Source organism: Kitasatospora sp. NPDC001095 (assembly GCF_053598615.1).
In genome coordinates, this window is the sequence record NZ_JBSFKQ010000040.1 from 1 (window position 1) to 57,671 (window position 57,671).

General features: G+C 73.1%; 42 protein-coding genes and 1 rRNA gene. 9 read left to right on the top strand and 34 right to left on the bottom strand.

The window, feature by feature from the left end; all coding sequences use genetic code 11:
- The 10 genes from ACWDBB_RS26610 to eccD all read right to left on the bottom strand — a co-directional run.
- Nucleotides 1-93, bottom strand: a 16S ribosomal RNA gene (locus tag ACWDBB_RS26610); the annotation flags it as partial.
- 476 nt (nucleotides 94-569) lie between these two features.
- On the bottom strand, nucleotides 570-2,255 hold the full coding sequence (locus ACWDBB_RS26615) for a ribonuclease J (protein ID WP_449792007.1): 1,686 nt from the start codon (nucleotides 2,253-2,255) through the stop codon (nucleotides 570-572).
- A gap of 170 nt (nucleotides 2,256-2,425) precedes the next feature.
- On the bottom strand, nucleotides 2,426-3,325 hold the full coding sequence (gene dapA, locus ACWDBB_RS26620; RefSeq protein ID WP_392884251.1) for a 4-hydroxy-tetrahydrodipicolinate synthase: 900 nt from the start codon (nucleotides 3,323-3,325) through the stop codon (nucleotides 2,426-2,428).
- Between the two features lie 215 nt (nucleotides 3,326-3,540).
- A complete protein-coding gene (thyX, locus tag ACWDBB_RS26625) occupies nucleotides 3,541-4,272 on the bottom strand; it encodes an FAD-dependent thymidylate synthase (RefSeq protein ID WP_449792008.1) in 732 nt (243 codons plus the stop codon).
- The gene (locus ACWDBB_RS26630; protein WP_449792009.1) at nucleotides 4,269-4,727 is read right to left on the bottom strand and encodes a hypothetical protein; all 459 of its coding nucleotides are present in this window, start codon (nucleotides 4,725-4,727) and stop codon (nucleotides 4,269-4,271) included. Before ACWDBB_RS26630 ends, thyX begins: the two co-directional genes overlap by 4 nt.
- Before the next feature lie 25 nt (nucleotides 4,728-4,752).
- Complete coding sequence (gene dapB / locus ACWDBB_RS26635) at nucleotides 4,753-5,499, bottom strand: 4-hydroxy-tetrahydrodipicolinate reductase (RefSeq protein WP_449792010.1); 747 nt, start codon at nucleotides 5,497-5,499, stop codon at nucleotides 4,753-4,755.
- A 32-nt stretch (nucleotides 5,500-5,531) separates the two neighbouring features.
- Nucleotides 5,532-6,884, bottom strand: a complete 1,353-nt coding sequence (locus tag ACWDBB_RS26640; protein ID WP_449792011.1) for a M16 family metallopeptidase — start codon at nucleotides 6,882-6,884, stop codon at nucleotides 5,532-5,534.
- Nucleotides 6,885-7,003: 119 nt separating this feature from the next.
- Nucleotides 7,004-9,211: a polyribonucleotide nucleotidyltransferase gene (locus tag ACWDBB_RS26645; protein ID WP_224277444.1), complete on the bottom strand. Its 2,208-nt coding sequence runs from the start codon at nucleotides 9,209-9,211 to the stop codon at nucleotides 7,004-7,006.
- A 454-nt stretch (nucleotides 9,212-9,665) separates the two neighbouring features.
- Nucleotides 9,666-9,956, bottom strand: coding sequence for a 30S ribosomal protein S15 (rpsO, locus tag ACWDBB_RS26650; protein ID WP_209416808.1), 291 nt, complete (start codon nucleotides 9,954-9,956; stop codon nucleotides 9,666-9,668).
- Between the two features lie 202 nt (nucleotides 9,957-10,158).
- Entirely contained in the window at nucleotides 10,159-11,616 is a 1,458-nt protein-coding gene (gene eccD, locus ACWDBB_RS26655) for a type VII secretion integral membrane protein EccD (protein WP_392884241.1), read from the bottom strand.
- Nucleotides 11,617-11,975: 359 nt separating this feature from the next.
- On the opposite strand from eccD, the gene eccCa reads away from it, so the two are divergent.
- Both eccCa and ACWDBB_RS26665 read left to right on the top strand, forming a co-directional pair.
- Entirely contained in the window at nucleotides 11,976-15,920 is a 3,945-nt protein-coding gene (eccCa, locus tag ACWDBB_RS26660; protein WP_449792012.1) for a type VII secretion protein EccCa, read from the top strand.
- A gap of 470 nt (nucleotides 15,921-16,390) precedes the next feature.
- Nucleotides 16,391-17,794, top strand: coding sequence for an APC family permease (locus ACWDBB_RS26665; RefSeq protein ID WP_449792013.1), 1,404 nt, complete (start codon nucleotides 16,391-16,393; stop codon nucleotides 17,792-17,794).
- A gap of 66 nt (nucleotides 17,795-17,860) precedes the next feature.
- On the opposite strand, the gene ACWDBB_RS26670 is transcribed toward ACWDBB_RS26665, so the two are convergent.
- From ACWDBB_RS26670 to ACWDBB_RS26695, 6 genes are all read right to left on the bottom strand, one after another.
- Nucleotides 17,861-19,126, bottom strand: coding sequence for a hypothetical protein (locus ACWDBB_RS26670; RefSeq protein ID WP_449792014.1), 1,266 nt, complete (start codon nucleotides 19,124-19,126; stop codon nucleotides 17,861-17,863).
- An 83-nt stretch (nucleotides 19,127-19,209) separates the two neighbouring features.
- The gene (locus ACWDBB_RS26675) at nucleotides 19,210-19,749 is read right to left on the bottom strand and encodes a SigE family RNA polymerase sigma factor (protein ID WP_392921585.1); all 540 of its coding nucleotides are present in this window, start codon (nucleotides 19,747-19,749) and stop codon (nucleotides 19,210-19,212) included.
- 121 nt (nucleotides 19,750-19,870) lie between these two features.
- Nucleotides 19,871-21,157, bottom strand: a complete 1,287-nt coding sequence (mycP, locus tag ACWDBB_RS26680; RefSeq protein WP_449792015.1) for a type VII secretion-associated serine protease mycosin — start codon at nucleotides 21,155-21,157, stop codon at nucleotides 19,871-19,873.
- Nucleotides 21,158-21,240: 83 nt separating this feature from the next.
- The gene (locus ACWDBB_RS26685) at nucleotides 21,241-21,531 is read right to left on the bottom strand and encodes a WXG100 family type VII secretion target (protein ID WP_449792016.1); all 291 of its coding nucleotides are present in this window, start codon (nucleotides 21,529-21,531) and stop codon (nucleotides 21,241-21,243) included.
- Nucleotides 21,532-21,650: 119 nt separating this feature from the next.
- Nucleotides 21,651-21,956 carry a WXG100 family type VII secretion target gene (locus ACWDBB_RS26690; protein WP_392884231.1) on the bottom strand — a complete coding sequence of 102 codons (306 nt, stop codon included), beginning with the start codon at nucleotides 21,954-21,956 and terminating at the stop codon, nucleotides 21,651-21,653.
- A gap of 180 nt (nucleotides 21,957-22,136) precedes the next feature.
- The gene (locus tag ACWDBB_RS26695) at nucleotides 22,137-23,822 is read right to left on the bottom strand and encodes a type VII secretion protein EccB (RefSeq protein WP_449792017.1); all 1,686 of its coding nucleotides are present in this window, start codon (nucleotides 23,820-23,822) and stop codon (nucleotides 22,137-22,139) included.
- Between the two features lie 186 nt (nucleotides 23,823-24,008).
- Here ACWDBB_RS26695 and eccE point away from each other — a divergent pair, with 186 nt between their 5' ends.
- From eccE to ACWDBB_RS26710, 3 genes are all read left to right on the top strand, one after another.
- Nucleotides 24,009-25,436 (top strand): type VII secretion protein EccE, encoded by a 1,428-nt coding sequence (gene eccE / locus ACWDBB_RS26700; RefSeq protein WP_449792018.1) that lies wholly within the window; start codon nucleotides 24,009-24,011, stop codon nucleotides 25,434-25,436.
- Entirely contained in the window at nucleotides 25,436-26,203 is a 768-nt protein-coding gene (locus ACWDBB_RS26705; protein WP_449792019.1) for a hypothetical protein, read from the top strand. The genes eccE and ACWDBB_RS26705 overlap by 1 nt, the downstream gene beginning before the upstream one ends.
- 131 nt (nucleotides 26,204-26,334) lie before the next feature.
- Complete coding sequence (locus tag ACWDBB_RS26710; protein WP_449792020.1) at nucleotides 26,335-28,452, top strand: MinD/ParA family ATP-binding protein; 2,118 nt, start codon at nucleotides 26,335-26,337, stop codon at nucleotides 28,450-28,452.
- Between the two features lie 72 nt (nucleotides 28,453-28,524).
- On the opposite strand, the gene ACWDBB_RS26715 is transcribed toward ACWDBB_RS26710, so the two are convergent.
- From ACWDBB_RS26715 to rimP, 10 genes are all read right to left on the bottom strand, one after another.
- Nucleotides 28,525-29,469 carry a bifunctional riboflavin kinase/FAD synthetase gene (locus ACWDBB_RS26715; RefSeq protein ID WP_449792021.1) on the bottom strand — a complete coding sequence of 315 codons (945 nt, stop codon included), beginning with the start codon at nucleotides 29,467-29,469 and terminating at the stop codon, nucleotides 28,525-28,527.
- 65 nt (nucleotides 29,470-29,534) lie between these two features.
- The gene (locus tag ACWDBB_RS26720; protein WP_449792022.1) at nucleotides 29,535-33,188 is read right to left on the bottom strand and encodes a serine protease; all 3,654 of its coding nucleotides are present in this window, start codon (nucleotides 33,186-33,188) and stop codon (nucleotides 29,535-29,537) included.
- A 192-nt stretch (nucleotides 33,189-33,380) separates the two neighbouring features.
- Entirely contained in the window at nucleotides 33,381-34,310 is a 930-nt protein-coding gene (gene truB, locus ACWDBB_RS26725; protein WP_392921599.1) for a tRNA pseudouridine(55) synthase TruB, read from the bottom strand.
- A gap of 35 nt (nucleotides 34,311-34,345) precedes the next feature.
- The gene (locus ACWDBB_RS26730) at nucleotides 34,346-35,449 is read right to left on the bottom strand and encodes a DHH family phosphoesterase (RefSeq protein ID WP_449792023.1); all 1,104 of its coding nucleotides are present in this window, start codon (nucleotides 35,447-35,449) and stop codon (nucleotides 34,346-34,348) included.
- A 2-nt stretch (nucleotides 35,450-35,451) separates the two neighbouring features.
- Nucleotides 35,452-35,892 (bottom strand): 30S ribosome-binding factor RbfA, encoded by a 441-nt coding sequence (gene rbfA / locus ACWDBB_RS26735; protein ID WP_363393814.1) that lies wholly within the window; start codon nucleotides 35,890-35,892, stop codon nucleotides 35,452-35,454.
- Nucleotides 35,893-36,045: 153 nt separating this feature from the next.
- Nucleotides 36,046-36,342, bottom strand: a complete 297-nt coding sequence (locus ACWDBB_RS26740; protein ID WP_030289887.1) for a DUF503 domain-containing protein — start codon at nucleotides 36,340-36,342, stop codon at nucleotides 36,046-36,048.
- 150 nt (nucleotides 36,343-36,492) lie between these two features.
- Entirely contained in the window at nucleotides 36,493-39,555 is a 3,063-nt protein-coding gene (infB, locus tag ACWDBB_RS26745) for a translation initiation factor IF-2 (protein WP_449792024.1), read from the bottom strand.
- Nucleotides 39,556-39,781: 226 nt separating this feature from the next.
- Complete coding sequence (locus ACWDBB_RS26750) at nucleotides 39,782-40,075, bottom strand: YlxR family protein (RefSeq protein WP_449792025.1); 294 nt, start codon at nucleotides 40,073-40,075, stop codon at nucleotides 39,782-39,784.
- Between the two features lie 75 nt (nucleotides 40,076-40,150).
- Nucleotides 40,151-41,152: a transcription termination factor NusA gene (gene nusA / locus ACWDBB_RS26755; RefSeq protein ID WP_449792026.1), complete on the bottom strand. Its 1,002-nt coding sequence runs from the start codon at nucleotides 41,150-41,152 to the stop codon at nucleotides 40,151-40,153.
- Nucleotides 41,153-41,207: 55 nt separating this feature from the next.
- Nucleotides 41,208-41,747, bottom strand: coding sequence for a ribosome maturation factor RimP (gene rimP / locus ACWDBB_RS26760; RefSeq protein WP_402415800.1), 540 nt, complete (start codon nucleotides 41,745-41,747; stop codon nucleotides 41,208-41,210).
- Nucleotides 41,748-42,031: 284 nt separating this feature from the next.
- On the opposite strand from rimP, the gene ACWDBB_RS26765 reads away from it, so the two are divergent.
- The gene (locus ACWDBB_RS26765; RefSeq protein WP_449792027.1) at nucleotides 42,032-42,952 is read left to right on the top strand and encodes a ferritin-like domain-containing protein; all 921 of its coding nucleotides are present in this window, start codon (nucleotides 42,032-42,034) and stop codon (nucleotides 42,950-42,952) included.
- Nucleotides 42,953-43,045: 93 nt separating this feature from the next.
- Nucleotides 43,046-43,960 (top strand): aminoglycoside phosphotransferase family protein, encoded by a 915-nt coding sequence (locus tag ACWDBB_RS26770; protein ID WP_449792028.1) that lies wholly within the window; start codon nucleotides 43,046-43,048, stop codon nucleotides 43,958-43,960.
- A 20-nt stretch (nucleotides 43,961-43,980) separates the two neighbouring features.
- Here the strand turns inward: ACWDBB_RS26770 and ACWDBB_RS26775 are convergent, their stop codons facing one another.
- The 5 genes from ACWDBB_RS26775 to dxr form a co-directional block, all read right to left on the bottom strand.
- On the bottom strand, nucleotides 43,981-44,544 hold the full coding sequence (locus ACWDBB_RS26775; RefSeq protein ID WP_449792029.1) for a GNAT family N-acetyltransferase: 564 nt from the start codon (nucleotides 44,542-44,544) through the stop codon (nucleotides 43,981-43,983).
- Nucleotides 44,545-44,644: 100 nt separating this feature from the next.
- Nucleotides 44,645-45,520: a GNAT family N-acetyltransferase gene (locus tag ACWDBB_RS26780; RefSeq protein ID WP_449792048.1), complete on the bottom strand. Its 876-nt coding sequence runs from the start codon at nucleotides 45,518-45,520 to the stop codon at nucleotides 44,645-44,647.
- 215 nt (nucleotides 45,521-45,735) lie between these two features.
- The gene (gene ispG, locus ACWDBB_RS26785; RefSeq protein ID WP_392884214.1) at nucleotides 45,736-46,896 is read right to left on the bottom strand and encodes a flavodoxin-dependent (E)-4-hydroxy-3-methylbut-2-enyl-diphosphate synthase; all 1,161 of its coding nucleotides are present in this window, start codon (nucleotides 46,894-46,896) and stop codon (nucleotides 45,736-45,738) included.
- Between the two features lie 143 nt (nucleotides 46,897-47,039).
- Entirely contained in the window at nucleotides 47,040-48,344 is a 1,305-nt protein-coding gene (locus tag ACWDBB_RS26790; protein WP_449792030.1) for a M50 family metallopeptidase, read from the bottom strand.
- Nucleotides 48,345-48,413: 69 nt separating this feature from the next.
- On the bottom strand, nucleotides 48,414-49,655 hold the full coding sequence (gene dxr, locus ACWDBB_RS26795; protein WP_449792031.1) for a 1-deoxy-D-xylulose-5-phosphate reductoisomerase: 1,242 nt from the start codon (nucleotides 49,653-49,655) through the stop codon (nucleotides 48,414-48,416).
- A 148-nt stretch (nucleotides 49,656-49,803) separates the two neighbouring features.
- Between dxr and ACWDBB_RS26800 the strand changes: the two genes are divergently transcribed.
- A complete protein-coding gene (locus ACWDBB_RS26800) occupies nucleotides 49,804-50,469 on the top strand; it encodes an NAD(P)H-binding protein (RefSeq protein WP_449792032.1) in 666 nt (221 codons plus the stop codon).
- A gap of 87 nt (nucleotides 50,470-50,556) precedes the next feature.
- On the opposite strand, the gene ACWDBB_RS26805 is transcribed toward ACWDBB_RS26800, so the two are convergent.
- From ACWDBB_RS26805 to ACWDBB_RS26815, 3 genes are all read right to left on the bottom strand, one after another.
- Nucleotides 50,557-51,999: an aldehyde dehydrogenase family protein gene (locus ACWDBB_RS26805; protein ID WP_449792033.1), complete on the bottom strand. Its 1,443-nt coding sequence runs from the start codon at nucleotides 51,997-51,999 to the stop codon at nucleotides 50,557-50,559.
- 171 nt (nucleotides 52,000-52,170) lie between these two features.
- On the bottom strand, nucleotides 52,171-53,739 hold the full coding sequence (locus tag ACWDBB_RS26810) for a PucR family transcriptional regulator (RefSeq protein WP_449792034.1): 1,569 nt from the start codon (nucleotides 53,737-53,739) through the stop codon (nucleotides 52,171-52,173).
- Between the two features lie 153 nt (nucleotides 53,740-53,892).
- Nucleotides 53,893-55,986, bottom strand: coding sequence for an ATP-binding protein (locus tag ACWDBB_RS26815; RefSeq protein WP_449792035.1), 2,094 nt, complete (start codon nucleotides 55,984-55,986; stop codon nucleotides 53,893-53,895).
- A 241-nt stretch (nucleotides 55,987-56,227) separates the two neighbouring features.
- On the opposite strand from ACWDBB_RS26815, the gene gabT reads away from it, so the two are divergent.
- Nucleotides 56,228-57,568 (top strand): 4-aminobutyrate--2-oxoglutarate transaminase, encoded by a 1,341-nt coding sequence (gabT, locus tag ACWDBB_RS26820; protein ID WP_449792036.1) that lies wholly within the window; start codon nucleotides 56,228-56,230, stop codon nucleotides 57,566-57,568.
- Nucleotides 57,569-57,671: the final 103 nt, after the last annotated feature.

Consider the following 57,671-nt stretch of genomic DNA (forward strand, 5'->3'; position numbering starts at 1 on the left):
ACTGATCCACCCCGAAGGGCTTCACCGTTCGACTTGCATGTGTTAAGCACGCCGCCAGCGTTCGTCCTGAGCCAGGATCAAACTCTCCGTGAATGTTTACCCGTGATCGGGTCGACACCCGCGTTGAGCGGCACGGCAACCACCGGAATAGGGCGGCCCCGCGCACTGCGTCCTCGCTAGTGTTATTTCAAAAGGAATCTCCAACCCCAGGAAACCTGAGGCCGGGGATGTCAACATATCTGGCGTTGACTTTTGGCACGCTGTTGAGTTCTCAAGGAACGGATGCTTCCTTCGGACCGCCTTCCAGCGGGCCCTCCGGGCTTCATTCTTTCGTGTTTCCAGCTTATCAGATGTTTTCCGCTCCGTTTTCCGGAGTTTCATTCATCCGATTCGCTTTCGCCTTTCGGCGCTCCCGAACTCTACCAGAGTCACTCGGTCCGTTTTCCCCGGTCGTTCTCGAATTCAGATTCGAGCCCGTTTCCGAGGGGCCGTCCCGTGGGGCAACCCGGAGAACATTACGCACCGGGTCGCCCCACGTCAAACCGGCCTCAGCCGGTGTTGAGCGAGCGTCAGACCTCGACCACGACCGGCAGGATCATCGGCCGGCGGCGGTAGTTGTCCGCGACCCACTTGCCGATGGTCCGGCGGACCAGCTGCTGCACCTGACGGGGCTCCAGCACGCCGTCGCTCGCCGAGCGGTCCAGCGCCTCCTGGAGCTTGGCGACCACCGGGACGAACGCGTTGTCGTCGATGCCGGAGCCGCGGGCCTGGATGGTCGGACCACCGACGATCTTGCCGTTGGTCGAGTCGACCGCGACGAAGACCGAGATGAAGCCCTCCTCGCCGAGGATCTTGCGGTCCTTGAGCGAGGCCTCGCTGATGTCGCCGACCGAGGAGCCGTCCACGTAGACGTACCCGGCCTGCACCTTGCCGGCGATCCGGGCGACGCCGCCCTCCAGGTCGACGCAGACGCCGTCCTCGGCGATGACCACCCGGTTGCGCGGCACCCCGGTGGCGATGCCGAGCTCGGCGGCCGCGCGCAGGTGGCGCCACTCGCCGTGGACCGGCATCAGGTTGCGCGGCTTGCAGATGTTGAAGAAGTACAGCAGCTCGCCTGCCGAGGCGTGGCCGGAGACGTGCACCTTGGCGTTGCCCTTGTGCACGACCTTGGCGCCCCAGCGGGTCAGGCCGTTGATCACCCGGTAGACGGCGTTCTCGTTGCCCGGGATGAGCGAGGAGGCCAGGACGACGGTGTCGCCCTCGACGATGCGGATCTGGTGGTCGCGGTTGGCCATCCGGGACAGCGCGGCCATCGGCTCGCCCTGCGAGCCGGTGCAGATCAGCACGACCTCCTTGTCCGGCAGGTCGTCCAGTTGCTTGACGTCCACGACCATGTTGCCGGGGACCTTCAGGTAGCCGAGGTCGCGGGCGATGCCCATGTTGCGGACCATCGAGCGGCCGACGAAGGCGACCTTGCGCTTGTACTCGTGGGCGGCGTCCAGGACCTGCTGGATGCGGTGCACGTGGCTCGCGAAGGAGGCCACGATGATGCGCTTCTCGGCGTTCGCGAAGACGTTCCGCAGCGCCGCCGAGATGTCCCGCTCGTGCGGGATGAAGCCGGGGACCTCGGCGTTGGTGGAGTCCACCAGCAGGAGGTCCATGCCCTCCTCCGCCAGCTTGGCGAAGGTCGGCAGGTCGGTCAGGCGGCCGTCCAGCGGCAGCTGGTCCATCTTGAAGTCGCCGGTGGCCACGACCATGCCGGCAGGGGTCCGGACCGCCACCGCCAGGGCGTCCGGGATGGAGTGGTTGACCGCGATGAACTCGCAGTCGAAGGGGCCGATGCGCTCGCGCTGCCCCTCCTTGACCTCCAGCACGTACGGCCGGATGCGGTGCTCGGCGAGCTTGGCCTCGATCAGCGCGAGGGTCAGCTTGGAGCCGATCAGCGGGATGTCCGGGTTCTCCCGCAGGAGGAAGGGGACGGCGCCGATGTGGTCCTCGTGCCCGTGGGTGAGGACGATGCCGTCGATCTTGTCGAGGCGGTCCCGGATGTAGCTGAAGTCCGGCAGGATCAGGTCCACGCCGGGCTGCTCGTCCTCGGGGAAGAGGACGCCGCAGTCGATGATCAGGATGCGGTCGCCGTACTCCAGGACCGTCATGTTGCGGCCGATCTCGCCGAGGCCGCCGAGCGGAGTGATGCGGAGGGCGCCCTCCTTCAGGGCCGGGGGCGCGCCGAGCTCGGGGTGCGGGTGGCTCAAAAGACTCTCCTCACGACGCACGCCATATGCCCGGGGTCCTCCCCCTGGAGACATATGGCGTGCGTTCTCAGTGTCGTTTTCCTACTGGGTCTGTGCTCTCGCGCCTTCGGTCCGGTCCAGCGGCGGACCCGGGGAGGTCCGGCGAGCCGGGGCGCGCACGTCCGTGTCTGTTAGAGGTGTACCCCGCCGGCGGCGAGATCCTGCTTCAATCGCTCGATCTCCTCGGGCGTCGCGCCGACCAGCGGCAGCCGCAGCGGGCCCGCCGGCCGGCCCTGGAGTTCCAGCGCGGCCTTGGCGAGGATGACGCCCTGGGTGCGGAACATACCGCTGAACACCGGCAGCAGGCGCTGGTGGATGCTGGTGGCCTTGACCACATCGCCCGCCAGGAAGGCCTCGACCATCGCCCGCAGGTCCCCGGCCACCACGTGCCCGACCACACTGACCACGCCGACGGCTCCGACGGACAGCAGCGGCAGGTTGAGGATGTCGTCGCCGGAGTACCAGGCGAGGTCGGCGCGGGCGATCGCCCAGGCCGCGGCGCCGAGGTCGCCCTTGGCGTCCTTGTTGGCGACGATCCGCGGGTGCGCGCCGAGGCGGACCAGCGTCTCGTGGCTCAGCGCGACCCCGCTGCGGCCCGGGATGTCGTACAGCATGACGGGCAGCCCGGTCGCGTCGGCGACGGCGACGTTGTGCCGGTACAGGCCCTCCTGCGGGGGCTTGTTGTAGTACGGCGTGACGACCAGCAGGCCGTGGGCCCCGGCCGCCTCCGCCTGGCGGGCCAGCTCGATGCTGTGGTGGGTGTCGTTGGTGCCGACGCCGGCCACCACGTGGGCGCGGTCCCCGACCGCCTCGACCACGGCGCGGACCAGCTGGGCCTTCTCGGCGTCGCTGGTGGTCGGGGACTCACCGGTGGTGCCGTTGACGACGAGGCCGTCGTTGCCGGAGTCCACGAGGTGCGTGGCGAGGCGCTGGGCGCCGTCGAGGTCGAGCGCGCCGTCGGCGGTGAACGGGGTGACCATCGCGGTCAGCACCCGGCCGAACGGCGTCTGGGGGGTGGAGGTCGGAGCCATGCGTCCAAAGCTACTCGTAGGCGGTGGGGCGGTACCCATGCCGGTCCGGTGTTCGGACAGGTGCGGCGCATTCGTGGCGCGGACGTGGGATTCCGGTGCTGCCCGCTCGGGGGTTCGGACAGCACCGGAATCCGTGTTCACGAATGTAGGGAGCGGCTAGAAAAGCCGCAATCCAGACATGCCAGACACTCTGCCCGTATGCCTGTCGTCCCAGGTCAGGGGGCGACTCGGCCGTGCTTCTCGAAGGCCGCATGGGTGAGCGGCATGAGCCGGGCCCACTGCTCCTCCATCTGCTCCGCGACCATCTCGATCTCGCGCTGCGGGAAGGACGGCACCGCCGAGTTCTCCCGCCGGGTGCGCAGCGACAGGAAGTGCATCAGCGAACGCGAGTTGCAGGTCGCGTACATCGAGGAGAACAGGCCCACCGGCAGCACCGCGCGGGCCACCTCGCGGGCCACGCCGGCGGCCAGCATCTCCTGGTACCGGGCGTAGGACTCGAGGTACGCGGCCTCCATCGCCTCGGTGGTGGTCCGGTGCTGCTCGGGCGTGCCCTCGTGGAACTCGTACTTGCCGGGGCGGCCCTGCTGGACCAGCTTGCGCTCCTCGCCCGGGACGTAGAAGACCGGCTGGAGCTCGCGGTAGCGGCCGGACTCCTCGTTGTACGACCAGCCGCTGCGGTGCCGGTGGAACTCCCGGAACACGAAGATCGGCGCGCTGATGAAGAAGGTCATCGAGTTGTGCTCGAACGGCGTGCCGTGCCGGTCGCGCATCAGGAAGTTGATCAGGCCCTTGGACTTCTCCGGGTCCTGCTCGAGGGCCTCCAGGGACTGCTCGCCCGCGGTCGAGACCCGGGCCGCCCAGATGACGTCCGAGTCGGCGGCGGCGCTGCGGACCAGCTCCACCGTCACGTCGCTGCGGAAGCTGGGGGCCGTCGGTTCGTCGCTCACGCGTTACTCCTTGCGGGTTCGGTGCTGTGCAGCTTGATGGCGTGCTGCATGGTCTTGCGGGCGCGCGGGGTGTCGCCGGCGTCGGCGTAGGCCACGGCGAGGCGGAACCAGACCCGCCAGTCGCCCGGCGCGTCCTGTGCCTCGGCCTGGCGGCGGGCGAACACCGCGTCGGCCGAGGCCCGGTCGATCCGCCCGCCCTTGCTGCGCTCCAGCTCGTCCACCGGAAGGCCGCCCTCGGCCTCCAGCTCGCGGGCCAGCCTCTCGCTGTCCCGACCGAAGCGGACGGTCTGGCGCAGGAACCAGACGCCGATCACCGGGATCACGAAGGCGCAGATCCCGATGCCGATGCCGAGTGGCTTGCCGGTCGCGATCAGCTGGACGCCCTCGCCCACGCAGACCAGGGCGACCAGCAGCAGCACGCCGGACAGGACGAAGAAACCGGTACGAGAGGTCATGACGCCCTCCTGGAGGTCGACACTGTCACAGGTCCAGGAAGTGTTCGAGGCCGAAGGTCAGCCCCGGCGTCCCGACGACCCTGCGCACGCCCAGCAGGATGCCCGGCATGAAGCTGCTGTGGTGCAGCGAGTCGTGCCGGATGGTGAGCGTCTCGCCGGTGTCGCCGAACATCACCTGCTGGTGGGCGAGCAGGCCGCGCAGCCGCACCGCGTGCACCGGCACCCCGTCCACGTCGGCGCCGCGCGCGCCGGGCAGGCTGTGGGTGGTCGGGTCCTGCTGCGGCGGGCGGCCGGCCTCGGCCCTGGCGGCGGCGATCAGCTGGGCGGTGCGGGTGGCGGTGCCGCTGGGGGCGTCGGCCTTGCGGTCGTGGTGCAGCTCGACCACCTCGACCGACTCGAAGTACCGGGCGGCGACCTGCGAGAACTTCATGCCGAGGATGGCGCCGATGGAGAAGTTCGGGGCGATCAGCAGGCCGAGCTCCGGCGCCTGGTCCAACCAGCCGCGGACGGTGGCGAGCCGCTCGTCCGTCCAGCCGGTGGTGCCGGTGACCACGTGGATGCCGTGGTGCAGGCAGTGGTCCAGGTTCCCCATCACCGAGTCCGGGTGGGTCAGCTCGACGGCCACCTGGGCGCCCGCCTCGGTCAGCTCCTCCAGCTTGGAGCCGCGGCCGAGGGCGGCCACCAGCTCCAGGTCCGGCGCGGCCTCCACGGCCTTGACCGCCTCGGAGCCGATCCGTCCCTTGGCGCCGATCACGGCGACACGCAGCGTCATAGCAAAATTCCTCTCACCCGGAAATCGGCGGATCAGACCAGCAGATCGGCGAGCTTGGCGGCCCGCTTGTCGTTGACCGGGCCGATCAGGGCGAGCGACGGCCGGTACGCGCCCAGCACATCACGGGCCACCGCGTGGACGTCCTCCAGGGTCACCGACGCGATCCGCTCCAGCATGTCGTCCACCGACAGGTGGTGCCCGTAGCTGAGCTCGGCCTTGCCGATCCGGTTCATCAGCGAGCCGCTGTCCTCCATGCCGAGCACGGTGGAGCCGGAGATCTGGCCGATCGCCCGGCTCAGCTCCTCCTCGGTGATGCCCTCCTCGACCACCTTGGCCAGCTCGGCGCGGCAGATCCGCAGCACCTCCTCGACCCGCTTGGGCTGGCAGCCGGCGTAGATGCCGAACAGGCCGCTGTCCGCGTAGGACGAGGAGTACGAGTAGACCGAGTAGGCCAGGCCCCGCTTCTCGCGGACCTCCTGGAACAGCCGGGAGCTCATCCCGCCGCCGAGGGCCGCGTTGAGCACGCCCATCGCCCAGCGGCGCTCGTCGTGCCGCGGCACCCCGGGCACGCCCAGCACCAGGTGGGCCTGCTCGGTGGAGCGGTTGAGCACCTCGACCTTGCCGGCCGTGCGCAGCGCCTTGTGGCCGCGGCGGGCCTCGGCGGGGGCCGCCGTGGAGGCCGCCAGCACCGGCGCGAAGGCCTGCTCGACCTGCTTGACCACCTTGCGGTGGTCGAGGTTGCCGGCCGCGGCGACGACCAGGTTCTCGGGCCGGTAGCGGCGGCGGTAGAAGCCGGCGATCTGGTCCCGGGTGAGCGTCCTGATGGTCTCCTGGGTGCCGAGGATCGGGCGGCCGAGCGGGCCGCTGCCGAAGATCACCTTGGCGAACAGGTCGTGCACCACGTCGCCCGGGTCGTCCTCGGCCATCGCCATCTCCTCCAGGATGACGCCTCGCTCGGACTCCACGTCCTCGGGCCGGATCAGCGAGCCGGTGACCATGTCGCAGACCACGTCGACGGCCAGCGGCAGGTCGGTGTCCAGGACCCGGGCGTAGTAGCAGGTGTTCTCCTTCGCGGTGAAGGCGTTCATCTCGCCGCCGACCGCGTCCAGGGCCGCCGAGATGTCCAGCGCGCTGCGCCGCTCGGTGCCCTTGAAGAGCAGGTGCTCCAGGTAGTGGGTCGCGCCGTTGAGCTGCGGGGTCTCGTCCCGCGAGCCGACGCCGACCCAGATGCCGAAGGTCGCGGAGCGCACCGTCGGCAGGGTCTCGGTGACGACCCGAAGGCCGCCGGGGAGGACGGTGCGGCGCACCGTGCCGGCGCCGTCGACGCCCTTGAGCAGGGTCCGGGTGGTGCCGGGACGCTGCGTTACCGCCGGGGCCTGCGCCACGGGGGGTACCTCCAGAGGAAACGCACGTGCGGGTGGGCACGTACGGACGAACGCGTGGACAACGGGGTGCGGCCCGCACGCCGGGAGGCGTACGGGCCGCGGGGTCAGCTAGCGGCGCTTCACTCGGAAGCGGCCTCGCCGCCCTCCTCGCCCTCGATGACCGGGATCAGGGAGAGCTTGCCGCGCGGGTCGATCTCGGCGATCTCGACCTGCACCTTGGCGCCGACGCCGAGGACGTCCTCGACGTTCTCGACGCGCTTGCCGCCGGCCAGCTTGCGGATCTGCGAGATGTGCAGCAGGCCGTCCTTGCCCGGCATCAGCGACACGAACGCGCCGAACGTCGTGGTCTTGACCACGGTGCCCAGGTAGCGCTCGCCGACCTCCGGCATGGTCGGGTTGGCGATCTGGTTGATCGTGGTGCGGGCGGCCTCGGCGGCCGGGCCGTCGGCGGCACCGATGTAGATGGTGCCGTCGTCCTCGATCGTGATCTCGGCGCCGGTGTCCTCCTGGATCTGGTTGATCATCTTGCCCTTGGGGCCGATGACCTCACCGATCTTGTCCACCGGGATCTTGATGGTGATGATGCGCGGCGCGTTCGGGGACATCTCGTCGGGCGAGTCGATGGCCTCGTTCATCACGTCGAGGATGTGCAGGCGGGCGTCCTTGGCCTGCTTCAGCGCGGCGGCGAGCACCGACGCCGGGATGCCGTTCAGCTTGGTGTCCAGCTGGAGGGCGGTGATGAAGTTGCGGGTACCGGCGACCTTGAAGTCCATGTCGCCGTACGCGTCCTCGGCGCCGAGGATGTCGGTCAGCGTGACGTAGTGGGTCTCGCCGTCGATCTCCTGGGAGATCAGGCCCATGGCGATGCCGGCGACGGCGGCCTTCAGCGGCACACCGGCGTTCAGCAGCGACATGGTCGAGGCGCAGACCGAGCCCATCGAGGTGGAGCCGTTGGAGCCGAGCGCCTCGGAGACCTGGCGGATGGCGTACGGGAACTCCTCGCGGGTCGGCAGCACCGGCAGCAGGGCGCGCTCGGCCAGCGCGCCGTGGCCGATCTCGCGGCGCTTGGGCGAGCCCACGCGGCCGGTCTCACCGACGGAGTACGGCGGGAAGTTGTAGTTGTGCATGTAGCGGCGACGCGTCTCCGGGGAGAGCGTGTCCAGCTGCTGCTCCATCCGGAGCATGTTCAGCGTGGTGACGCCCAGGATCTGGGTCTCGCCGCGCTCGAACAGGGCGGAGCCGTGCACCCGCGGGATGGCCTCGACCTCGGCGGCCAGGGTGCGGATGTCGGTGACGCCGCGGCCGTCGATGCGGACCTTGTCCTTGATGACGCGCTCGCGGACGATCTTCTTGGTCAGCGCGTTGTAGGCGGCGCTGATCTCCTTCTCGCGGCCCTCGAACTCGGGCAGCAGCTTCTCGGCGGCCAGCGCCTTGACGCGGTCCAGCTCGTTGTTGCGCTCCTGCTTGCCCGGGATGGTCAGGGCCTGGGCGAGCTCGTCCTTGACGGCGGCGGTCAGCGCGGCGAGGACGTCGTCCTGGTAGTCCAGGAAGACCGGGAACTCGCCGGTCGGCTTGGCGGCCTGGGCGGCCAGCTGCGACTGCGCGGCGCACAGGACCTTGATGAACGGCTTCGCGGCCTCCAGGCCGGAGGCGACGATCTCCTCGGTCGGCGCGTCGGCGCCGCCCTCGACCAGCTTGATGGTCTTGTCGGTGGCCTCGGCCTCGACCATCATGATCGCGACGTCGCCGTCCGGCAGGACGCGACCGGCGACGACCATGTCGAAGACGGCCGACTCCAGCTCGCTGTGGGTCGGGAAGGCGACCCACTGGCCGTTGATCAGCGCGACGCGCACGCCGCCGATCGGGCCGGAGAACGGCAGGCCCGCCAGCTGGGTGGAGGCGGAGGCGGCGTTGATCGCGACCACGTCGTACAGGTGGTCGGGGTTGAGCGCCATCACGGTGACGACGACCTGGACCTCGTTGCGCAGGCCCTTGACGAAGGACGGGCGCAGCGGGCGGTCGATCAGGCGGCAGGTGAGGATCGCGTCCTCGGAGGGCCGGCCCTCGCGACGGAAGAACGAGCCGGGGATGCGGCCGGCGGCGTACATCCGCTCCTCGACGTCCACCGTCAGCGGGAAGAAGTCGAAGTGCTCCTTCGGCTGCTTGGACGCGCTGGTGGCCGACAGCACCATGGTGTCGTCGTCCAGGTAGGCCACGGCGGAACCGGCGGCCTGACGGGCCAGACGGCCGGTCTCGAAGCGGATGGTACGGGTGCCGAAGGAACCGTTGTCGATCACGGCTTCGGCGTAGAACACGTTCTCTTCCACCTGGAAGATCTCCTCTTTCGTACGTCTCCGGGAGAGCGTCCCCGCGCACTGCCTGCGGTGGGCCCCGGGCCCTCGTCAGGGAGGGCGGCAGTCGGGCCGGTCTTCGATCGAAGCCTCCGGAGTGCCCCGCTCGGTCTGCGGGGGTTCCGACGGCCACTACCGAGGACCGGCGCCTCACGGCTGCCGGGCCGGGACGGGCGGTCCGCGTCTGGACGCTCTCTCGGATGCGGGCGGCTTCCGTTTGAAGCCTTCGTCCCGCGGGGGGTTCGGGTCCTTCTGCCCGGGTGGCGCGCTGGTGCGCCATCACCCGGCATGCCCACAACCCTACGGTGCAATCCTCGGCCACCTGGGGAGGTGCGCGCGAGTTGTTATCTCAGGGTGCCGCGGCCGGACAGCCGTGGCATACGCGCGAGGGGCGGCCCCCCGGTGTGGGGAGCCGCCCCGTGCGGCGGTCTTAGCGGGCGCCGCCGGCGGCACCGCGGCGGATGCCCAGGCGGTCGACGAGCGTACGGAAGCGCTCGATGTCCTTCTTGGCCAGGTACTGGAGCAGGCGGCGACGCTGGCCGACCAGGATCAGCAGGCCACGACGCGAGTGGTGGTCGTGCTTGTGCGACTTCAGGTGCTCGGTCAGGTCCGAGATGCGGCGGGAGAGCATGGCCACCTGGACCTCGGGGGAGCCGGTGTCGCCCTCCTTCTGGCCGAACTCGGCGATGATCTGCTTCTTGACGTCAGAGGCGAGAGCCACTGCAACTCCTTCGGGGTCTACCGAGCGGTCCTGGTCGACAACACAGGACTCATCGAGAACTCGGTGTCGTGAGCGCGACCGGCGCTCTGCCGCCCACGGATGGGCTGCGGACACATGGCTGCGCTCGGTGGCCAAGCGTACCAGTGCCGCCCACCCGGCCGTCCGGCGGGTGGCACGGGACAGCACGGGTGGGCGGCGCGGGTCAGCTGGTGGCGCCGCGGACCAGCCGGTAGACGTCCAGGACGGCGAGCGCCAGCGGGACGAGCGAGATCAGGGTGAGGCTGTCCACCAGGTCCAGGATGCGCCCCCAGAACGGGGAGACCCCGAGCCGCGGCACCACCAGGGCGATCGCGGTGAGCAGCGCGGCGCCGAAGGCGATGGAGGCGGTCAGCCAGATCGTGCGCAGGTCGAGCTCGGTGGTGGAGCCGGCCACCCGCAGGAAGAACTGCGGGGTGTGCAGGGACAGCCCGACGATCAGCAGGCTCAGGCCGAGCAGGCCGGCCACCGTGAGGCTGAGCACCTGCGCGGTGTAGCGGAACAGTCGGGCGCGCAGCATGGTGGTCAGGCCCAGGGCGAGCGCGAGCAGCTCGGGGAAGGTCTCGTCGGTGAAGCCGAGGACGGCGCAGGCGCCGACCACGACCGCGGCGCAGCCGCCGACCAGGCCGACCAGCACCTCGTGGCCGCGGCGGGCCTGGTGCGCGATCCGCTCGTACTGGACGGCCTCGGCGCGCTCGGCCTCCTCGTCGTAGTCGCGGCTGCGGGTGCGGGTCTGGCCGGGGGCGCTGAAGCCGACCGGCAGCCGGGCGAAGCGGGCGGAGAGGCTGGGCAGGAAGCCGACCACGGCGACGGCGGCGACGCCGGTGACGGCGGCGATGTGCCCGGCCGGGGTCTGCGGCAGCAGGACGGCGGCGAAAGTGGCGAGCGCGCCGGCGGTGGAGACCAGGGCGGCGGCGACGAACACCGCGTCCTTCTCCGGCAGCAGGCCGGCCAGCAGGACGGAGACCACCAGCGCGGCGACGCAGCCGGCCAGGAACTGGAGCCGGCCGGGGCCCTCCCACGGGTGGGCGACGGCGATCAGTCCGCTGCCGCCGATCATGGCGTGCGGCAGCGCGCCGAGGCCGAGCGCGACGGCCGCGTGGGCGTCCTGGTAGACCCGGGCGCGCACCCCGGCGAGCGCGGTGAGCACGACGGCGGTGACGCCGGCCAGGACGCCGGGCAGGCCGTGCATATCGTGGCGCAGGTCGGAGAACCAGAGCGCGAAGCCGAGCAGGGTGAGCAGCACCCCGGCGCCGATCAGGCCGAAGCCGCGCATCAGCTCGGCGGTCCAGAACCGGCGGTCGGCCTCGACGGCGCTGGCGATCGCGTCGGCGACGTCGTCGTAGACGGCCGGCGGGAGCGACTCGGCGAAGGGGCGCAGCGCCAGCAGGTCGCCGTCGCGGACCTGCTGGGCGGCCAGCGGCAGTCCGCTGTCGAGCACCGTGCCGTCGCGGCGGACCAGGTGGAAGCCGGTGGGGGTGCCGTCGGGCTGGCTCTGGTTGGCCAGGCGCAGCACCTCGGGGTAGACGTCAGCGAGCGGGACGTCCTCGGGCAGGGCGACGTCGATCCGGCGGTCCGGGGCGACGACGGTCACGCGGCAGTAGCCGGTTGTGGCGGCACTCATGCGCCCACCTCGCTGCGCTCGCCGATGCGGGCGCCCACCTCGATCCTTCGACGCACTTGGCGCTCCCCCTTGTTGACGGTGCCGAGGCCCGGCGGCGCTCGGTGTTGCTGCGGAACCGGCCCGACCGGGCCGCGAGTTGGCGCGGCGTTACCCTACCCGTTCGGTTCGTGTCCGCTGCCGGTGCGTACCCGGGCGCTGGCGGGCGGTGCGGGGGCGACCGTTAGGATCGGCGCCTGCGCAAGGTACGGGGGCTGCGCTGGGTGGGGCGTCCTCAGCCACCGGATTCCCGTACGGACCGTACGCAATCGCGTGAGGGCTGATGCCGAAGTGATCGATCGACGCCGCGGGGTGGATGACACATGGGTGTGATCACGGTCAAGCGACCGGCGAGGGCGTATCCGCCGACCGTGCCGGACGAACCGGTGGAGCTGGTGAGCCCGCCCGAACTGCCCAGGCAGGGCGGCGAGGACTGGCTGATGAGCATCCTGCCGATGCTGGGCATGGGCGGCTCGGCGGTCTTCTTCTTCTCGCCCGGGGCCGCGGCCCCGATGAAGATCATGGGCGGTCTGATGATCGCCTCGACGCTCGGCATGGTGCTGGCGCAGATCGTCCGGGCCCGCAAGGGCGGTTCGACCGCGATGGCGGACGAGCGGCGCGACTACCTGAAGTACCTCCAGCAGACCCGCCGCCAGGTGCGCCGCACTGCGGAGCGCCAGCGCGGCGCGCTGCTGTTCCTGAACCCGGCGCCGGACCAGCTCTGGTCGATCGTCGAGGACGGCCGGCGGCTGTGGGAACGGCGCATCGGGGACGGCGACTTCGCGCAGATCCGGGTGGGCCTCGGGCCGGTGCAGCTGTCCACCCCGCTGGTGGCGCCGCAGACCGCGCCGATGGACGAGCTGGAGCCGCTGTCGGCGGCCGCGATGCACTCCTTCCTGAAGGCCCACGGCACCCTCCAGGACCTGCCGTTGGCGGTCTCGCTGCGGGCCTTCTACCACATCACGGTGTGCGGGGACCCGGACTCGGTGTACGGGAACGTGCGCGCGATGATCGCCCAGCTGACCACCCTGCACTCGCCGGACGACCTGATGGTGGCGGTCGCGGCCGCGCCCGGTGCGGCCGAGGAGTGGGAGTGGACCAAGTGGCTCCCGCACAACCAGCACCGCAAGGAGGCCGACGGCGCGGGCTCGCGCCGGCTCTTCGCGAACGACCTGGGTGACCTGGAGTACCTGCTCCAGGACGAGCTGGCCGGCCGCCAGCGCTTCGTGCGGGAGGTGGCACCGCCCGCCGACCAGCCGCACCTGGTGGTCGTCATGGACGGCGCCGGGGTGCCGCACGACTCGCTGCTGGCGAGCCCGGAGGGCGTGCAGGGCGTGACGGTCATCGAGGTGGTGCCGGGCGAGGTCGACGAGCCCAGCGGGCACCTGATGGTCACGGTCGGCGCCGAGGAGCTGGTGCTGCGCTCGGCCTCCGGCGCGACGTACACCGGCAAGCCGGACCTGCTCTCGGTGTGGCAGTCCGAGGCGCTGGCGCGGCAGTTGGCGCCGTACCGGATCTCGGCCGGCGGGGACGACGAGCCGCTGCTGTCCAACCTCGACTTCACCGACATGATGAACTCGGGCGACCCGGGCTCCTTCGACGTCGCCCGCAGCTGGCGTCCGCGCGCCCAGCACGAGCGGATGCGGGTGCCGATCGGCGTCGGCGCCAACGGCGAGCACGTCTACCTGGACATCAAGGAGGCCGCGCTGGAGGGCATGGGCCCGCACGGCCTGTGCGTGGGCGCGACCGGTTCCGGCAAGTCGGAGCTGCTGCGCACGCTGGTGCTGGCGCTGGCGATGACCCACTCCTCGGAGATCCTGAACTTCGTCCTCGCCGACTTCAAGGGCGGTGCGACCTTCTCCGGCATGGCGGACATGCCGCACACCTCCGCGGTGATCACCAACCTCGAGGGCGAGCTCACCCTGGTCGACCGCATGCGCGACGCGATCGAGGGCGAGCTGCACCGCCGCCAGGAGCTGCTGCGCTCGGCGGGCAACTACGCCAACATCCACGAGTACGAGCGGGCCCGGGCGGCCGGCGCGGCGCTGGACCCGCTGCCCTCGCTGGTGCTGATCATCGACGAGTTCTCCGAACTCCTCACCGCCAAGCCCGACTTCATCGAGATGTTCATCCAGATCGGCCGGATCGGCCGTTCGCTGGGCGTGCACCTGCTGCTGGCCTCGCAGCGCCTGGAGGAGGGCAAGCTGCGCGGCCTGGACACCTATCTCTCGTACCGGATCGGTCTGCGCACCTTCTCGGCCGCGGAGTCCCGGGCGGCGATCGGCGTGCCGGACGCCTACCACCTGCCGCCGGTGCCGGGCGTCGGCTACCTCAAGTTCGGCGAGGACGTGATGGACCGGTTCAAGGCCGCCTACGTCTCGGGCCCGTACCGGGCCCCGGGGCAGCAGCGGTCGACCGGCGGGCGCCGGGTCGGCACCCGCCCGGTGGAGTTCACCGCGGCCTTCGTGGAGCTGCCGGACCCGGTGGAGGAGGAGGTCGCGCCGCAGGTCCCGGAGCAGGACGACGCGCTGGTGGACACCGTGCTGGACGTGTTCGTCCAGCGGATGGCCGGGCAGGGCCCGGCCGCGCACCAGGTGTGGCTGCCGCCGCTGGAGGACGCGCCCAGCATGGACCACCTGCTGCCGCCGCTCCAGGTGGTGCCGGAGCGCGGACTGACCGCGCCCGGCTACCCGGCGGGCCGGCTGCGGGTGCCGATCGGCATCGTGGACAAGCCGCGCGAGCAGAAGACGGACATCCTCGAGGTCGACTACGCGGGGGCGGCCGGCCACGGCCTGATCGTCGGCGGTCCGCGGTCCGGCAAGTCGACCGTGGTGCGCACCATGGTCGCCTCGTTCGGCCTCACCCACACCCCGCTGGAGGTGCAGTTCTACCTGCTCGACTTCGGTGCGGGCAGCTTCCAGTCGCTGGCCGGGCTGCCGCACGTCGGCGGGGTGGCCGGGCGCCTGGACGTGGACAAGGTGCGCCGGATGGTCTCCGAGGTGCACGGGGTGCTCAACCGGCGCGAGGAGCTGTTCCGGGTCGCCGGGATCGACACCATCGCCACGTACCGGGCCACCCGGGCGGCCGGCCGGCTGCCGGACGAGGCCTTCGGCGACGTCTTCCTGGTGATCGACGGCTGGAACACCTTCAAGCAGGAGTTCGAGGGCCTGGAGCCGGTGATCGGCGACATCGCCCAGCGCGGTCTCGGCTACGGCGTGCACCTGGTCATCACCGCGGCTCGGTACGCCGAGGTGCGCCCGGCGCTGAAGGATCTGCTGCAGAACCGGACCGAGCTGAAGCTCGGTGACGCGATGGAGTCCGAGGTCGACCGCCGGGTGGCGCAGAACGTCCCGGCGCTGGCCGGGCGCGGCATCACCCCGGAGCGGCTGCACTTCCTGTCCGGCCTGCCGCGGCTGGACGGCTCCTCCTCGGTGGACGACCTGCAGAGCGGCGTGGCCGGGCTGGTCAGCGCGGTGGACGGGGCCTGGACCGGCCCGCGCGCCCCGCAGGTGCGGATGCTGCCGGCCGTGCTGGACGGCGACTCGCTGCCGAAGGGCTTCGAGCACCCGGAGCGCGGCGTCGCCTTCGGCGTGGACGAGGCGGAGCTGGCGCCGGTCTTCGTCAACTTCGAGACCGACCCGCTGTTCATCGTCTTCGGCGACACCGAGTCCGGGAAGTCGGCGGTGCTGCGGATGCTGATCAAGCAGATCACCGAGCGCTACACCCCGGACCAGGCCGGCATCGTGATCGGCGACTACCGGCGCGCGCTGCTCGGCACCGTGCCGCCGGAGTACCTGGTGGAGTACGCGGCCGCGCAGCCCGCCATGGCGGCCATCGTCGACATGCTGCGCGGCGCCTGCGCGCGCCGCCTGCCGGGCCCGGACGTGACCGCCGAGCAGCTGCGCAACCGCAGCTGGTACAGCGGCAAGGACATGTTCGTGATCGTCGACGACTACGAGCTGGTCTCGACGAGCTCGGGCAATCCGCTGGCTCCGCTGGCCGAGTTCCTTCCGTTCGCCCGTGACATCGGCCTGCGGGTGATCGTGGCCCGCAGCGCGGGCGGCGCCGGCCGCTCGCTGTACGAGCCGGTGCTGCAGCGGATGCGCGAGCTCGGCGGCCAGGGCGTGATCCTGTCGGGCAACCGGGACGAGGGCGCGCTGCTGGGGACGGTCAAGCCGCAGGCGCTGCCGCCGGGCCGAGGGGTCTACGTGTCCCGCCGCGCGACGGGCGGGCAGATGATCCAGACGGGCTGGCTGCCGGTGGCGTAGCCGCGCCGGCCGTCACGGACGGTGAGCGAAGGGGCCGGACTCGTGGAGTCCGGCCCCTTCGGCGTCCCAGGTTCCGAAACGTTACCTAGTTCTTTGCGGGCGGGAGCTGCGGTTCCCGCACCCGGCCGGGGAGTTGTCGGGCGTTCCGGGGGGCGCCTGGGCGTACCACCGTCCACCCGGAACACGACCTTTGAATCACGGCACTCCCCGCATTGTTCACCTTCGATTCAATCGCCATGTGGCTTAGGTAACAAGTCGGACAAAGCCCGCAACGACTGAACGTGATCATCGGATCGCATGTTTATGCCGTTCACCGCAACGGATTCCGAAGCAGTTCCGACGTTGACGCAACCAATACGCCGAGGTTCCATTGCGGCCAGGGAGCGACTGGAACCGGACACCGAGCAACCAGCCAGCGGAGGCGATACCGCTCCCCACCCCAGCACCGCACAGAGCCGATCGGAAGCCACATGACCGACACGCTTCGTCCGCCACAGACCGTAGCCGCCTCGGCGGCCGAGGCGGCAGCGCCCCAGCAGCTCAAGCGCTCGATCGGCGTCGTGGGCGGCACCCTGCTCACGCTGTCCTGCGTCACGCCCGCCTCGACGCTCTTCGTGATCGTGCCGGAGCTGTTCTCCAGCATCGGCAGCGCCACGGCGCTGGCGATCGCGATCGGCACCGTGCTCTGCGTCGCGGTCGCGTTCTGCTACTCCGAACTCGGCACCCTGATCCCCAGCGCCGGCGGCGAGTACGCGATGGTCGGCACCCTCGCCGGGCGGCTGATGGGCTGGCTGGTCTTCGTGCTCTCGCTGATCGTGGTGATGATCGTCCCCTCGGTCATCGCCCTGGGCACCGCCGACTACCTCGCCCCCGTCCTGCACCTGGACAAGGCCATGACCGGCGCCGCCGTGATGCTGGCCGCCACCCTGGCCGGCCTGCTCGACCTGCGCGCCAACGCCTGGATCACCGGCATCTTCCTGGTGCTGGAGGTCATCGCGGCCGGCGTGGTCTCGGTGCTCGGCTTCGCCCACACCAACGGCGACGCCCCCAGCCTGCTGCACGGCGTGGTCGCCGGGGAGGGCGGCGCGACCACCACGGTGAGCGTGGGCGCCATCGTCGGCGCGCTCGGCATCGCCCTGTTCATCACCCAGGGCTTCTCCACCGCGGTCTACCTGTCGGAGGAGCTGGAGAACCCCCGCCGCAACGTCTCGCGCACCGTGCTGTGGACGCTCGGCATCTCCTCGGCCATCATCCTGATCCCGGTCGTCGCCATCACCATGGGCGCCCCCGACCTGCAGACCCTGTCCTCCGGCGACATCTCCGGCATGGTCACCGCCTGGAGCAACTCGGCCGTCGGCACCTTCATCAGCCTCTGCGTCGCGCTGGCCATCATCAACGCCGGCATCGTCATGGTCATCCAGAACTCCCGGGTGCTGTTCGCCTCCGCCCGCGACAAGGCCTGGCCGGAGCCCGTCAACAAGGCCTTCGGCACCCTCGGCCGGTTCGGCTCGCCGTGGATCGCCACCCTGGCCGTCGGCCTGCCCGGCGCCGCGCTCTGCTTCGTCAAGGGAGAGCTGCTGAGCAACATCACCGGCGTCGCCGTCACCGGGATGTACCTGCTGGTCGCGATCGCCGCGCTGCTCTCCCGCCGCGCCCACCACAAGCACGCCTCCGCCTGGCGGATGCCGCTGTGGCCGGCCGTCCCGGTCGTGCTGATCGCCGTCCTGGTCTACGTGATCACCAAGCTGGACACCGAGCCCCTGCTGTGGACCGGCGGCATCACCGCCGCCGCCACCCTCTACTGGCTGTTCTACCTGCGCCCCCGGCAGGACACCCGCTGGGTGATCAGCCTTCCCGAGGACCAGCAGGACTGATCCCCACCCCTCCCCCACACGGCGGTGCCCCGGGCCTCCCCCAGCCCGGGGCACCGCCGTGTTCCGCTACTTCCCGGGCTTCCAGGCCGGGCTGGTGACGATCGTCTTCAGCTCCTCCGCGGTCAGCAGCGGGTCGCCGTTCGAGGCCGTCACGACCAGGACCTCCAGGCCGTCCGGCCTCGTCGCGTCCGCGATCAGCTTGCCCGGCAGGGTGGGGGCGGCCGGGGCGTGGGTGAGGAGCTTCGTCCCGTCGGGCAGGATCTCCGCGTCCTGGTACCACTGCGGTGCCGGCCGGTCGTCGGGGGCCTTGGCCCAGTTCTTCACCAGCACCGACACCGTGCCGGCCCGCCCGGCCCTGGCCAGCTCGAAGGCCGCCCCGGTGTCCTGGCCCTTGCCGCCCGTCACGGTCGCCCCGGACGGCAGCAGCCCGGTCAGGACGGTCTCGTAGTCCGCCGGCGACAGACCCGGGTCGATCGCCTCGGTGTCGACGCCGTCGAACCTGAGGGCCTTGACGACCCGGTCCCAGGACTTGTCCGTGACGACGGCCTTCAGCTGGTCGAGGGTGAGCGGCGGGTTGGGGCGGCTGTCCGGCGCGCCCTTCTCCTCGGGCGCGTTCCACTCGTGCACGGAGACGGACCGGCCGTCCGGGCCGTTCAGCACGGCGAACCACTCCTTGGTGTCGGCCCGGCTGTCCGAGTACTCGTACCCCTGCTGCAGCAGGAGCTTGGAGCCGTCCGGCAGAACGGTGTCGGTGCAGGCGTCGACCCGGACCAGCCTGAGGTCCGGCGGGCAGCCGGGCAGCTGCACCTGACCGGGCCGGTGCTTGCTGATGTCGAGCTGGATCAGCGACTTGCCCTGGCCGTCGTCGAACACCAGGCTCGCCGAGGCGTCGGTGGCCTTCGGCCCGCCCTCGGTGCCGCGCCCCGTGGCCCCGGTGATCTCCCCCTTGGGCAGCAGGGCCCGGAAGGTGGCCAGCACCTCGTCGCCGGAGACCGCGGCCGGGGCCACGGACTGCAGCGCGGTCGGGGTGGTCGCGGCGGCGCTGCTGCCCGCGGTGATGCCGACGGCGGCCGCCGGGGCGGAGGCCGCGCTCACGGTGCCCGCGTCCCCGGCACCCGGGGAGGCCAGGTACACCGTGCCGGTGCCCACCAGGGCCAGCGCGGCCGCGCCGCCCACCACGGCGGCGGCCGAGCGGCGGCGCCAGCGGCGGCGGCCGAGCCGGTAGCCGTCCGCGACCAGGCCCGCCTGCTCGGCCTGCTCGGTGCGGAAGCCTTCGCCCGTACGGGTGAGGGCGTAGAGAAGATCGTCTTCGAACTTGTCCGGTTCGGACATGGGTGCTCACCGTCTCCTTGCGTCTCGGGTTGCGAGAGAAGTTCCTTGCGGCCGGCGGGCGCCGGCCTCAGCGGGCACCGGCCTCAGCGGGCGGCCAGCTCGGCCAGCGAGTCGCCGAGCAGGGCGCGCAGCCTGGCCAGGGCCCGGGTGGTGCGGGTGCGGACGGCGCCGGAGGAGGCCCGCATGGCCTCGGCGGTCTCCTCGACGCTGCGGTCCTCCCAGTAGCGCAGCACCAGGACCGCGCGGTCCTTGGGCGGCATCCGGCCGAGCGCGTCGAGGAGCGTCAGCCGCAGGGCGCTGTCGGCGTCCTGCCCCTCCTGCTCCGGCAGGGCGGCACTGGGGCGCTCGCCGCTGGAGCGGCGGCGCTGCTGGGCCAGGAAGGTGCGCACCATGACGGTGTGGGTGTAGGCCGCCGGGTTGTCGATCCGGCCACGGCCGGTGAAGGCGCTGCGCCGCCACAGCACGTACATCCGGCTGAGGGCCTCCTGTACGAGGTCCTCGGCGTAGTGGGTGTCGCCGCTGGTGAGCAGGCAGGCCGAGCGGTACAGGTGACCGGTCCGGCCGGAGACGAGCTCCAGGAACTCCGCGTCCTTGGCCTCCCGGCCCGACCCGATCCACCCCATGCGCCCTGCCCCCGTGGTCCGCCCTCCCTGACACTTCATCGATGCGGCGGGCGGGCGGCGGTGTTACAGGGGTTCCGGCGGATTCCCGGCGGGTCGCCGGGCGGCGGGCGGAAGCCGCGGGTCAGGAGGAGGACTTGCGCCGGTGGTCGCGCAGCACCACGCCACCGCCGATCAGCAGCGCGACCAGCAGCGCGCCGACACCGAGGACGTACGTCGCGGTGCGGCCGTCGCGGTCGGCCTGGGTCTCGCCGAGGCCCACCGGGCGCGGCACGATCGGCGCGGCGGCGAGCTGCACCGGGGCGTCCGGGACGGGCGCGAAGGGCGCGTCCACGGGGGCCTTGGTGACGGCCTTGACCGGGTCCACCACGCCCCAGCCGATGAACGTGTCCGGGTCGCGCTGGGTGCGCTGCGCGCTCTGCTCGATCCAGGCCCGCACCTGGGCGGCCTTCCAGTTCGGATGGGCGCCCCTCAGCAGCGCGGCGAGCCCGGAGACGTAGGGGGCGGCGAAGCTGGTGCCGTTGTCCACGCACTGGCCGCCCCCGGGGACGGTGGACAGCATGTCGACACCGGGCGCGGCGACCTTCACGAAGCTGCCGTACTGGGAGAACGGCGCGCGCTCGTTGTTGCGGTCGGAGGCGCCGACGGCCAGCACGGTCGGGAAGGCACCGGGGTAGGTGTCACCCTCCTTGCCGTCGTTCCCGGTGGAGGCGACCACCACGACGTTGTTCGCCTCGGCGTACTCGACGGCGGCCTTCAGGTCCTGGTAGCCGCCGAAGCGGGCGTCGCCCGCACCGCGCACGTCCTGGGAGATGTTGATGACCATGGCGCCCCTGCCGACCGCTTCCCTGATCGCCTGGACAAGGGTGGAGACGTCGCCGTTGCCGTCGCTGTCGTTCTGCCGGATCGAGAGGATCTGGGCGTCGGGGGCCAGCCCGACGAAACCGGTCTGCTTGCTGACGCGGGCGGCGATGATGCCGGCCACCTTGGTGCCGTGGCCGACCGGGTCCTCGGTCGACGCGCCCTTGATCGCCTCCTTGGTCTCCCGGTTGACCAGCAGGTTGGGGCCCGCCTGGACCTTGTCGACCATCTGCTTGCCCTCGGGGTCGGCCCGGACCTGGCCCCCCAGTTGCGGGTTGCTCTGGTCGACCCCGGTGTCGATGACCGCGACCTTCACGCCCGCACCGGTGGTCTTCCCGTCCTGCCACAGCTCGTTCAGCAGCAGGCGCTGCAGCGACCACGGCACGGTCTGCACGTCGGGCGCGGGCTTGGGGCAGTCGCCGGCCGCGGCCAGGCCGGGCCCGCTGTCGGCGTACGCCGGGGCGGCGAGCGGGCCGCCCAGCACCGCGAGCGCGGCGATCGCCGCGGCCGCCTTCCGGTACCCGTGTCGGGACACCCTGCCACCCCTCATGTCGTCCACCCGTGCCGCGCGCCGGGGGCGGGTGCCCGGAATCCGGGTACCCGCCCCCTGTCGTTCCCTACGGAACCCGAACGTCAGCCCCAGAGCTTGGTGTTGGCGTCCTCGGTGGTCCGGTAGCTCTGCGCGGCGTTCTCGAGCGAGGTCGCGATCTGCGCGCAGACCTGCTGGAGGTCGTTGGCCTTGGCGTCCCACTTGGCCTGGTGGGCCTGGTAGCCCTGCTGGGCCGCACCCTGCCAGCTGGAGGCGATGCGGGTCACGTTGCCCTTGAGGTCGTTCAGCAGGTGGTCGATGCGGCTCGCCGAAGCCTTGACCTCCTCGGCCGCCTGGTGAACGGTCTGGAAGTTGACGAGGATGTGTTCGGACACGTTGTCTCCCTTACGAGGATGAGGAGCGCCGCGCGGTCAGCGGCGGGCGCTCCGCAGAGCGGTGGAGCGGGACAGAACGGCGGTCGGCGCAGGTGCGGCGATCAGCGCGGATGCGGTGATCAGCCCTGGGCCGAGGAGAACATCGCCTTCTGCTCCTCTTCGGTGCTCGCGTAGTGCTTGGTGGTCATCTCGATCGCGTGCTTGATCGCGTTGAGCGACTCCTTGAGGCTCGCGATGTCCTCGTTGACCCGGTTCTGCAGGTTGGTGTAGGCCGTCGCGGCCTGGCCCTGCCAACCGCTGGTGATGCCGGTGACCGTGCTGATCAGCTTGTTCTTCTCAGCCTCGATCTTGCCGATGGCCTCTTCGATCTGCTTGGCGAAGGCCAGCATCTCCTGCGCGGTCATCGTGAACTGACCCTGAGCCATGCTCCACGTCCCCCATGAGACAACATTTGCGTGTACGGAGGGCCCAGCGGGCCGACCGTCGCATCACCTGTGTGATGTCCAGCAGCACTGTAGTCGGCACACGCAACTCACCCAACACCGATCACCGAGTAGTTACCAGACCATGACACTGGGACCAATTCGGTTACCGCGCTTGGCCGATCAGGCGTTCTGCGGCTGGGCGGCGCTCTTCGCCGTCAGCGGCGGACCGGCCGGAACCAGGTTCGACCACTCCTTCGGCACCGGCAGCGGCTGGACCCCCTGGTAGCCCAACCTCGCCTGGTTGCCGCCGGGTTCGTCCTGCTGCTGCCCCGGCTCCTGGGACGGCGCCCCGGGGGTCGGCGTGGCGGTGGGCTGCGGCGCCGACGGCTTCGGGGAGCCGCTCTGGCCGGGCTGCGGCGAGGCCGCGGGGCGCTGACCGCCGTCACCGTTGGACGGGACGGAGTAGCGCAACCCGGTCTCGGTGATCAGGAAGTCGGTCCCGGAGCCGGCGGCCGCGTTGTCCATCGAGCGGTAGAACAGCCCGTGACCGGGGGTCACGTACGCCGCCCCGGCACCGTTGTTGTACGGCGCGGGGTACGAAGTCCCGGCCCAGACACTGCGCTTGGCCGTGCTGCCGTCCGCGGCGACACCGTCGTAGGTGCTGCACACGACCATCCGGGCGTCCTGGCGGTCCTGCCAGTTGTTCACCGGCGCACCGGTCTTCAGCGGCCAGTCCGGGGCGGTGCCCTTCAGCGGGACGTCGCCGCCCCACTGGGCGTTGTCGGCCGGGGTCATCTCGTCGCTGCGCGGCTTCTTGTCCTGGTCGTACTTGTAGAGCATCTGGTACGCCGGGTTCTGCCGGATCAGCTCCGCCTGGAACGGGGTGACCAGGAAGAGCTGGTCCTTGCCGACCACGTAGTGGCGGTCCTGGTAGTGCACCAGCCGGCCGATCCGGCGGTCGGCCGGGTTGCTCAGCTCCACCTTGGAGTTGGCGCCCTGAGTGTCGGCGACCGCCTCGACCTGCGGGAAGGTGATCGGGGTGGCGTTCACCAGGGTGTCCAGCCAGTCCCGCTTGACCCGCTGCGGCACCGCGTTGGGCCCGAACACCGCGGTGACCAGCGCCTTGCGCTCCTTGTCGTCCGCCTGCGGCGAGCCGATCGGGTGCTTGCGCCCCTGGGCGTCGACCAGGAACAGCGCGGCGCCGCCGGCGGCCGGCTGGCCCGGCGCCGGCGCGGCCGAGATCTGCTGCTCGTCGGCCTGCTGCACCAGCATCAGCTGGTCCGGGCCGAGCATCCGGTCCTTGGCCGCCAGCGCCGCCGCGTCCGCTCCGGCCGCCACGAACACCGCCTGGTTGACCGTCTCCTGCTTGTCGTCCGAGCCCGGGCGGTCGCACACCGCCCACTTCATCGGCTTGCTGGCGTTGTCCGTGGTCGGCAACTTGTCCGGCGCGTAGGGGATCCCGATCGTCGGCCCGTGGTTGGGATAGCGGTCGAGCACCCCGTCGTCCACCACCACGACCTTGGCGCCCGCCGGCAGCACCAGCCGCGCCGAGGACATGTTGAGCACCTGGTGCAGCCGCTTGGTCTTCTGGTCCTGGTCGGTGAGCACCACGTACCGGGTGGTCGACTGCTTGCCCTGGATGATGTTCTTGCCGTCGTCCCACTTCACCGGCGCACTCGGTTTGAAGACCCCCCAGATCCCGAACCCGGCCACGAACACGGCCCCTGCCAGCACACTCGGCAGCACCGCCTTCACCGGACGCGGCGCGTCCTCGTCGCTGCCGCCGCCGGCGGGCAGCAGGAAGGCGCCCACCGTGCGCTTGCGGGCGAAGGTGTACGCGTTCAGCTCGTCCCGGCGCGATGCCATACCTCGTCGTCCCCCTAGTCAGACGTCGTCGGGCCTCCTCGGACCGACCTGCCCCGTGGTCACCCGCCGGGCACGAACCGGCGCGAACCCTCTACGATGCGGCAGCAGACGGTGAGTACGGTACGGGTACGGTCCGCGACACAGCCAGCCGGGCCGCGACAACGGATCAGAGAGGGCCACCGGGGGATGCCAAGCCAGACCGCTCCAGGACGCCGCCGCAGCGCGGGCGGCGGGAGGCCGCGCCGGGCCGGCCGGGCGCAGCGCAGCGCGCCGCCGACCGGGACGGGAACGGGGACCGGGCCCGCGAGCACGGAACCGCAGCCGACCGGCACCGTGGGCGGCGGCGCCGTCCAGGTGCGGGTCAACCCCCGACCGGGGCTGCTGGGCGGGCGGTTGAAGCTCCAGCAGCTCGTCCTGGTCGAGGTCGCGGCGGCCCTGGTCGCGGTCGGCTGGACGATCAGCCGCACGGTCGCGGCCGGCTTCGGCGCGGTCGCGCTGGTGCTGGTCCTGCTCGCGCTCGTCCCGGTGCGCGGCCGCACCGTCCCCGAGCTGCTGCTGGTCCGCGCCGCCCTCAAGTCCCGCCGCGGGCAGGCCAGGACGCTGCTGCCGCCGGCCGGCACCGACCCGGCGCTGGCGCCGGCCCTGGAGCTCGAACCGGGTCTGCGCACCTGCACCCACGCCACCGAGGCCGAGTTCGGCGGCCGCCCGGTCCGCCGGGAGACCGGCATGGTCGGCGACGGGACCTTCCTCAGCTCGGTGCTGCTCGTCCAGGCCAAGGACCAGCCGCTGCGCCCGGCGCGCACCGCCCTGCCGCTGCCGCTGGACGTGATCTGCTCGGCGCTCACGGTCGACGACATCACCCTGGAGTCGGTGCAACTGGTCCAGCACACCCAGCCCGCCCCGGCCCAGCACCTGCCCGACCAGTCGCTGGCCGCCCGCGCCTACCGCGAGCTGCCGGACGGCACCGCCACCCCCGGGCTGCGGCTGACCTGGATCGCCCTGAAGCTCGACCCGGAGCGCGCGGCGACCGCCGTCCGGGCCCGCGGCGGCGGTGAGGAGGGCGCCCGCAAGGCGCTGCAGCGGGTCACCGACCAGCTGGCCGGCCGGCTCAACAGCGCCGGCTTCAACGCGACCGTGCTGGACGAGCGCGAGCTGATCGCCGCGCTGGCCATCTCCACCTGCGCCAACCCGATCGCGGTGGCCGGCCGCCAGGGCACCGGCAGCGGCGGCGGCACCACCCGCCGCACCCAGGAGGGCAACCGGTTCTGGCGCATCGACGACCGCTGGCACACCACCTACTGGATCTCCCGCTGGCCGCAGCTGAGCCGCCCCGGCGGCGCCCCCGGCCGGATCGCCGCGCCGGACCTGGTCAACCTGATCACCGGCTCCCCCGCCCTCGCCAGCACCTTCAGCCTGACCGCCGGGCACGGCACCGGCGGCTCGGTGACGGTCAGCGGGCACCTGCGGGTGACCGGCCGCAACGAGAGCGAGGTCGGCGACATCGGCCGCCTGGTGGAGACCCGGGCCCAGAGCACCGGGCTCGGCCTCGTCCGGCTCGACCTGGAGCAGGCGCCCGGCATGCTCGCCACCCTGCCGCTCGGAGGGGCCTCCTGATGGCGTACCAGACCTACCCCACCACCGGACCGCAGCCCGGCACCGAGCAGCGCCGGGCCCGGCCGCGGATCCTGCCCGGCTTCGGGCTGCGCGGCCCGCGCCGGGAGAAGCACGTGCTGGAGCCCGCCGACCTCGCGGCGCTCTCCTTCCCGGTCGGCGACGACGGCGTGGTGATCGGCGTCGACCCGCAGGGGCTGCCCGCGGTGCTCGGCCTGTTCCGCCCGACCTCGTACGACCTGGTGCTCGTCGGCGGCATGTGGACGGCCCAGGTCATCGCGCTGCGGGCGGCCGCGATCGGCGCCCGGGTCGCGGTGGAGACCGCCCGCGGACAGCTGTGGGGCCCGATGGCCCAGGCCGCCGGCGGCGGCCAGCCGTGCGTGACGATCCACCAGGTCGGCCGACTCGGCCCGCAGGGCGCCTCGGTGGCCTCGCCGGTCCTGGTGGTGCGCGACCTCGGCGCCCGCCCGCCGCGCAGCCGGCTCTCCGCCGCGCCCTGGCAGACCACACTGACGCTGCTGCCCTACCTGGGCCCCAACGCCTCCCGGGTGCTGAACGCGGCCGACCTGGTCGGCGTGCAGCGGATCTCGCCGCAGGAGGCGGAACTGACCGGCCGGGTGCTGTCGCTGCCGCCGGAGGACGTGGCCGCGCTTCCCACCCTCGGCGACGACCTCACCCTGTGGGCGACCCGGATGCGGCGACAGTACGTACGGGCCGTGGCCGGGCAGGCCGAACAGCAGGTGCTCGGCGGGCCGCGCCGGATGGACTGAGCGGCGGCTCGCCGCACCGGGCGGGCCGCCGGGGAAGCGAAGCCGCCTTCAGCGGGGGTTGCCGTACGGCCTAGTCTTTGATGCGGCAACGGCACCGCTGAACAAGCGGCGGCGAACACGAGGGAGCCAGAGTGAGCAGCGATCGGGACGGCGTCTACGTCGGCGACAACGCGGCAGAGGACGACGACGACTGGTCGGACGCGCCTGACTACACTCCCCCGTCCTGGTACGTGCAGACCGAGCCCACGGGGGCTTCCGGCGCGGCCGCGCCGGCCGCTTCCGCACCGGCCTCCCCCGCTCCGGCCGAGCCCGACGCGCCGGCGCCCACCGTCGTTCCGGGGCAGGCCCAGCAGGCTCCGGGGCAGGCCCAGCAGGATCCGCAGCAGCAGGCCCACGCCCCGGTGCCCGGCCAGGCCGCCGCCCCGGCGGCCGAGACCGCGCCGACCGCCACCCCCGTCGCCCCCGTTCCGGCGCCCGCTGCCACGCCCGCCACGCCGGTGCAGGCCGAGGCGCAGCACGTCCCGTTCCCGGTCGCCGCCCCGGCCCCGCCGGTCGCCGAGCAGCCGCAGGCCGGCGCCCCGGTCTGGCCGACGCCGGAGGCCGCGGCGCAGCAGCCCGTGGCGCAGCCGTACCCGGCGGCGGGGCCCGCAGCGGCCGCGCAGCCGGGGCAGCCCGTCCAGCCGCAGAACTTCGCGCAGCCGCCGGTCCAGCAGGCCCCGCCGCAGCACCCCCAGGATCCCCAGGGCCCGCCGGCGGGCTGGGACCCGCAGGCCGCGTGGGCCGCCCAGCAGGCTCAACAGGCCCAGCAGCCCGTCGCCCCCCAGCAGCCGGGCCCGCAGGCCCAGCCCGGCCAGCCGCAGCCCGGCCCGGTGGATCCGCGCCAGGGCGGCTGGCCGCAGCCCGTCGCGTACCAGCAGCCGGCGCAGCCGCAGCCCGGCCCGCAGGCCCAGCCCGGCCAGCCGCAGCCCGGCCAGCCGTTGCCGGGGCACCCCGGGCAGCCGTGGCAGCAGCCGCAGGCCCCACAGCCCAGCGCCTTCCAGCAGGCCGCCGCCCCGCAGCAGACCGCGCACGGCGCACCGCTCGGCTACACCGCGGCCGTCGAGCTGTCCTCGGACCGGCTGCTGCGCAGCCAGCCCAAGCAGCAGCGCCAGCAGCCGCGCTTCCAGTTCGGCGGCAAGGCCGCGGCGGCCGAGAAGGCCCGCAAACTGGAGGTCATCCGCACCCCGGTGCTGAGCTGCTACCGGATCGCCGTGATCAGCCTCAAGGGCGGCGTCGGCAAGACCACGACCACCACCGCGCTCGGCGCGACCCTGGCCAGCGAGCGCCAGGACAAGGTGATCGCGATCGACGCCAACCCGGACGCCGGCACCCTGGGCCGCCGGGTCAAGCGCCAGACCGGCGCGACCATCCGCGACCTGGTGACGGCCATCCCGCACCTGCGCAGCTACATGGACATCCGTCAGTTCACCTCGCAGGACCTGAACTCGGGCCTGGAGATCCTGGCCAACGACGTGGACCCGGCGGTCTCGACCACCTTCAACGACTCCGACTACCGCCAGGTGATCGACGTGCTGGGCCGCCAGTACCCGATCATCCTGACCGACTCCGGCACCGGCCTGCTGTACAGCGCGATGCGCGGGGTGCTGGACCTGGCCGACCAGCTGATCATCGTCTCCACCCCCAGCGTGGACGGCGCCTCCAGCGCCTCGACCACCCTGGACTGGCTCTCCGCGCACGGCTACGCCGACCTGGTGCAGCGCAGCATCACGGTGGTCTCCGGGGTGCGCGAGACCAGCAAGATGATCAAGGTCGAGGACATCGTCGCCCACTTCCAGACCCGCTGCCGCGGCGTGATCGTGGTGCCGTTCGACGAGAGCCTGGCGGCCGGCGCCGAGGTCAACCTCGACATGATGCGGCCCAAGGTCCGGGAGGCCTACTTCGAGCTGGCCACCCTGGTCGGGGAGGACATCGTCCGGGCCCAGCAGGCCGCCGCCCAGCAGGCCGGCTGGCAGCAGCAGGCCCAGCCGCAGCCCGGCTACCCGCAGCCGTACGCCGACCCGCGGCAGCCCCAGCCCTACCCGCAGCAGGCGGGCCGGCCCGCCCCCGGGGCGCCGTGGGCCCCGCAGCCCGGCCAGGCCCCGCCGCCCCCGCCCGGGTACGGCTACCCGCAGCAGCCCGCTCCCGGGGCGCCCTGGCCGCAGCAGCCGGGCCCGGGCTACGGCTACCCGCCGCAGGCACCCCAGCAGTGAGACGGCGGAAGGGGCCCACCGACACCCGGTCGGTGGGCCCCTTCCGGCGTCCCGGCGCTCAGACGCCGTCGGTCAGACGCCGTCGGTCAGCTCGCGGGCCCGCTTGACGTCGTCGGCCATCCGGTCCAGCAGCGCGTCGATGGAGTCGAACTTCTCCATCCCGCGCAGGTAGGCCAGGAAGTCCACGGCCACGTGCATCCCGTACAGGTCCAGGCCGACCCGGTCGATGGCGTACGCCTCCACCGTGCGGGCGGTGCCGTCGAAGGTCGGGTTGGTGCCGACCGAGATCGCCGCCGGCATCTTCTCGCCGTCCGCCGTCAGCCAGCCCGCGTACACGCCGTCGGCCGGGATCGCGCTGTGCGGCACGGTCTCGACGTTGGCGGTCGGGTAGCCCAGCTCGCGGCCGCGCTGCGCGCCGCGCACCACCACGCCCTCGACCCGGTGCGGGCGGCCCAGCACCTCGTTGGCGCCGGCCATGTCCCCGGTCTCCACCAGCCGGCGGGTCAGGCTGGAGGAGAACGGCTCGCCGTCCCCGGCCGTGCCGCACACCTGGAGGTCGACCACCTCGACCTCGAAGTCGTCCGCCCGGCCCAGTTCGCCGAGCAGCGTGACGTCCCCGGCCGCCCGGTGCCCGAAACGGAAGTTGGGGCCCTCGATGACGACCCGCGCGTGCAGGGCGTCCACCAGCACCTGCCGGACGAAGGCCTCCGGGGACTCCTGGGAGAACTCGGTGGTGAACGGCAGCACCAGCACCGCGTCCACGCCGAGCTCCGCGATCAGCTCGGCGCGGCGCGGGTGCGGCGCGAGCAGCGGCGGGTGGCTGCCCGGGCGGATGACCTCGCGCGGGTGCGGGTCGAAGGTCACCACGACCGCGGGGATGCCGAGTTCGCGGGCCCGCTCGACCGCCCGCCCGATGATCAGCTGATGTCCGCGGTGCACCCCGTCGAACGAGCCGATGGTGACGACGCTGCGTCCCCAGTCCCCGGGGATCTCCTCCAGGCCACGCCAGCGCTGCACCTGACCGCTCCTTGTTCCGTACGGTGCGTACCCTCTGTACGCTCAAACGCTCAAAACCCGAACCCCTATAGCGTGCCATGCGCCTGCCCCGGCTCAGGCACCGGAATACGGGTTGAGCCCGCCGAGGGCCCCGTCGACCGCCCGGGCACGGCCCGTTCGGCCTCCTCGGCGGCGTACCGCGCGTCCCGTCCGGCCGCCGCCAGGGCCCGCATCCGGGCCGGCCCGGGGTCGTCCTGGGCGGTCGGCACGGCACCGGACGGCCACCGGGCGAGCAGCCGGGCGAAGGCCGCCGACCGCCCGGCGCAGCGCACCAGCAGCTCGTCCGCGCCCGCCAGCCCCTGGGCGGCCCTGGCCAGCACCGCACGGGCCCGGGCCGGGTCCTCGGCCGCGCAGTGCTCGGCGAGCCGCTCCACGACGGCGGTCAGCACCGCCGGGTCGGTCTCGGTGGCGAGCAGGGCGTCCAGCAGCTCGCGGCGCAGCGCGTCCGCCGCCGGGCCGGCCACCGGGACGGACAGCGCCTCGGCGAACGGCCGCCGGACCGCCGCGCTGCGGTCGGCCAGCGCGGCGCCGAGCAGCATCCTCAGCTCCGGCCGGCCGCCCGGGCCGACGGCGGCGGCCCGGGCCAGCCGACGGCCGAGGTAGTCGACGGCGACCGGACCGGCCAGCGCCGGGTTCCCGCGCAGCAGCCCGGCGGCCAGCTCGGCGCCCCGCCGCAGGGCCGCCGGGGCGGTGGCGTCGGCCAGCACCCGCAGCGTCTCGGCGGGGGCCGCGCCGGGGGCGGCCGCCCGGTCGGCCAGCGCGGCCAGGACGGGTTCCGGGTCGCTCTCCAGGGCCGGGCCGAGCGCCCGCGGGGTGAGGAAGGCGTCGCCGCCGGCCCGGAACCGGGCGAGCGCGGCCGGCAGGTACTCCGCCCTGGTCACCGGATCGCCGACCAGCAGCGCCAGCGCCGCCCCGTGCAGACCTGGCTCGTCCTCGCGGGCGAGCAGGGTCAGCGCGGTGTACCGCAGCAGCTCGACCCCGGCACCGGAGGCGTACGGGGCCGTCCGCAGCGCGTGCACGGCGGCCGCGACGTGCCGCTCGGGCCGCCGGTCGTGGCTCCAGCGGTCCACCGCGCGGCAGAGCGCGGACGGCTCCTCGGCGGCCAGCACGGTGAGCAGCGCGTCCGCCCGCGGGTGCGCGGCGGCCGCCAGCGCGTCGGCCAACTCGTCCAGGGCGAGCCGACGGTGGGCGTGCAGCAGATCGTGGGCGATGTCGGCCGTCGTGCGCCCGGAGCGCCCCGGCAGGCCGTGCTCGTCCTCGAACCAGGCGCAGAGCAGCGGGAACACCGCGACCGGGTCGGCGCGCAGCCGCTCCGTCACCACGGCGAGGAAGCGCTGCCCGGGGCCGTCGGCGGGCACCAGGCGGCGCAGCAGGGCGAGTTCGGTCTCGACGGGCAGGCCGAGACCGGTCCAGAAGGCCGGGCCGAAGCGGCCGAGTCCGGCCGCCGGGAGAGCCACCGCACCGGCGGCACCCGCCCGTTCGGCGATCCGGGACGCCAACTGGTCGAGCAGGGCCAGGTGCTCGGAGCGGTCCGGGCTGGCGGCGAGGCCCGCGGCGAGCAACCGGGCCGCCCACCAGGCGGGTTCGCTGCCCGGCGGGCGCAGGTCGAGGGCGCGCCAGATCCGGTGCAGCCACGGGTCCAGGGCGCCGGCGCCCCAGGTCTCCGCCACCCGGCGCAGTGCGGCGGCGACCGGGCCGATCCGGTGCCGGGCGACGGTGTTCACCCCGGCCGGCTCCCCCACTGGGTGGCCGCCGGGCTCCCGCGCCTCGTCGGCGGGCCACGGCGGGGTGTCCTCGGCCTCGCCGAGCAGCAGCCGCAGCGCCGCGTCCAGGTCCAGGTGCCGGCCCTGCAGCCAGTCCGCGAACTCCCCGTGGGCGAAGCGGAATCCGGGCCCGGCCGGGACGAACAGGCCCTCGGCGAGCACCGCCGTGGCCCAGCCGCCCTCGACCGGGAACAGCTCCTCGAAGACGGCCCGGTCCAGCCCGCCGCCCGACCGGTCGCCGAGCATCCGCCGGGCCGCCTCGTGCACCCGTCCGGCCACCGCCGCCGCGAGCCGGCGCACCCGGCGGTGCCGCGGCCCGCCCGGGCGCACCGCGCCCCGCCGGTGGGCGCCCGGGCGGCGCGGCCGGCCGTCCTCGGCCAGCCGCTGGGCCACCCGCAGGCAGCGCAGGTCCAGGACGGCGCCGAACAGTTCGCTCCGGCGCACCGGCCCGTCGTGCAGCCCCTGCGCCCACAGCTCCCCGGCCAGCCGGACGGCCAGCGGGTGCCGGGCGTCCTCGGCGGCGGCCGGATGGCCCGGCGGCAGCCCGTACCGGCGGCGCACCCGCTCGGCCGCCTCGGGGGGCAGCGGGCCGAGCCGCTGCCCGGCCAGGCTCGGCCCGCCCGCGCCGCGGCCGTCCATCCGCACGGTGGGGGCGCTGCCCAGGTCGCCGTCCGGGTGCGGCTCCTCCGTGCGCCGGGGGCCGGGGGTGCCGTTCCCCCAGGTCTCGGCCGCGAGCAGCTCCCACAGCTCCTCCCCGCAGGCCGTCACCAGCCTGGCCCCGCAGCCGGTCAGCCACTGCCCGGCGCCGCGCAGCCAGTGGGCGTCCACCGGCAGCGGGGCCTCCTCCGGGCCGTCCAGGACCACCAGCAGCGGCCGGCCGGCCGCCGCGCACAGCGCCGCCACCGGCTCGGGCGCGGGCGCGGGGGCGCCGAGGACGGCCGCCGCGGCGGCCAGCGCGCGTTCCACCGGTTCGGCGAGCGAGCGGTCCCCGGCGCGCAGGTCGGCGCCGCGCAGCCAGAGGGTGGGCAGCGGGTGGGCGCCGCCGGTGCGGCGGGCGGCCAGCGCGGCCAGTTCGGTGGTGCGCCCGCTGCCGGGGGCGCCGACCAGCGCGGTGACGGTCGCGACCGGCTCGTCCCCGGCCAGGCCGTCCGGCCGGTCCACCCGGTCGGCGGCCAGGTGGGGCAGCCGGCCCGGTCCGGCGCCGGCGGCCGCCACCTGGGCGGCGGTCAGCCGCAGCACCCCGGCCAGGTTGAGCGCCGGGCCGTAGCAGGGCACCGCCGCCGCGTTGCTCGCCAGCAGCCCGGCCAGCACCTCGGCGGCGCCCGTTCCACCCGGAGGGCCGTCCCCGACCGCCGCCGCGCCCACCGGCACGGCCGGCAGTGCCCCGCCGTGCCGGGGCCCGCGCACGGCGGGCGCGGCCAGGGCGACCACGGCCCCGCTGCGGGCGTCCAGCACCGGCGAGCCGGCCGGCACCGCGACCCCGCCGACCACCGGCACGTCCAGCAGCAGCACCCCGGCCGACCGGTGCCCGCCGTGCGCCGCGCCGGCGACGCCGAGCAGTCCGCAGCGCAGCGCGACCACCCGTCCGTCCTCCCCCGCCAGCGCGGGCAGCAGCACCTCGGGCCCGGCGACGGCGGCGGCCAGCGGCAGCGGCGGCACCGGCAGCCCGCCGACCGCCTCGGTGCGCAGCAGGGCCAGCCCGTGCCCGGGCAGCGCCAGCACGGCGTCCGGGCCGAGCACCCTGGTCTGCCCGCCGGGGGTGTGCAGGACGACCCGGTCCAGTCCGGCCACGCTCTCGTGCGCCGTCAGCACGACCCCCTGCGGGTCGGCGACGAACCCCAAGCCGTGCAGCCGGCCGTCGAGGTCGCGGATCCGCAGCAGGTACCGCCCCGGATCGCCCTCCGGAAAACCCGGCATCTCGTGCCCCCTCGGCCATCGCTCGCCCGCCGCCCGAAGCCTGCCCGCCGAGGTGCCCGCCCGACCGCGCCCGCGCCGCTCACCACGGGCGTTCACTCCGCGCGCTCCCTCGTGCGGGTGAACGACGTCCGGGAACGGCGGAGCCCCCGTCGGGGTGAATCCCGACGGGGGCTCCGAACGGCGACCGGACCGTCAGCCGACGAAGACCGCGACCGGCTTCGCCTGCCCGCCCTGCTCCTCGACCAGCGCCAGGAAGCGCCCGTCCGGCCCGAACACCGCGATCGGCCCGTCCACGCCCATCCCGGGCGCCTTCAGCCGGGCGCCGTGCGACAGCTTCTGCGCCGAGGCCTCGTCCAGGTCCCAGCGCGGGAAGGCGGCGGCCGCGGCGTCGGCGATCGGCAGCACCTCCAGCGGCTTGGCGGACTCGCCGGTGACCTCGGCCTCCAGCTGCTCCAGGGTGCGCGCCGACTCGACCCCGTACGGCCCGACCTTGGTGCGCCGCAGCGCCGTCAGGTGCCCGCCGACGCCCAGTCCGGCACCCAGGTCCCGGGCCAGCGCCCGGATGTAGGTGCCGGAGGAGCACTCGACGGTGACGTCCAGGTCGATCACCGGGGTGCCGTCCTCGGCGACCGCCGCGCGCTGCTCGTGCACGCTGAAGGAGTGGATCGTGGTCGGCCGGGCCGCGAGCTCGAAGTCCTCGCCCTCGCGGACCCGGGCGTACGAGCGCTTGCCGTCGATCTTGATCGCGCTGACCTTGGACGGCACCTGCATGATCTCGCCGGTGAGCGCCGCGATCCCGGCGTCGATCGCCTCCCGGGTGACGGCGTCGGCCGGGGTCGAGGCGGTCACCTCGCCCTCGCGGTCGTCGGTGACGGTGGTCTGGCCGAGCCGGATGGTCGCCTCGTACGTCTTGGCGGTGAGCATCAGGTGTCCGAGCAGCCGGGTGGCCCGCTCGACGCCGATCACCAGCACGCCGGTGGCCATCGGGTCGAGGGTGCCGGCGTGCCCGACCTTCCGGGTCCCGGCCAGCCACCGCAGCTTGGCGACGACCCCGTGCGACGTGATGCCCTCGGGCTTGTCGACGATCACCAGGCCGTCCGGGCCGGTGCCTTTGCGCTTCATCGGGTTCTTTCTCTCAACAACATCAGCGGAGACGATCAACGTACCGGTCTCAGCGCACCCCGGAACCGCTCGACCACCGCGGCCACGTCCTCCCGGACGCTGAACCCGGCCGCGTAGACGTGCCCCCCGCCACCCAGTTCGGCACAGGCCGCGGCGACGTCCACCGCCCCCTTGGAACGCGAGGAGCCGCGCAGCGTGCCGTCCGGGTCCTGCTTGAGCACCAGCGCCACCTCGGCCTCGGCCGGGCGGCGCAGGATGTCGATCAGCCCCTCGATCTCCTCGACCGTGACGCTGAACAGCGCGAGGTCCTGGTACGGCACCCAGGTCCACACCAGGCCCAGCCCGTCCGCCGCCTCCGGCTCGTAGACGGCCCGGTCGAGCGCGCCGGCGAGCACCTTGAGGTAGCCGAAGGAGGAGGTGTCCCACAGCTGCCGGGAGATCAGGTCGTGCCGGATGCCGGTGGCCAGCAGCCGGCCGGCCAGCTCGTGGGTGGCGGGCGTGGTGGCCCGGTACTTGAACGAACCGGTGTCCGTGGCGACACCGGTGTAGAGGCAGGTGGCCAGCTCCTGGTCGAGCACCACGCCGAGCCTGCGCAGCAGTTCGTCGACCAGCACGGCGGTGGCCGGCGCGGTCGGGTCGATCAACTGGTGGGTGCCGAAACCCGGGTTGGAGGCGTGGTGGTCGAACACCACCAGGACGGGCGCGGCGAAGGCCTTGTCGCGGAGCAGGCCGAGCCGGCTCTCCGCGGCCACGTCGAAGCAGAGCACCAGTTCGGGCACGTCCGGCACCTCGCAGGCCGGCACGATCAGCTCCTGGCCGGGCAGGAAGGCCAGCGACTCGGGCACGATCTGCGGGTCGTCGCCGAAGGAGACCCGCACCCGCTTGCCGAGCGCGCGCAGCGCCAGCGCGGCCGCCAGCGAGGAGCCCAACGCGTCGCCGTCCGGGCAGATGTGGCAGATCAGGTCGATCGAACGGGCCCGCCCGATCTCCGCCACCACCTGCTGCCAGAGCAGCTCGAACCCGCTCTCCTCGGTGCGCGGGCCCGGGAGTGCCGCGAGGGCACCCTCCACCGTGCTGGTGGAGGACGCCCCCGTGGTCGATCCGGCTCGCGAGGCGGCCCGCGCCGGCTCACCCGCCATGACTACTCGTCCTCGTCGTCACGCTCGGACGCCGGAACCCGGTACGGGTCCGCGTCGCCGGCGTAGCTCGCTCCCGCGGCCTGGGTGCGCACGGCGGCGTCCGAGGTGCGGGCCCGGTCGAGCAGGTCGTCGATGTTCCGGGCGTTGTCCGGCAGCGCGTCCGCGACGAAGGTCAGCGTCGGGGTGAAGCGCACCCCGATCTTGCCGACCTCGGAGCGGATCACGCCCTTGGCGCTCTCCAGCGCGGCCGCGGTGGCCTCGCGCTCGGTCTCGTCACCGAAGACGGTGTAGAAGACGGTGGCCTCGCGCAGGTCTCCGGTCACCCGGGTGTCGGTGATGGTCACGAACCCCAGGCGGGGGTCCTTGACCCGCCGCTCCAGGGTCTGGGCGACGACCACCTGGATGCGGTCGGCGAGCTTGCGCGCCCTTGCGGTGTCGGTCACGTTGCCTCCTCGTGCAGTGGGCCCGGTACCCGGGCGAGCTGCGCACCCGTCGGGGCCCACGCCCCAAAGTACCGGCCCGCGCCCGGCCTTGCGGGCGCTCTCGGTCCTGATCCGTGTGAGAACGGCGACTTCCGCCGGCCGGCTCCACGGTCCTCATTCGTCGTCGTCGTTGTGGTAGCGCCTCCTCGCGGAGAGGAGTTGCACCTCGGGGCGGCCGGCGACCAACCGCTCACAGCTGTCCAGGACCTCGGTGACGTACCCGGCTTCGCCGGAGACCACCGCGAGACCGATCTCGGCCCGGCGGTGCAGGTCCTGGTTCCCGGTCTCGGCAGCGCACACGCTGTACTTGCGCTGCAGTTCGGCCACGATGGGCCGCACGATCGAACGCTTCTCCTTGAGCGAGTGGACGTCGCCCAGCAGCAGGTCGAAGGTGAGTGTTCCCACGAACATGTGTGACAGGTCTCGCCGACCTGGAAGGCCTCGGGGGCAGCCCGGAACCGGGCTGGCGCCACTGTTTCTGACTACTCCCGGACCCTACACAGCGAGACCGGGGCCGGTCGACGGAAATACCACCCGTCGACCGGCCCCGGCTGACACCGACTAGGCGCGCGGCTTCTCGCGCATCTCGTAGGTCTCGATGATGTCGTCGACCTTGATGTCGTTGAACGACCCCAGGGTGACACCGGCCTCGAAGCCCTCGCGGACCTCGGTCGCGTCGTCCTTGAAGCGGCGCAGACCCTCGATCGAGAGGTTCTCCGCCACGACCTTGCCGTCGCGCAGCAGGCGGGCCTTGGCGTTGCGGCGGATGATGCCGTCGCGGACCAGGACACCGGCGATGTTGCCGAACTTGGAGGAGCGGAAGACCTCGCGGATCTCCGCGGCGCCGAGGCGCACCTCCTCGTACTCCGGCTTGAGCATGCCCTTGAGGGCGTTCTCGATCTCCTCGATCGCCTGGTAGATGACCGAGTAGTACCGGACGTCCACGCCTTCCTTCTCGGCCGCGGTACGCGCACGGCCTTCGGCGCGCACGTTGAAGCCGATGATGATGGCGTCCGAGCCCATCGCCAGGTCCACGTCGGACTCGGTGATGGCACCCACACCGCGGTGCAGGACCCGGAGCTCGACCTCCTCGCCCACGTCCAGCTTGACGAGGGCGTCCTCGAGGGCTTCCACCGAACCGGAGACGTCACCCTTGATGATGAGGTTGAGCTGCTCGATGGAGCCGGCGGCGATGGCCTTGTCCAGGTCCTCCAGGGACACCCGGACGCGGCGCTGCGCGAAGGCGGCGTTGCGGTCGCGGGCCGAGCGCTTCTCGGCGATCTGACGGGCGGTGCGGTCCTCGTCGACGACGATGAAGCTGTCGCCGGCGCGGGGCACCGAGGTCAGACCGAGCAGCAGCACCGGGCGGGACGGGCCGGCCTCGGTGAGGTTCTTGCCGTTCTCGTCCAGCATGGCGCGGACGCGACCGTAGGCGTCGCCCACGACGATCGAGTCGCCGACGCGGAGGGTACCGCGCTGCACGAGCACGGTCGCCATGGCGCCGCGGCCCTTGTCCAGGTGCGCCTCGATGGCGATACCCTGCGCGTCCTGCTCGGGGTTGGCCCGCAGGTCCAGCGAGGCGTCCGCGGTCAGGACCACGGCCTCCAGCAGCTGGTCGATGTGCAGGCCCTGGCGCGCGGAGATGTCGACGAACATGGTGTCGCCGCCGTACTCCTCGGCCACCAGACCGAACTCGGTCAGCTGACCGCGGACCTTGGTCGGGTCGGCGCCCTCGACGTCGATCTTGTTGACGGCGACCACGATCGGCACACCGGCGGCCTTGGCGTGGTTCAGCGCCTCGACCGTCTGCGGCATGACACCGTCGTTGGCCGCGACCACCAGGATCGCGATGTCGGTGGACTTGGCACCACGGGCACGCATGGCGGAGAACGCCTCGTGACCCGGGGTGTCGAGGAAGGTGATCGGACGCTGCTCGCCGTTCACCTCGGTGACGACCTGGTAGGCACCGATGTGCTGGGTGATGCCACCGGCCTCGCCGGCCACCACGTTGGACTTGCGGATCGCGTCCAGCAGGCGGGTCTTACCGTGGTCGACGTGACCCATGACGGTGACGACCGGCGGGCGCGGGGCCAGCTGGTCCTCGTCGCCCTCGTCGGCGCCGAAGTCGATGTCGAACGACTCCAGCAGCTCGCGGTCCTCGTCGTCCCGGCTGACGATCTCCAGCTGGAAGCCCATCTCGCCGGCCAGCAGCTCGAGGGTCGCGTCGGAGACCGACTGGGTCGCGGTGACCATCTCACCGAGGTTGAACATGACGGAGACGAGCGCGGCCGGGTTGGCGTTGATCTTCTCCGCGAAGTCCATCAGCGAGGCGCCGCTCGACAGGCGAACGGTCTGGCCGTTGCCGCGAGGCAGCATCACACCGCCGACGGACGGGGCCTGCATGGCCTCGTACTCCTGGCGCTTCGCCCGCTTCGACTTGCGGCCACGCGCCGGGCGACCGCCCGGGCCACGACCGAAGGCGCCCTGCGTGCCACCACGGGCACCCGGGCCGCCGGGACGACCGCCGAAGCCGCCGGGACGCGGGCCGAAGCCGCCGCCACCACCCGGGGCACCGCCACCGGGACGCGGACCGCCGAAGCCGCCGCCACCGGCCGGACGCGAGCCCGGACCGGCCGGACGTCCCTGGAAGCCGGGACGGGCGCCACCGGCACCCGGACCACCCGGACGGCCGCCGGGGCCACCCGGACCACGGCCACCCGGACCCGGACGCGGGCCGGCCGGGCGCTGCGGCATCATGCCCGGGTTCGGGCGCGGCATGCCGGACGGGGTCGGGCCACCGGGACGCGGCGCGGCCGGACGCGGCATGCCGTCGGGACGCGGAGCGCCACCGGGACGCGGGGCACCGGCGCCGGGGGCACCGGCCGGACGCGGACGGTCGCCACCGGGACGCGGGGCACCGGCACCGGGGGCACCGGCCGGACGCGGACGGTCGCCACCGGGACGCGGAGCGCCGGCACCCGGGGCACCGCCCGGACGCGGGGCGCCGCCCTGACCGCCCTGACGGCGGTCGCCGGGGCGACCCATGCCGGTGGCGCTACCCGAGGTGAACGGGTTGTTGCCCGGACGCGGACCGGCCGGACGCGGGCCCGGACGGGCACCGCCGGCGGCCTGGCCACCCGGGCGCGGGGCCTGGGTGGACGGACGCGGGGCGTCGCCGGCCGGAGCCGGCGAGGAGAACTCGGCCGCGGGCGCGGCCGGGGCCGCCGGAGCGGCGGGACGCGCGGCCGGGCGCGGGCCCGGAGTCGGCGCGCCCGGCTTCGGGGCGGCGGGGGCGGCCGGCGCGGAAGGCGCGGCGGCAGCCGGGGTCGGACGGGGACCAGGGGTCGCGCCGGGGCGCGGACCCGGAGTCGGAGCCCCCGGCTTCGGGGCACCCGAGCCGGCGGCGGGGGAGGGCGCCGCGGTCTTCCGCGGGCCCGGCTTGGCAGCGGAACCACCACCGGTGGGGGCCACACCAAGCGCGTCAGTCAGCTTGCGTACAACCGGCGCCTCGATGGTCGAGGACGCCGAACGGACGAACTCACCGAGCTCGGTGAGCTTGGCCATGACGGCCTTGCTCTCCAAGCCAAGTTCCTTGGCGAGTTCGTAAACCCGGACCTTAGCCACTTCACTCCTGTCTATGAGTCCGGGGGTCTCGTCCGCCGGACTGTCGCTACTTCATGGGCGTACCCATCGCGTACTCATCGCGTACTCATCGAGTGCTCATCGCAATCTCGACCTACTTCCACATCGCGAGGTACCTGACGTGGCACGACGCGCGGCTGGCCGCGTGCCGTGCTTGTTGCGGTGGTTCTCCGCCGCGCGAGCGGCGGCCGTCGCGGGAGGCGGCCTGCTACGAGGCTTCGCCCGCCCGCTCCTCGATGAACCCGCGGAGCCGCTCCGTGTCGAGCGCTCCCTGGAGCCGGAAGGCCCGGGGGAACGCCCGACGGCGGACCGCGAGGTCGAGGCAGGCCGGATCGGGGTGCACGTGAGCGCCCCGGCCCGGGAGTGCGCCACGGGGATCAGGGACGCACTCGCCCTCGACCGCCGTGACACGCAACAGCTGGTGCTTGGCCGCGCGCTTGCGGCAGCCCACGCAGGTGCGTTCCGGGCGTGCTCGGACATGCGTCCGGCCAGACGAAGGCAAGTCTACCCCTCCGGAGCGACATGGCGCCGCCCCGCCGATCCTGGAGGACGGCGGGCTCGGCAACGACAACACTGACTACCGGGCCTGCGATTCCTCGGACTGGCCCTCGGTGTCCGGGCGGATGTCGATCCGCCAGCCGGTCAGGCGCGCGGCCAGGCGGGCGTTCTGCCCCTCCTTGCCGATCGCCAGCGACAGCTGGTAGTCCGGCACGATCACCCGGGCGGAGCGCTGGGCGGCGTCCACGATCTCCACGCTGGTCACCCGCGCGGGCGACAGGGCGGCGGCCACCATCTCCCGGGGGTCCTCCGACCAGTCGACGATGTCGATCTTCTCGCCGTGCAGCTCGCCCATCACCGCGCGCACCCGGGAGCCCATCGGGCCGATGCAGGCGCCCTTGGCGTTCAGGCCCTGACGGCGCGACCAGACCGCGATCTTGGTCCGGTGGCCGGCCTCGCGGGCGATCGCCGCGATCTCCACGCTGCCGTCCGCGATCTCCGGGACCTCCAGCGCGAACAGCTTCTTCACCAGGCTGGGGTGGGTGCGCGACAGCGTCACCGAAGCCCCGCGCACGCCCCGGCGAACCGCCACCACGTAGCACTTCAGCCGGGTGCCGTGCCGGTAGTCCTCGCCCGGGACCTGCTCCTGCGGGGGCAGGATGGCCTCCAGCTTGCCGATGTCGACCAGCACGTTCTTCGGGTCGTTGCCCTGCTGGACGACACCGGTGACGATGTCGCCCTCCTTGCCCGCGTACTCACCGAAGGTCTGGTCGTCGGCGGCGTCGCGCAGGCGCTGCATCATCACCTGGATGCCGATGCTGGACGCGATCCGGCCGAAGCCGCTCGGGGTGTCGTCGAACTCCTTCGGCTCGACGCCCTCCTCCAGCTCCGCCGGGTCCTCCATGGCCCACACGGTGACGTGGCCGCTCTCGCGGTCCAGGCGCACCCGGGCCCGGCGGCGCGAGCCCTCGGTGCGGTGGTACGCGGTGAGGAGGGCGGACTCGATGGACTCGACCAGCAGGTCGAAGGGGATGTTCTTCTCGTTGACCAGCGTGCGCAGGGCACTCATGTCGATGTCCACGGCTACGCCTCCTCGTCTTTCGTCACGTTCGTCATGGTCGTACGGCACCCGGGGGTCACTCGGCGCCGTCCTCCCCCTCGTCGAAGTCCGCGGCCTCGTCCAGGAGCTTCTCGTCGTCCTTGCGGTTGAACTCGACCTGGACCCGGGCACGGGCCACCTCGGCGTACGCCAGACGGCGCTCCTTCGGGCGGCCACGGCCCTTCACCGGCTGCACCTCGACCAGTGCACCGTCCTCGTCGGCCTCCAGCACCCGGGCGACGATCTCCCCGCCGTCCACCAGGTGGATCTTGGCCAGCCGACCCTCGGCGCGCTGCCAGTGCCGGGGCAGGGCCAGCGGACGCTCCGCACCCGGCGAGCCGACCTCCAGCAGGTACGCGTCGTCCCCCATCAGGTCCGACTCGTCCAGGGCCTCACCGACCACCCGGCTGAACTCGGCGATGGTGTCCATGTCCACGCCGCCATCGGTGTCGACGTCGATCTGGACCTGCCGGCGGCTGCCCGCCCTGGTGACCCTGACGTCCTCCAGATCCAGTCCGGCCTGCTCGGCCAGCGGCTCCAGCAACGCTCGCAGCCGGTCGGTGTGGGTGGTGCTCATCCGGGTGGACTCCTCGGCCGCGTCTGCTGTTGTCAGAAGGTCGCCCCGCGCCCCCGGTGTCACGCACCGGATCACGGCAGCTCGGCCCAAAGCCTATCCGGTCAAGCCCCCAACCACCGATTCCGGACCTCCGCCGACCGCGTGCACGCCACCCACTGCGAGCAAGCTCACACCCGGCACGGCATCCCCGAACCGGGCCCGGGAACGTGGGGATTCTGTAATCATTCACGCCAACGAGGGCAGGCGGGGAGGCCGTCCTCCCGTACCCGCCCGGAGTGATCCCGATGCATCCGCCCAGCCGACGGACCTTCCTGGCCCTCGGGCTGCTCACCCCCCTCGCCGCCTGCACCGCCGACCCGGGCGGCCGCCCGGCCGACCCCACCCCGCCCCACGACCCGGACACCCCCGCCCGCCTCCGGGCGATCGCCGACACCGACCTCCTGCTCGGCGCCTACGACAACCTGCTCACCGCCCCCGGTGCCCCGACCGCCCTGCTCCAGCCCCTGCGCGACGACACCGTCCAGCACCGCGCCGCCCTCGTCCAGGGCCTGCCGGCCGCGACCCCCTCCCCCACCGGCACCCCGTACCGCTCCCTGCCCACGCTCCCCGAGTTGGCCCTCATGGAGCACCGCACCGCCGAGTCCCGCCTCGACGGCTTCGACGAGGTCAGTCCGCCCCTCGCCCGGCTGCTCGCCTCCGTGTCCGCCTCCAACGCCCTGCACGCCGTGGCCCTCGGCGACCAGACCCCCGTCGGCACCCCGGCCGGCCACGCCCGCGCCGAGGGCGCCGCCGACCCCGGCCCGGCCCTCCAGAGCGCCCTAGGCGCCGAACACGCCGCCGTCTACGGCTACGGCGTGGTCGGCGCCCACCTTCCCGACGACCCCCAGCGCACCGACGCCCGCACCACCCTCGCCGCCCACCAGGCCCAACGCGACGCCTGGCAGCGCCTCCTCACCGCCGCCACCGCCGCCCCCACCCCGGCCGCCGCCGGCTACCAGCTCCCCTTCCCCGTCACCTCCCCCGCCGACGCCACCAGGCTCGCCGTCCACCTGGAGACCCGCCTCACCGCCACCTACGCCGACCTGGTCACCGCCCTCCCCGCGTTCCACCGCCCGCTCGCGGCCACCGCCCTGCGCGACACCGCCCTGCGCGCCCGCCGCTGGGGCGCCCCGCCCACGGCCTTCCCCGGCATCCCCGCCACCTGACGCTGCGGGCACGCGGGGCAAGGACCCGCACGCCCGCCACCCCGAACCCTCCCGAAAGCCCCACACCGGCCCCCAAACCCCGACAATGGACCCATGTCGGGAGCCGAACCCACCATCACCGTCCCCAGCTGGCTGACGAACTCCGTCACCGCCACCCACGGCGAGACCGGCCGCCAATGGCTGGCCACCCTCCCCGCCAGGGCCGCCGCCCACCTAGCCGCCTGGGACCTCACCCTGGAACGGACCATCGACCCCGGCGGCAGCCTCAGCCTCGTCGCGTACGTCCACCGCGACGACCTCTCCCCCGCCGTCCTCAAGGTCGGCCTCCCCACCGCCGAGACCGCCCACGAGCACACCGCGTTGACCCACTGGGCCGGCCGCGGAGCCGTCCTCCTCCTGGACGCTGCCCCCACCGAGGGCGTCCTCCTGCTCGAACGCCTCCACGGCGAGATCCCGCTGCGCTCCCTCGCCGAGCCCAAGGCCATGCTGGAGGCCACCAGCCTGCTGCACCGCCTCTGGACGGAGCTCCCCGAAGGCCACCCCTTCCCCGCCCCCGCCCAGCGGATCGCCACCACCGCCCGCCTGGCGGAGCGCCCCCACGCCGCCGACGAGGCGCGGCAGCTGATCGCCGAGGCCCTGGACACCGCCCGGGCCCTGGCCGACTCCGCGGACGAGTCCTTCCTCCTGCACGGCGACTTCCACCACGGCAACGTCCTGGCCGCCGACCGCGCCCCCTGGCTGGCCATCGACCCGCGCCCGCTGGCCGGCGAACGCGCCTTCGACCTGGCCCGCCTCGCCCTGGACCGCGCCGACACCCTGTTCGGTTCCCCCGGCGCCCCCGCCGCCGTCCGACGCCGGCTGGGCCGGCTCTCCGAAGCCCTCGAGGTCGACCAGGACCGCCTCCGCGGCTGGACCCTCTTCCGCGCCGTCGACCTCGCCCTCCGTGCCCTCGCCGCGGACCGCCGCGAGGACGCCGAGCTCTACCTCGAGTTCGCCAACACCCTCTGACCCGACGGCCGTTGAGGGCTCTAAGCCCCGAGTGCCCCGCTCTCGGCCCCGCGCAGGGGCAGCCGAGCCCCCATCACCGCGTACAGCCGCTCCGTCGCCGGGAACCGCACCGCCCGCGCCAGGTCCCGGTACCCCAGCGCCCGGTACAGCCGCCGCGCCGGCGTCTCCGCGTCGATCGCCGAGAGGATGCTCCGCTCCAGCCCCGACCCCTCGCACAGCATCCGGATGAGCCGCGAGCCGATCCCCTGCCCCTGGAACTCCGGCAGCACGTGCAACTCGGTGATGGCGAAGACCCCGTCCAGCCAGTCCCCGTACCCCCGGGCGGTCAGGTAGGGCTCGATCACCGTGCTCCACCAGTGCTCCCGCTGGTTGGGCATCCCGTACCCGAACCCGACCAGCCGCCCCCCGCTCATCGCCCCGAGCGCGATCACCCCCGGCTGCAGGGCGTGCCGCCCCACGATGTGCAGCCGTACCGCGACCTCCTCGGGCGTCAGCCCGAACGCCGCCGCCTGGACCTCCAGCGCCTGCGGCGCCCAGGCCGCAAGGTCGATGGCCTCGATCGTCACCCCGGTCAGCTGATCCATGCTCCGGACGTTACTACCAGCGGCCCCGCGGCGCGGCCGAAGATCCCAACAGCACCCCGCCCGGAACCTCGCGACCCACCGCACGGCCCGCCGCGGGCCCTCAGAACAGCACGCTCATGAAGGCCCCGACCTCGCGGAACCCCACCCGCCGATACGCCGCCCGGGCCCGCAGGTTGAAGTCGTTGACGTACAGCGACACCACCGGCGCCACCTCCCGCAGCGCGATGTCCAGGACCGCCGCCATCCCCGTCTCGGAGAGCCCTCGCCCCCGGTGCTCCGGAGCGACCCAGACCCCCTGGATCTGACAGGCTCCCTCCGTCACCGCCCCGATCTCCGCTTTGAAGACGACCTGCCCGTCCTCCCCGAACCGCGCGAACGACCGTCCGGTGGAAACGAGTTCGGCCACCCGGGCCTGGTAGAGGAGCCCCCCGTCCCCCGCCAGCGGCGACACCCCCACCTCCTCGGTGAACATCGCCACGCACGCCGGCATCAAGGTCTCGACCTCGTTGCGCCGCACCCTGCGCACCAGCGGATCCGGCGCGATCTCCGCCGACGGCACCGAGGTCGCCAACAGCGGCTGGTGCGCCCGCACTTCCCGGGCCGGCCCCCAACTGCGCTCCAGCAGCGCCCAGAAAGCCGCCGTGGCCGCCGCCGGCCCGACGATCGAGGAGCAGCGCCGCCCCTGCCGGCGGGCACGCTCCGCGAAGGCCGCGACCGCCTCGGACCCGGCGTTGATCAGGACCAGGTTCGCCCCGGCGTAGCAGAGTGCGTCCAGCACGCCCTGCCCGTCGTACCAGCCCCACAACTCCCCGCCGAGCCGCCACGGATCCAGCCCGACGGCCTCGACCCTGGTCGCGACGAAGGCGTTGGCGACCGGGTCGCGATGGAGGATCTCCAGGGCGTCCGGGAGGTCCGGCGGCTCCAGCACGCGGGTGGTGGCCAGGGCCCGGGCGGCCTGGAAGGAGCTCGGGAGCATCACACCTCGATCGAGCATCGAGACAGCACCTCACTGAGACGACTCTGGCCGAACCCTATCCGTGGCCCCACCCGGCTACGGCCGCGGGGCCGTCCGCGAACGGACGGCCCCGCTTCCGGAAAATACCGCACGGGCGCTCCCGCGCGGTCAGGACTGCCGACAACCCACGGCTGTCGGGACGAACGACGAACCACGAACGGCGAACCGCGCGGGGTTCACTCCCCCGCGACCACCGTCGGCGCCCCCGCCTCGACGCCCGCCGCCTGCATCTGCTCGGCGAGCTTGAGCGCCTCCTCGATCAGGGTCTCGACGATCTTCGACTCCGGAACGGTCTTGATGACCTCGCCCTTGACGAAGATCTGCCCCTTGCCGTTGCCGGAGGCGACCCCGAGGTCGGCCTCGCGCGCCTCGCCCGGGCCGTTCACGACGCAGCCCATGACGGCCACCCGCAGCGGCACCTCCATGCCCTCCAGCCCGGCGGTGACCTCCTCCGCGAGCTTGTAGACGTCCACCTGGGCGCGGCCGCAGGACGGGCAGGAGACGATCTCCAGGCCGCGCTCGCGCAGCCCGAGCGACTCCAGGATCTGGTTGCCGACCTTGATCTCCTCGGCCGGCGGCGCGGAGAGCGAGACCCGGATGGTGTCGCCGATGCCCTCGGCCAGCAGCGCGCCGAAGGCCACCGCCGACTTGATGGTGCCCTGGAAGGCCGGGCCGGCCTCGGTCACACCGAGGTGCAGCGGGTAGTCGCAGGCGGCGGCGAGCTGGCGGTAGGCGTTGATCATCACGACCGGGTCGTTGTGCTTGACCGAGATCTTGATGTCGCGGAAGTCGTGCTCCTCGAACAGCGAGCACTCCCAGAGCGCCGACTCGACCAGCGCCTCCGGGGTGGCCCGGCCGTACTTCTCCATCAGGCGCTTGTCCAGCGAGCCGGCGTTGACGCCGATCCGGATCGGGACGCCCGCGTCCTTGGCGGCCTTGGCGATCTCGCCGACCTTGTCGTCGAAGGCCTTGATGTTGCCCGGGTTCACGCGCACCGCCGCGCAGCCGGCGTCGATCGCCGCGAACACGTACTTCGGCTGGAAGTGGATGTCCGCGATGACCGGGATCTGCGACTTCTTGGCGATGATCGGCAGCGCGTCGGCGTCGTCCTGCGAGGGCACGGCGACCCGGACGATCTGGCAGCCGGACGCGGTGAGCTGGGCGATCTGCTGGAGCGTGGCGTTGATGTCCGACGTCACGGTGGTGGTCATCGACTGCACCGAGACCGGGGCGTCGCCGCCGACCGGCACGTTGCCGACCATGATCTGCCGGGAGTGACGGCGCTTGGCCAGCGGCTTGAGCGGCAGGGACGGAATACCGAGCGAGATCGCGGTCATGTGCGCAGGGTTCCCCGGGGTTGAGGTGTGGTCGACCGCCCGGCCGTGACACGGCCGAGGCCGGGCGCGCTGACGATCGCGCACCCGGCCTCCACGGTACGGCACCGCCATGGCGCCCAGCACACCCGTGGTACCCGAACGCCCTAACTGATCTTCACCGGGTTCACCAGGTCGGCGACCATCACCAGCAGGGTGAAACCGATGAAGACGCTGGCCACCACGTACGCCACGGGCATCAGCTTGGCGACGTCGAAGGGGCCCGGGTCGGGCCGCCTGAACAGTTGTGCGAAGCGGCGCCGCACCGCCTCCCAGGCCGCGCCGGCGATGTGCCCGCCGTCCAGCGGGAGCAGCGGCAGCATGTTGAAGAGGAAGAGCGACAGGTTGATGCCGGCCAGCAGGTTCACGAAGATCGCGATCTTCTGGGTGGCCGACTCGTGCAGGGAGAACACCTCGCCGCTGACCCGGGCGGCGCCGACCATCCCGATCGGCGAGTCCGGGTCGCGCGGGGTGTCCCCGACGACCGCGTTCCACAGGCCGGGGATCTTGCCGGGCAGCGCGAGCAGCGACTTCACCCCGTTCTCGGCCATGTCGTACATCCGGTCGACCGACTGCCCGAATCCCAGCTGGACCACACCGCTCGCCGGAGTGAATCCGAGGAACCCGGCCTGGACGGTCTGGCCCTTGAGCGGGACGCCGTTGCCGTCGTACTTCTGGACGTCGTTGACCGCGATGGCCGGGTTGAGGGTGATCTGCTCCCCGGCCCGCTCGACCACGACCGGCACGGTCCGGCCGGCCGACCGGCGGATGTCCGCCTGGAGCTGCTCGTAGCTGCCGATCCGGTCGCCGTCGAAGGAGAGGATCTTGTCGCCCGCCTTCAGCCCGGCCTGGGCGGCCGGGGTCTGCGGGGCGCCCTCCGGGCAGGTGTCCCTGGGCTGACCCACCTTGACCAGGCACTTCTCGACGGAGCTGACCGTCGGCACGCTCATGTTGACGCCGAAGCCCATCATGACGGTCAGGAAGAGCCCGAACGCCAGGATCAGGTTCATGAACGGCCCGGCGAACATGACGATCATGCGCTTCCACGGCTTGCGGGTGTAGAAGAGCCGGTCCTCGTCACCCTCCTGGATCTCCTCGTAGGAGGCCTCGCGGGCGTCCTCGATCATGGTGCGCCAGGGCGAGCTGCTGCGCTTGGTGATCCGACCGTCCTCGCCCGGCGGGAACATCCCGATCATCCGGATGTACCCGCCGAACGGGATCGCCTTGATGCCGTACTCGGTCTCGCCCTTCCGACGCGACCAGAGGGTCGGGCCGAAGCCGACCATGTACTGGGGCACCCGGATGCCGAACAGCTTGGCCGTGGAGAGGTGGCCGAGTTCGTGCCAGGCGATCGAGACGAGCAGCCCGATGACGAAGACCAGGATGCCGACCACCGTCAAAACCGTTGCCACCGCTGGTCCTCCGTCATGCCGCTCCGCTCATCGTTTCGTCCTACTGCAATCGGGGTTGTCAGCCGACCGTCAGCCGGCCGCCAGCTCGCGGGCCCGGGCGCGCGCCCAGTCCTCCGCGTGCAGGACGTCCTCCACCGTCAGGGAAGTTCCCGCCGCCGAACCACCGTCCCGCCGGCCGTGCTCGGCCACGACCTTGGCAACAGTGTCCACGATTCCGGTGAAAGCGAGGCGGCCCTTCAGGAACGCCTCCACGCACTCCTCGTTGGCCGCGTTGAACACCGCCGGGTTGGTGCCACCCAGGGTGCCCACCTCACGGGCCAGCTCGACCGCCGGGAAGGCCTCGTCATCCAGCGGGAAGAACTCCCACGTGGCGGCCTTGGTCCAGTCGCAGGCGGGGGCGGCGTCCGGCACCCGGTCCGGCCAGCCCAGGCCCAGCGCGATCGGCATCCGCATGTCCGGCGGGCTGGCCTGGGCCAGGGTCGAACCGTCGGTGAACTCCACCATCGAGTGCACCACCGACTGGGGGTGGACCACGACCTCGATCCGGTCGAACGGCACGTCGTACAGCAGGTGCGCCTCGATCACCTCCAGGCCCTTGTTCACCAGGGTGGCCGAGTTGATCGTGACGACCGGGCCCATCGCCCAGGTCGGGTGGGCTAGCGCGTCCTGCGGGGTCACGCCGGCCAGCTGGTCACGGGTGCGGTTGCGGAACGGACCACCGCTGGCGGTGACCACCAGCTTGCGCACCTCGGCCCGGGTGCCGCCGGCCAGCGCCTGGAACAGCGCGGCGTGCTCGGAGTCCACCGGCACGATCTGGCCCGGCTTCGCCACCGCCTTCACCAGCGGACCGCCGACGATCAGCGACTCCTTGTTGGCCAGCACCAGCACCCGGCCCGCCCGCAGCGCGGCCAGCGTCGGCCGCAGGCCGATCGAACCGGTGATGCCGTTCAGCACCGAGTGGCACTCCAGGGCGGCCAGCTCCGTCGCCGCGTCCGGGCCCACCAGCACGGTCGGCAGCGGACGGCCCACCGCCTTCGCGGCCAGCGCCTCGCGCAGCGCCGGCTCGGCCGCCGGATCGGCCACCGCCACGGTGTGCACGCCCAGCCGCACCGCCTGCTCGGCGAGCAGCTCCACCCGGCCGCCGGCCGCCGACAGGGCGACCACCCGGAAGCGGTCCGGGTTGCGGAGCACCACGTCGATGGCCTGGGTGCCGATCGAACCGGTGGAGCCCAGGATCACCAGCTCCCGGGGGCCGGAGGGGTCCGCCACGGTGGGCGTGAAGCGCAGCTGCGGGTGGGCGAGCGAAGTCATGCGCCCATTGTGTCCTGTCCGCGGCACCGTCCCCGACCTCTGCGGGGGTTCCCCGGACTTCCGCGGCCCCCTGGTCCTTCCCCGCCCTCTACGGCCTGTCCCGGGATTCCCCGGGCCACCGCGCCCGGTCCGGGCTACCGTCGGAGCCATGCGTACCGTCATCGCCGGGGGCCACGGACAGATCGCGCTCCGGCTGGAACGGCTGCTCGCCGCGCGCGGCGAGCGCCCCGCCGGGATCATCCGCCGCCCCGAACAGGCCCAGGACCTCGTCGACGCCGGTGCCGAGCCGCTGCTGCTCGACCTGGAGGCCGCCACCGCCACGCAGCTCGCCGGGCTGCTGACCGGGGCCGACGCGGTGGTCTTCGCCGCCGGCGCCGGACCGGGCAGCGGCGCCGCCCGCAAGAACACCGTCGACCGGGACGCCGCCGTGCTGCTCGCCGACGCCGCCGAACTCGCCGGGGTCCGCCGGTACGTGATGGTCTCGACGATGGCCGCCGACGCCGGGGCGCACCACCCCGACGAGGTCTTCGAGGCCTACCTGCGGGCCAAGGGCGCCGCCGACGACGCCGTCCGCTCCCGCACCGCGCTGGACTGGACGGTGCTGCGCCCCGGGCGGCTCACCGACGGCCCCGGCACCGGCCTGGTCCGGCTGGCCCCCTCGGTCGACCGCGGCACGGTGGACCGGGCCGACGTGGCCGCCGTCCTGGCCGCCCTGCTGCACGAACCCGGCACCGCCGGACAGACCCTGGAGCTGGTCGCCGGGAACGCCACCGTCGAGGAGGCGGTCGCCGTGGCCGCCGGGCACGACGGCTGAACCCGCCGGCCGCGAACGCGAGGAGGGCCCGGTTCGGCCGAACCGGGCCCTCCTCCACGACACCGCACGGCGCCGTCACGGGCTCTCTCAGAGGTCGAGGCCGCTCAGGACCATGACCTTCTCGACGGTGTAGTCGTCCATCGCGTACTTGACGCCCTCGCGGCCGACACCGGAGTCCTTGACACCGCCGTACGGCATCTGGTCGGCACGGTAGGACGGCGCGTCGCCGATGATCACACCGCCGACCTGCAGCTCCCGGTGGGCGCGGAAGGCGGTCTGGAGGTCGTGGGTGAACACGCCCGCCTGGAGGCCGAACGCGGAGTCGTTGACGGCCGCGAAGGCCTCGTCCACGCCGTCCACCCGGTGCAGCGACAGCACCGGGCCGAACACCTCGGCCTTGGCCAGGATGGCGTCCTCGGGCAGCTCGGCCAGCACGGTCGGGGCGTAGGTCGCGCCCTCGCGGGTCCCGCCGGTGAGCACCTTGGCGCCCTTCGCGACCGCGTCCTCGACCCAGGACTCGACGCGCTTCGCGGCGTTCTCGTCGATCAGCGGGCCGACGTCGGTCGCGTCGTCGCTCGGGTCACCGGTGACCTGCGCCCTGACCTTGGCGACGACCTTCTCCGCCAGCGCGTCGTACACCGACGCGTCGGCGATCACCCGCTGCACCGAGATGCAGGACTGGCCGCCCTGGTAGTTGGCGAACATCGCGATCCGGGTGGCCGCCCAGTCCAGGTCGGCCTCCGAGGACCAGTCGGCGAGGACCACGGCCGCGGCGTTGCCGCCGAGCTCCAGGGTGCAGTGCTTGCGCGGCACCGAGTCCATGATCTGGTAGCCGACCTTGTCCGAACCGGTGAAGGAGATCACCGGCAGGCGCTCGTCCTGCACCAGGGCCGGCATCCGGTCGTTCGGCACGGTCAGGATCGACCAGGAACCGGCCGGCAGGTCGGTCTCGGCCAGGATCTCGCCCAGCACCATCGCCGACAGCGGCGTCGACGGCGCCGGCTTCAGGATGATCGGGGCGCCGACCGCGATCGCCGGGGCGACCTTGTGGGCGACCAGGTTCAGCGGGAAGTTGAACGGGGCGATCCCGAGCACCACACCGCGCGGGAAACGGCGCACCAGCGCGAAACGGCCCACGCCGCCCGGGTCGGTGTCCAGCCGCATGGTCTCGCCGTTGGTGCGGCGCGCCTCCTCGGCGGCCCAGCGGAAGACCGACACCGCGCGGCCGATCTCACCGCGGGCCCACTTGATCGGCTTGCCGTTCTCGGCGCTGACCAGCTGGGCCAGCTCCTCGGTGCGCTCGGTCAGCCGCTTGGCCACGTGGTCCAGGGCGGCGGCACGCTGGTGCGCCGGGGTGGCGGCGAACACCGGCAGAGCGGCGACGGCGGCGTCCAGCGCCTCGTCGACCTGGGCCTCGGTCGAGATGCTCACCTTGCCGACCAGACGGCCGTCCCAGCTGTTGTGCACCTCGAAGTCGGCGTCACCGCTCGCCCGGCGGCCGGCGAGCCAGAAATCGTACGTGGTGGTCACCGTGGTACCGGCCCTCTCCTCGTCTGTCCTACGGCCCACGGACGTGGGACCCGGACTTGAGGGTAGGCGGGGCGGCACGCCGACCGGATTGGCCGACTAGGAGCGTTCGCCCCCGGGGCCACTCCACCACGTCCTACCGGGGCGCGGCCGCCGACCCGCGCACCCCGCGTCTCACTCCTCGCCGGAGCGGAGCGCCAACCACAGCTCCATCCGCACGTCCGTGTCGTCCAACGACCGGCCCAGCAACTCCTCGACCCGGCGCATCCGGTAGCGCAGCGTGTGCCGGTGCACCCCCAGGTCCGCCGCCGCCGCGTCCCACTGGCCGTGCCGGGACAACCACGCCCGCAGCGAGGCCACCAGGTCCCCGCGCGCCGTCCGGTCGTGCTCCCGCAGCGGCCGCAACAGCCCCTCCGCGAAGGCCGTCACCGCGTCCTCACCGAGCAGCGGCAACAACGACCCCGCACCGACCTCCTCGTGGTCCACCGACCGGCGCCCGCCACGCAGCGCCACCGCCAGCGCCCGCTCGGCCTGCGCGTGCGCCGTCCCGGCCTCCTCCAGCGCGGCCGGCGCCGAAACGCCCAGCGACAGGCCCTCGTGCTCCTCCACCGCCCCCAGACAGGCCCGGTGCACCGCACCGTTGTCCAACGCCAGCACCATCAGCCGCGGCCCGTGCGCACCGTCCTCCCGCGCCACCAGCAGCTTCTCGCCCACCCGGGCACCCGCCTGCTCGGCCCGGTCGCCCAGCTCCCCCAGCGCCTCCGCGGCATTCGTGCCCGCCGGCCCGGCCCCGGCCACCAGAACCCGTATCGTCCCCTCCGGCAGCCCCCCGAACAGCCCCACCGCCACCTGACGGGCCGTCGCCACCTCACCGGCCAGCACCATCCGCAGCAGCGCCGCGCCCATCCGCTCCTCCGCCTGCCGCAGCTCCCGCGAGCGCTCCAGGGTGAGGGTCAACAGCGCCACCGCCGCGTTCAACACGTACCGCTCGGTCGGCGTGATCCGGTCCTCGGTCCCCACCGCCAGGAAACCCCGGGCCCGCCGGTCCGCCCCCAGCGACTGGACCACCACGTAGTCCTCGTCCGCCGTGTCTATCCCCGGCGCCCGCCCCTGCAAGGCCGCACTCGACGGCGCCGGCCGCCGACGCAGCCGGTCCACCTCCGCCGCCAGCCTCCCCGCCCGGCGCGCCGCCCAGTCCGGAGCCACCACCGACAGCGCACCCGACCCGTCGTACAGAGCCGCCCAGCCCCCCAGCCGGGCCGCCAGCCGGCGCACCACCGCCGTCGTGCCGTCCTTGCCGAGCGCCGCCCTCGTCAGCTCCTCCTGAGCCTCGAAGCTGGTCGTCACCGCCTCGTACTGCTCCGCGGCCAGCGCCGCCGACACCACCTTGCTGATCGCGATGAACGGCGTCGGCTCCGGCACCCGCAGCAACGGCAGCCCGCGCTGCGCCGCCGCGTCCACCAGCGGCTGCGGCACCTCCGTGTGCGACAACCCCACCCCGAGCCCCAGCCCGACCACCCCCGCGTCGGCCAGCCGGTGCACGTACGCCTGCAGCTGCGCCGCCGTACGACCCAGCTTGATACCGGTGGTGAGCAGCAGCTCGCCACCCTCCAGGAACGGCGTCGGGTCGTCCAGCTCACTGGTGTGCACCCAGCGGACCGGCCGCTCCAGGTGATCCGCACCGGCGAGGACCGTCAGATGGAGCGACGTGTTGCGGACGACGGAGGCGAGTGTGGGGGGCATGGCACCTTCGGGGGATCGACCTGACCGCGCCGTTGCGGCCGGGCGAGGAGAGGGACGTGGGACTGGTGAGGGTCTCTCCCCTTCATTATGGACGCCCCGGACAACCCGCACTGCCGAATCCACCTCGAAGGCGACTTCCCCGCCGCCTCGCCCTCAGCCCCTGAGGTCCACCAACAGCGGCGGCACCTGCTCCCCCGACACCGCCGTCAACGACACCACCGCATGCCCCGCCGGCAACGCGTGCGCCAGATCCGACGGCGACCACCGCAGCCGCTCCACGTCCCGCGTCGTCACCGACTCCGTCTGCGCCGTCGTCCCCGACAACGCCTTCCGCCCGATCCGGCCGGCGCGCCTTATCACGCCTCCGGAGGTGTCGGGGGTGTGGGTGACCGCGGTCTCCTGCACCAGGTGCGTCCCCCAGGCCTCCGAGAACAGCTTCCCGTCCCACGGGGCGATCCCCGGGAACGCCATCCGGCAACCGACCGCGCCGAACAGCGGTGCCCGCAGCGCCTCGGGCAGGTCCACCAGCGTCCGCAGCACCAGCACCGCGCCCGCGTTCGCCCCGCGCATCCGCTGCAGCCCGCGCACCGCGGTGGCGTCCAACGCCGCCGAGGCGTCGTCCACCACCAGTCCGGCGAACAGCGAACGGTCCTCGCGGGCCCCGGCGGCCTGCACGAACTGCCCCACCACCAGCCTAGACAGCATCCGCGCCGCCTCCGGGTGGCTCCGCTCGGGCAACTTCACCCGCACCCGCAGCGGATGGTCCAGCACCCGCATCGCGAACGGAGGCCGCCCGGTGCCGTCGGTCCCGAAGGCGCCCTCGAAGGCCGGCCGCTCCAGCAGCGCCAGCCGGTCCGCCAGCAGCGCCCCGGGGTCGTCCGCCCGGTCGCGCTGCCGCTCCCGGTACTCCAGGTCCCGCTCGTGGACCGCCAACCGGCCGACCACCCCGAGCGCCTTCACCAGCGCCGCCAGCACGTCCGCCTCACCAGCCAACAGCGCCCGCAGCTCCCGCACCCCCGGGTAGCGGCCGTACGCCGCGTGGAACGGGCCCACCACCTGCTGCAACGCCGTACGGGCGTGCTCCGCGCGGGCGGTCAGTTCGTCCGGCAACAACGCCTCGGCCAGCCGGGCGGCCGCCTCGTCCGGATCCCGCGCGGCGCCGTAGAGGTCCAGCCCGTACAGCGAGGACGGATCGCCGGGCGCGATCACCACGTCGTACCAGGAATCCGGGCCGAGATCGGCGTCCGCCGCCCCGACGACGACCGCGCAGGCCGTACCGGACAGCGCCTGCAGGCACAGCGCCTCGGCCACCGGCCGGGCCAGCCGCGCCGTCTTCCCCGTCCCGGCCGGGCCCACCGCCAACAGCGAGGTGCCCAGCACCGCCGGGTCCAGCGCGAAACCGGCCGCCCGGTGGCCCAACGGGTTCTTCGGGACGTCCTGGATGGTGCCGAGCCGGACCTGACCGAGCAGCAGATCGTGCCGCTCGGCGCGGCCGGGCAACTCGCGCGCCTCGGAGGGATGGGCGAAGGCCGCCGCACCGCGAGTGGCCACCTGCTCGGCGAAAGCGGGCACGAACACCGGGTCCGCCTGGGCGGACTCCCAGGCGCGCCGGATCCGCACGTAGTCGACGTCCCCCACGGGCTCGCGATCCAGCCGGGCGGCCGCCTCGGCCGCACCGCCCTGGCGCAACCCGTCCCACGGGTCCTGCCCCCACCCGGCCTCGGGCGTCCCCGGGGCGTCCTCCTCGGCGGGCTGCTCCTGCGTCACCGTGCGCGACAGCAGCGGCGCGGCGTAGCGGCGCCAGACCTCGGGCCAACGGCCCATGCGACCGAAGGCCTTGATGACCCCCGCGATCACTAGGACGTTGGCCACTAGGAGCGTGAACATGGCCTCGGCCTCTGAGGGCGAGGCAAGCGGGCCGATGCCCGTCTGCCTACCGAACCACACCAGCACGTACGTCAATAGCTGCGTGCCGTACAGATAGGCGAACCACGCCACCACCGCGTTCAGCCCCGCCCGCAGCAGCAGCGGCCAGGTCGCGACCTTGGCCGCCTCCGCCCGCTCCGGGTCGAGTCGGCGGTAGCCGAGCCGGTAGATGCCCGGGGCGGCGGCGGGGCGCGGGGCGCAGGCCCACGCCGGGAGGTCGAAGGCCCCGTCCCGGCCTGTGCCCGGGCGTTGGTGGGGCAGGGGGGTCGGGGGTCTGGTGGTGGTGTGCTCGCCGTGGTGGTGTGCCCCGTCCTGTGCCATGTACGGCCCCGCTCCCTCGCCCGCCCCGGCCCGACCGCCGTCGGTGCCGCCATACCCATGCCGCCGTACCGGCGACACGCCCGCGCTCAGGGTAGTGGAGCGTGGCCTGCGGGTAGTCGCGCCACCCGCGCTGGCCGTGCCGGACAAGTCGGACGGCGCACTGCTACCGAGTGGCGCGTGCCGGGGTGGGGAGGGCGGCCGTAGCCTGCGAAGCACCGAGCCGAGAAGTCTGGAGAACCCCATGAGCGCCGCAACGCCGCTCCCGCAGGAGCGCCGCCTGGTCACCGCGATCCCCGGTCCGAAGTCGCAGGAGCTGCACGCCCGCAAGCTGGGTGCGGTGGCGGCCGGTGTCGGCACCACCCTGCCGGTGTACGTGTCCCGTGCCAACGGTGGCGTGCTGGAGGACGTGGACGGCAACTCGCTGATCGACTTCGGTTCCGGCATCGCCGTGACGAACGTCGGCAACAGCGCCGAGGCCGTGGTGGCGAAGACGACCGAGCAGCTGGCCGCCTTCACCCACACCTGCTTCATGGTGACCCCGTACGAGGGTTACGTGGCCGTCGCCGAGCAGCTGAACGAGCTGACCCCGGGTGACCACGAGAAGCGCACCGCGCTGTTCAACTCGGGCTCCGAGGCCGTCGAGAACGCGGTGAAGATCGCCCGCGCCTACACCAAGCGCCAGGCCATCGTGGTGTTCGACCACGGTTACCACGGCCGCACCAACCTGACCCTGGCGCTGACGGCGAAGAACATGCCGTACAAGCAGGGCTTCGGTCCGTTCGCCCCCGAGGTCTACCGGGTGCCGGTCGCCTACCCGTACCGCTGGCTGACCGGTGCGGAGAACGCCGCCACGGAGGCCGCCGCCCAGGCGATCGACACCATCAACAAGCAGATCGGCGCCGAGAACGTCGCCGCGATCATCATCGAGCCGATCCAGGGTGAGGGCGGCTTCATCGAGCCGGCCAAGGGCTTCCTGCCGGCGATCGTGGAGTTCGCGAAGGCGAACGGCATCGTGTTCGTCGCGGACGAGATCCAGACCGGCTTCTGCCGCACCGGCCAGTGGTTCGCGTGTGAGGACGAGGGCATCGTCCCGGACCTGATCACCACTGCCAAGGGCATCGCGGGCGGTCTGCCGCTGTCGGCGCTGACCGGCCGCGCCGAGATCATGGACGCCGCGCAGACCGGTGGCCTGGGTGGCACCTACGGTGGCAACCCCGTGGCCTGTGCCGCCGCGCTGGGCGCCATCGAGACGATGAAGGAGCAGGACCTCAACGGCAAGGCGCAGCGGATCGGCGAGGTCATGCTGGGCCGCCTGCGGGCCATGCAGGAGAAGTACGAGATCATCGGCGAGGTCCGCGGCCGCGGTGCGATGATCGCCGTCGAGCTGGTGAAGCCGGGCGGCAAGGAGCCGAACGCGGAGGCCACCGCGGCCATCGCCAAGGCCTGCCACGCCGAGGGCCTGGTCGTGCTGACCGCCGGCACCTACGGCAACGTGCTGCGCTTCCTGCCGCCGCTGGTCATGCCGGAGCACCTGCTGAACGAGGGTCTGGACATCCTGGAGGGCGCGTTCGCCGCTCTCTGAGCGGTGTCGCCCGTCAGGTCGTGAACCCCCTTCCGGAGGGTTGTCCGGACAGCGCTGAACGGCCCGTGGGGACCTCTGGTCCGCACGGGCCGTTCGGTTTCCG

Coding starts and splice junctions, on each gene's coding strand:
- ACWDBB_RS26815 (WP_449792035.1), bottom strand. CDS start 55,986: ATGGCACAGGACGGGGCACACCACCACGGCGAGCACACCACCACCAGA.
- ACWDBB_RS26740 (WP_030289887.1), bottom strand. CDS start 36,342: ATGTTCGTGGGAACACTCACCTTCGACCTGCTGCTGGGCGACGTCCAC.
- dapB (WP_449792010.1), bottom strand. CDS start 5,499: ATGACGCTGCGTGTCGCCGTGATCGGCGCCAAGGGACGGATCGGCTCC.
- ACWDBB_RS26775 (WP_449792029.1), bottom strand. CDS start 44,544: ATGGATCAGCTGACCGGGGTGACGATCGAGGCCATCGACCTTGCGGCC.
- eccD (WP_392884241.1), bottom strand. CDS start 11,616: ATGAGTGCCGCCACAACCGGCTACTGCCGCGTGACCGTCGTCGCCCCG.
- ACWDBB_RS26810 (WP_449792034.1), bottom strand. CDS start 53,739: ATGCCCCCCACACTCGCCTCCGTCGTCCGCAACACGTCGCTCCATCTG.
- ACWDBB_RS26705 (WP_449792019.1), top strand. CDS start 25,436: ATGGCGTACCAGACCTACCCCACCACCGGACCGCAGCCCGGCACCGAG.
- ACWDBB_RS26800 (WP_449792032.1), top strand. CDS start 49,804: ATGCGTACCGTCATCGCCGGGGGCCACGGACAGATCGCGCTCCGGCTG.
- ACWDBB_RS26730 (WP_449792023.1), bottom strand. CDS start 35,449: ATGGCGGGTGAGCCGGCGCGGGCCGCCTCGCGAGCCGGATCGACCACG.
- truB (WP_392921599.1), bottom strand. CDS start 34,310: ATGAAGCGCAAAGGCACCGGCCCGGACGGCCTGGTGATCGTCGACAAG.
- dapA (WP_392884251.1), bottom strand. CDS start 3,325: ATGGCTCCGACCTCCACCCCCCAGACGCCGTTCGGCCGGGTGCTGACC.
- ispG (WP_392884214.1), bottom strand. CDS start 46,896: ATGACCGCGATCTCGCTCGGTATTCCGTCCCTGCCGCTCAAGCCGCTG.
- ACWDBB_RS26690 (WP_392884231.1), bottom strand. CDS start 21,956: ATGGCTCAGGGTCAGTTCACGATGACCGCGCAGGAGATGCTGGCCTTC.
- eccCa (WP_449792012.1), top strand. CDS start 11,976: ATGGGTGTGATCACGGTCAAGCGACCGGCGAGGGCGTATCCGCCGACC.
- eccE (WP_449792018.1), top strand. CDS start 24,009: ATGCCAAGCCAGACCGCTCCAGGACGCCGCCGCAGCGCGGGCGGCGGG.
- dxr (WP_449792031.1), bottom strand. CDS start 49,655: ATGACTTCGCTCGCCCACCCGCAGCTGCGCTTCACGCCCACCGTGGCG.
- ACWDBB_RS26765 (WP_449792027.1), top strand. CDS start 42,032: ATGCATCCGCCCAGCCGACGGACCTTCCTGGCCCTCGGGCTGCTCACC.
- gabT (WP_449792036.1), top strand. CDS start 56,228: ATGAGCGCCGCAACGCCGCTCCCGCAGGAGCGCCGCCTGGTCACCGCG.
- ACWDBB_RS26665 (WP_449792013.1), top strand. CDS start 16,391: ATGACCGACACGCTTCGTCCGCCACAGACCGTAGCCGCCTCGGCGGCC.
- ACWDBB_RS26675 (WP_392921585.1), bottom strand. CDS start 19,749: ATGGGGTGGATCGGGTCGGGCCGGGAGGCCAAGGACGCGGAGTTCCTG.
- ACWDBB_RS26780 (WP_449792048.1), bottom strand. CDS start 45,520: ATGCTCCCGAGCTCCTTCCAGGCCGCCCGGGCCCTGGCCACCACCCGC.
- mycP (WP_449792015.1), bottom strand. CDS start 21,157: ATGAGGGGTGGCAGGGTGTCCCGACACGGGTACCGGAAGGCGGCCGCG.
- ACWDBB_RS26720 (WP_449792022.1), bottom strand. CDS start 33,188: ATGCCGGGTTTTCCGGAGGGCGATCCGGGGCGGTACCTGCTGCGGATC.
- ACWDBB_RS26630 (WP_449792009.1), bottom strand. CDS start 4,727: ATGACCTCTCGTACCGGTTTCTTCGTCCTGTCCGGCGTGCTGCTGCTG.
- ACWDBB_RS26770 (WP_449792028.1), top strand. CDS start 43,046: ATGTCGGGAGCCGAACCCACCATCACCGTCCCCAGCTGGCTGACGAAC.
- rimP (WP_402415800.1), bottom strand. CDS start 41,747: ATGAGCACCACCCACACCGACCGGCTGCGAGCGTTGCTGGAGCCGCTG.
- ACWDBB_RS26670 (WP_449792014.1), bottom strand. CDS start 19,126: ATGTCCGAACCGGACAAGTTCGAAGACGATCTTCTCTACGCCCTCACC.
- ACWDBB_RS26695 (WP_449792017.1), bottom strand. CDS start 23,822: ATGGCATCGCGCCGGGACGAGCTGAACGCGTACACCTTCGCCCGCAAG.